Below are 57,671 nucleotides of genomic sequence, written 5' to 3' on the forward strand. Positions count from 1 at the left end.
ATTCGCACCATGGTATGGAGTCGGTGTCGTCGTGCCTTCCTCCCAAATGAAGGTGATGAAATCATCTTCGCTTTGAGCTTGGGCATCTACGCAACCCTCGACTTTGAATTCCAAAGCATTGATGTCCTTCTCGCTGATCTTGCCATCCTCTATGAGTCCCCGGGCAAAACCGGTCTGAAGGCTGTTGTACGTGTCTGCGAATTTTCGAGCGTATGGACCTTTGAACACATGTCCATTCTCGGCCTTCGCAGTGCTTTGCGATGGGGCTGGGGTCGCGTTCTGATGTCCCGAGCCGCAGGCGACGCACATCAGGCACGCCACGGCCACGCCGAAAATCAAAAACACATTTCGAATACGAGCAACGGTATGAGTCAACATCCCGAACCAATCACTAATACTTGCGCCAATGCGCATCATACGCTACCAACGGCTGCCCATGAGCATTTGCATATGACTTGTGATAAGTCGGAGCCCATTTTCCATAGGCGTTCCTCTTCGACCCATCATTCAATGAATATCTCAGGATGTGTTGTGAATACACACCCTGAGCCGTTGCCATGGAATACGTCCAGTACGCTACCCCGTAATTCCAGTAATCTTTCGCATTCGCGGTACCCGCCAATCCAGTGGCGAGCAGCAGCGATGCCGTAACCGCGGCTAATGCCGTCTTTACTTTCTTTACTTTTCTCATCGTTGAGACTCCTTCTTGCGCCTCGTAGGCGACGCCTCGTTGACGTCACGATTGCATTGTTTCGCACTTCATCGCACGATGCAAATCCTTGTCGTTAAAAACACTACAAATCCCAGCTTCCGGTCATCGATTCTTAAAATATCTGAACAGGTCACGTTCGCGAGTGACCAGCATCGCAAGCGTGACACCGGCCAACACACCCGCAAGGGCCGCCGCTGGAACTCTGGAAAGAATACCAACAAGCGTCGGTGAGGCAATGATGATCCCCGTATCCATATGGGTAATCGCCCAGATCGTCAATGGCAGCGTCACCAGTATCGCCGAACAGCACCAGACCAACGCCTCGAGCAGCATCTGCAGCCAGAGCGCGGTCTTGGGTTCGCCGCAATGCATGGCGGATGCAAGTTCGAGCCGCCTGACACGGACAACGGCGAATCCGATGAAGAACGCAATGACCAGCATCACGAGTGGAGCCAGTGCACTCTGTCTCTCCCGGAACGCCTTGACGGCATCCAACTTCGAGCCTTGCGTCGCATTCAATTGGCTGATCGTTGGTTGCTGCGAAGCATCCGAAGGCCATGAGGATACCGTGGATTGCAACAACGCCTGCAGGGCATCCGGAACCGGCCAGGTCTTCACCACGCACTGGTCGAAATCGTTTGCATCAACCGGAACCTGGCTGAGCGCCACATATTGGTAATTGGATGACCTACCGTCGTCCGGATACTGGAATACGCCGGCGATTCGTACACTGCCACCGGCATGCAATGCGAGTTGGCTTCCGGCGGAAGCGTTCACAGACTGCGCTGCCTGGGAGGAGAGCCAGATGCCATCGTAATCCCTGGTAGACAACGTAACAGTGCCGGAACGGGTCGAAGAAGCAAAGACACCAAGCGCCCCGGTCGTGGCATCAAGCGAAGGAATACTCGCAGATGGCAGGACGGCGGATGTGACCTTGTCGTTCTTCGACCGTAACGCGCCGGATGCGAGCACCCCGTCCACACTGGACAACCGTTCGCATGCTTCACCGCTAATCCTGCCTTTGAACTCGATGACGTACGTCGACGCGCCCGATGCGATATACCGGTCAACCTGCTGCGCTATTGACCGAATGCTGAACAGGTCGGCAGCAGACAACCCGCCGACCAACGCGGCGAGAATCAACATAAGCATGAACGCATGCGAGGTTCCGGACACGATATCCCGCCATGCTTCGTCCACGACACCACGCAGACGCATACGCCCTGTCGCAGCCGTATCCCGGTCAATGGCAGGCGCAACGGTATCTTGTTCCCGGCTCACTGGTAGTCCCTCAAATCGATGATGTCCGTGCACGCGTCGCGGGTGCGCGGATCATGTGTGGCGACCACGACAATCGCCCCTGATATCGACAACCCGTGCAAGGTTCGGTTCACGCTCGCCGCAGTCGCCAAATCAAGTTGTGCTGTCGGCTCATCCACAAGAAGCAGTCCCGCGTGGGAGGCGACCGCGCGCGCAAGCATCAGCCGCTGAGCCTCGCCACCGGACAGGTCACGGAACTGTTTGGCGGCAAGATGGTCAAGCCCGAACACGCGTAACAGTGACAAAGCGTGCTCTTCGGCTTCGTTCCTGCGTTCCCCGCGAGAAATATAGGGCAGTGCCACATGGTCGATGACCTTCCTACGCGCTACTCCATGAGGATTCTGCAATACCCAGCACACCCGACCGCATGAGACGCGTATCACCTTGCCCTGCGCTGGCTGCTGCCAGCCTGCAACAATGGACAATAGCGTGGATTTGCCCGAGCCGGATGGACCGACCAGCGCATAGACGCGCCGGGGATACAGCGTCATGGTGATATGACTGAACAGCCAGTCGTCCCCGTCGAAGCTGTGCCCGACATCGTCGAGCTTGACATGGGCAGACTGCTCATCACCGGAATTGTCCTGAACTGTACTGGTTCCCGCCAATCCTGCAACCGCGGGTCGTATGGACTCGAGCCGGTCTTGCCCGCTCATCGGCACGCCTTGCCTGTGCTGGCGGGAACATCGACGGAAGTCAGGGATGCGCCGGATTGCACGCTGACCATCGATTTGCCAAGCTGGGAGGCGACCACATGGACGGCGACCGGCTTGCCGCGCGAAACCACGCATGCCGAATCCGCAGAGACATCGTACATCGCCGCCGGCGGCACCGAGACCACGTTCAGCGCTTTGGCGAGCTTCCAGCGATATGTAACGTTGATGGTGTTCGGAGCGGTGTCTTGTCCCGTGTCGCTTTGGGCCCCTCCGGTATCGGAAGCCTGCCCGGAGGCTGTCGGCTGTTGGGCGGCACGGTATTCGTTGCTCGCACCGATGGCTGAGAGCAGGGAGGCGTCAGTGCTGTCTGCTGTCTGATCGGTGATGGTGAACGTCGCACCGTTGACTTCCATGACCCGATCACCTTGCACCATCGAGGAATCATTGCGTCGGAACGTCGCACGGACCGGTTGGCTGGTAGTCGTCAGCACATCGGCTCCCTGCTCGACCTGCCCGCCATATCGGGCTTGGCACTCCTTGACAGTCACCTGCTGTTGGGGCAACCATGCGAACAACGACGTATCGATGCTCCACTGGCGCTCTTGCGTGGTTCCCTGCGTCCCGGCGGTTGTGGCAAGCGCATTGAAAGCTTTCACCGTATCCCACGTCATCACGTCCGAATCCGGAGCCGCATATCCGAGCCGTCTGAGCTCCGCATTGAGCGCCGCGATATCACCGCCCTTCATGCCACTGGTCATCGTCCGATACGGTGGTGTTCTCAGATACAGGGCGAGTTGGGGTTGTCCGTCAATGGCAATGAACGCGGAGCCTGATTCGATGTTGCTTCCGGCCGCGCACTGTCTCAACTCCGTAACCACTCCCCCAACCGGAGCGGCTACGGAACCGGATTCACTGCGTTCCACCGTGACGGTGACGGAACGCTCGTCATCATATGGTTCCGATCGCACGGCGAGTGTGCCCGCGCGCGTAGTCGACTCGAACGCGGCGGGTTGAGGCTCACGGGTGAGCAGAAACCCTCCGCATACGCCGGCCGCCAGCATGACGAGCGCGAGCAGAACAGTCACGGAGACGGACACAGTGTTGCGGCCCATTTTCCGGTTCGTACCGGTTTTCGGATGATGCAGCCGCATTCTGTGCTCCTTCGTGCAGAATCGAAACGTTGCCATTATCGGTGGGGAGGAATCCGCAGGCAAATCCTTGTCGTGCAAATACCTACACGGTCGCGATACTGGCACTCACACCAAACATGGCTTTGCGGCATGATTACCCGTTTTTCGTTGACTTTCCGCCGATACAGCGCCTCATCTCCCAAGCAAATCATGATTGCGCGTCTCACATATTGGCGCTGTTTTTGGAATATCCTGCGGAATGGTTTCCGTGAAACCCATTGTTGACGCCAATCCGGCGGCACCGACACAGAGCTATGCTGGTGTATGAATACCGTATTCGAACAAGCACGGAGCCAGGCACCACCATGAGCCAACAGCAGACACCATCCGCGAACGGCAGCGACCAGACGACGGGCACCGTGCAGGTCGTGCTCGTCGACAACGACATCCTGGCGCTGAAGATGCTGCGCGAGATCATGTCCGCGTGGCCGCGCGTCGCCATCACCTGGACCGAACATAACGGCTCGGACGCTTTCGACCACTACCAGCAATGCGAATCCGGTATCCGCGATCTGCCGGACCTGTTCATCACCGACATCTCGATGCGCGGCCTGTCAGGCGTCGATATGAGCCGAGCCATCCGCTACACCAACGGCACGATGCCGATACTCGGCATCACTTCATACGAGCCGACCCAGTTCTACCACGATGCGGCCGACGCCGGCATGCAGGCGGTTATCGGCAAGAACGAACTGTCGGCTCTGAAAACCGTCATCATGGAGGTCGCCGACACCGGCGCGCTCGCTGTCCGGCCACCCTTCGAGACACCAGGGCAGGCGCATCTGCGCATCCGGCAGGAAGGCCTGCCGTACATCCTCTCGCTGAGCCAGCAGGAAAAGCAGGTGCTCACCATGAGCTCGCACGGGTACAGCAACGCCGATATCGCGCAGGTACTCGACGTCAGCCCATCGACCATCAACACCTATATCACACGTGCGTCGCGCAAGATGGGCGTAACCAGCAAACGGGAGGCGGTGGCGTTATGGACAAAAACCATCGGACTGTAAGCGGCTCGTCTATGGCCACAGTCATGGACACCATCAAAGCCATAATTCCGCAGCGATTCCACCATCATCGGCTGCATGTCGCCCTGTGCTTGGTGACCATGATACTGATGATTGCGGTGCTGGCATTCTTCCCCGCGAAGACCCCCGTGCAATGGGTGGTTTGCGTTATCGCCTGCTGCTGCCCGCTGGGCATCGCCTACGTGCCTGTGCCAGCGTCCCTGGCCTCATTCGCCATGACGGTACTGCTGATTTTCACTCCCGGCCTGTCATTATCGGAAGCCGGTTCGATTATCTACATGCTCACGCCACTTGCCGTCGGTACACTCGCATATTCGGTCCCCACCCGGTGGTCAATCTGGAGTCTGATCGTATCGGTTGCGACATTATTGCTGATTTTCAGCCCCACTACGACACTTGACCAGGCAGACGCGCTTTCCCTGTTCGTATTGCTCGCGTTGTATATCGTCACGTACGCGATTTGCGCATCCATTCGCACCATTGCCATCGATGATCGGCAACGGCACCGCGATGCCGAGCTGGAACTCCTGCGAACACAACAGGCCCATCAGCAGGAAGTCACCAAGTTCGCGCAGATGACGCATGATGCGGTCACCGCAAATCTGTCGAGTATCTTCTTGCTCGCGCAGCAGCATATTGACACGTTGGACACGGCTAGCAACGCGGTACACGCGTCTGACGGGGATTGGCAGACTGTACGGCAACTCAGCGAAAGCGCTCTCGCGAGTATCCGCTCGGTAATCAGAACCATGAACTCCGTGGATGAACAGCCTCGCAACGACCAAACCGACGATTCGCGCGACCTTCCGCTGCCGTCGCGCATTGGCATCGCCATCGAACAGGGGCAGCATCTGTTGGCTCCGCATCATATGCATGTCGATGTACACACTTCAGGGCAAATATCGTCGCCCGTCTGTGTACAGTCCGGCGACGAAGCAGTGACGCTCATCGGTGAAATCTTCACGAATCTGCTGCGGCACGCATCCCCGGATAGCGCGCCGCTGCTCACCATCGCCTACGATGACGACAACATGTCACTCATGCAGACGAACGCGCTGACACCCAAGAGCACACGTGGTCGCAGCACAGACCAGCAGTCGCCAAAAGTTGCCCAGGCTTCGGCCAGCCATGACGGCGCTCTGCCACAATCCCAAAGTGGATTGATGCTCCACCGCGGCATCATCGAATCGCTTGGCGGCGAGCTGCGCTTCAACAGCGAAGACGAGACGTGGACGCTCTACGCGCGCATTCCATTGCACCCGCAGAGCCACGGTTACGTGAATGCTCAATCGCCGCTGCAACACGCCGACTGAGTACTCACGTTTCGTTCCATGAATCCGTTTCGTCCAGCAAGTTTCCAAGCATACGACGCTCAGCGCCCGCAGTCCCGCCTTTTGTGCCAGCTGGTTTGTATCAGCTGGCTTGCGTCAGACCATGCACCATGGAAACCACTTGGGGCATTCGCCCAACAAGACGCCAACGCTCACGGAAGCCGACGTCAAAAAAGCATCATCGCACCGGCTATCAGTGATTCCCGTAGACAGCCCGCAAATGCCAACGGCAATCGCCAGGTACATCGCCAATGCGGCACGACCACCATGACGCCATGAATCATTGCCATGAACCATTTGCATACCGTTTTTCCTTCGCGACAACCCGTGTCACAGCACGTGCTGCAGGAAGTCCTTGAAGCGCGGCTCGCTCGGATGGTCGATAATCTCAGGACCACCATGCTCAACCACCACGCCGCCGTCCATGAACACCACCTGGTCGGCGACCTCACGGGCGAACCCGATCTCATGGGTGACCACAATCATAGTCATGCCTTCGTCGGCGAGCTGACGCATGACGCTCAGCACCTCGCCCACCAATTCAGGGTCAAGTGCGGATGTCGGCTCGTCGAAGAGCATGATTTCAGGTTTCATCGCGAGCGCACGGGCGATGGCCACGCGCTGCTGCTGGCCGCCGGACAACTGGGACGGGTAATAGTCAAGCCGCTGACCGAGTCCGACGCGCTGCAACTCGGCGACCGCCAGCTCACGCGCCTCGCCCTTGCCCATATGCTTCACATGGACCGGGGCTTCCATGACGTTCTCCAACGCCGTCATATGCGGGAAGAGATTGAAGCGCTGGAAAACCATGCCCAGTTTGGACCGCTGGGCGGCGATCTCCTTGTCGTTCAGGGTCTGGAGCACCTCATGGCCTTTATGCTCGACCTTCTTGAAGCCGATCATCTCGCCGTCCACGCGGATTTCACCGCCGGTCAGGGTCTCCAGCTGGTTGATCAGCCGCAGGAAGGTCGATTTGCCCGAACCGGACGGACCGAGGATCACCGTCACCGTGCCCGGCATGACCGTCATGTCGATGCCTTTGAGCACGTGGAGGCGTCCGAAGGCCTTGTGTACGCCGATTGCCTCGACCGCCGGCGTGGTGCGCCGATTGCGCTGGGGTGCTGTCTGGTTTGCTGTCTGGTCGCTCATGTCTGTCTCCTCCCTCACGCTCACGCGTTGAGCCCGATCATCTTCACGTTGTTACCGCGGGTGATGCGGTCCTTCTTCGTCTCGCTGACAGCGAGCGGGCCATCCAGCTTGTCGCCGGTATCCTCGGCAACGATGGACCGTGCCTCGAAGCCCTTGCCGAAATGCTTCTCGAGACGGGACTGGGCGATCATGAGGATGGAGGTGATGAACAGGTACCAGATGCAGGCGACCAGCAGCAGCGGAATCGGCTTGTAGATGCGGTTCGCGATTGCGTTGGTGGCGAACTGGAGTTCAAGCGTGAACGGCACGGCGAGCACCAGCGACGTGGTCTTGAGCATGCCGATGGTCTCATTGCCGGTCGGCGGGATAATGATGCGCATGGCTTGCGGCAGGATGATGCGCCGCATGATCAGCGAGCGCTTCATGCCGAGCGCCTTCGCCGCTTCGGCCTGTCCCGGGTCCACGGCTTCAAGACCGGCACGTACGATTTCGGACAGGTAGGCCGCCTCGTTGAGCGCGAGCCCGATCCACGCCGCGTTGAACGCGGTGATGATCGTGGACGAGTCGATGCTCCAGAAGGTCACCGACGTGAACGGGATGCCGAGCGACAGCTTGGGTACCAGCACGGAGAACAGGCCCCAGAACACGAGCTGCGTGTACACAGGGGTGCCGCGGAAGAACCAGATGAAGAACCAGCTGACCCCGCGCAGCACCGGATTGATGGATTTACGCATGATCGCCAGGATCACCGACAGGATGATGGCGACGACCATGGAGATCACCGTGAGCAGCAGCGTGTAGCCGATGCCTTCGAGCACGTTCTCGTTGAACAGGTATTTCCATACGATGTTCCACTCGAACCGCGGGTTGGTGACCAGCCCCTGCACGAGCATCGCCGCAAGCAGCGCCACGATCACAGCGGCGACCACCGGGCCGGTACGCTTCACGGGCAACGCGTGGATGCGGTCGGGTATGTCCAGACCTTCGCCGTCGACTTGTTTCTTCGCCATGGTTTGCGCCATCTCCTATTGTCGGTTCGTTGCCCCAGTTCACACCGTCGGTGTGAACGCCTTGTGAATTTCATTGTCGCCACGCCCGGCGACACAGTCAAGATAATGTCCGTATCCCAATATCACAACAGCGATGTCACCTGGTCATAGCACCCGCCACGGCCGATATCCATCACATCGGGAAACGGTGCGCCCGCCGGCTCTGCGGCTTGTGTCGCGTAACCGGCGGGCGTATCTGTGTTCTCGCGTCCGGTGGTGTCAGCTGAGCTCGGTCGGGTTGATTTCCGCCTCGCTCAAAGCGCCGGATTGTACTCCCCAGTGCTTGAGGATCTTCATATACGTGCCGTCGTCCATGAGCTTCTGCACGGCCTTCTGCACGGCCTTGGCGGTCTGGTCGTCGTCCTTGGCGATGGCGATGCCCTGCTTGACCGAGCCCTCGTCCTTGCCGAGCGCCTGGAGCTGACCGTCGGTCTGCGAAATCGCATAGCCGGCGACCGGGGAATCCGCGTAGAAGACATCGGCCTTGCCGGTGACCACGTTGGTCGCGGCATCGGTCTGCAGCTTGCTGGAGAGCACCTCGATGGCCTTCTTGCCGTCGGTCTTGCACTGCTTGGCCGCCTTGTTGGCGTCCTCCTCCTCGACGGTGCCGGTCTGCACGGCGATCTTCATGCCGCACAGGTCGGAGGTATCCACCTTCTGCGGGTTGCCCTTCTTGACCACCCACGTGGCGCCCGCCTTGTAGTAGCTGACGAAGTTGACCGCGTCCATACGCTCCTTGGTGATGGTCAGCGAGGTGATGCCAAGGTCGTACTTGCTGCCGACCGACGGGATGATCGAATCGAAGGAGGCAGAGACGATCTGGGTGTCCAGACCGAACACCTTGCCCAGCGCGTTGGACAGGTCGACGTCGTAGCCGACCGGGGTCTTGCCGTCCTCCGCGAGGAATTCCGCCGGGGCGTACGTGAGTTCCATGCCGACGGTGAGCTTGCCGTCCTTGGTCACCGAATCCGGCAGCATGGCGGCGATGGAGGCGTCCTTCTTGATGCCGGAGACATCATAGCCGGTTGTGGACGAGCTCGACGAGGAGCCCGAGCCGGAGCCGGAGGTCGCTTCATCGGTGGTACCGCATGCAGCGGCACCGAGCAGCATGGCGGCGCTCAGCATGCAAGCGAGCGCGGTCTTGAAAGCCTTGAATGACATATGTCCCTCTCTTCATGCATCATGGTCTGACTGTCTGCCATCCCATAATGCATATCTATGCAGTAGTTTGCATAATATACTATGACTATGACTCCCGATCGAAAAAGACACGCCGGTCATATCGCGTGCGGGCACCACGCCCGATCACGATACGACCGGCGAGTGCGCGGCTCAGTTCTCGACCTTCGGGTTGATCTCCGCCTTGGTCACGGCACCGCCCTCGGCACCCCAGTGCTTGAGAATCTTCTCGTACGTGCCGTCATCCATGAGCTTCTGCAGGGCCTTCTGCACCGCCTCATCGGTCGCCGAATCACCCTTCTTGATGGCTGCGCCCTCCGGGGCGACACCTTCGTCATCGCCGAGCGTGGCCAGCTGGTCACCGGTCTGCGAGATCGCGTAGCCCGCCACCGGAGTATCCGCATAGAACGCGACCGCCTTGCCGGTCACCACATTCGTGGTCACATCGGTCTGCAGCTTGCTGGACAGCACATCCACCGGCTGCTTGCCGTTCGCCTTGCACTGCTTGGAGATCTCGGTGACGGCCTCCTCCTGCGTGGTGCCGGTCTGCACGGCGATCTTCTTGCCGCACAGGTCCGAGGTGTCCACCTTCTCAGGATTACCTTTCTTGGTCACCCACGTGGAACCAGCCTTGTAGAAGGTCACGAAATCAACGGAATCAAGCCGCTCGTTCGTCACCGTGAACGACGACACTCCGATATCGTATTTGCTGCCGACCGACGGGATGATCGAATCGAAGTTCGCCGTCACCGGATCGGCCTTCAGACCGAAGATATTCGCCATTGCCTTGACGATGTCGACATCGAAACCGACCGGGGTCTTGCCGTCCTCCGCGAGGAACTCAGCCGGGGCGTACGACGTATCCATGCCGACCGTAAGCTTGCCGTCCTTGGTCACCGAATCCGGCAGAAGCGCTGCGATGGAGGCGTCCTTCTTCACGCCGGAGACATCATAGCCGGACGTTGACGAGCTCGATGACGAGCCCGAACCGGACTTCGCGTCCGTCGCATCGCTCGTGCCGCACGCCGCAGCACCGGCAAGCAGCGCAGCGCAACAGGCTGCGGCACCGCAACGTTTCAGACTCGCGCTGATCGACATTCCGCGATGGCTGAAATTCGAGATGACTGACATGGCTGAACCCTCTCTCTGTTCCGGACGCGAGAGCCTGCCGGCCGCGCCCGTCGGCGTAGGCACCCGGGCGGATGCCCCGTCCTCGCCGATAGCGGCAGAATAAGCCCGCCATGCTACGGCGACGTTACGCTTCACCGTAACCGGAAGGCGCGGGCATGCGGTGAAGGGTCTCGACATGCGGGCACAATCATGGACTACCGTGTCACGATTCCGCAGCAAGACAACCGACATTGAATGCCCACGCCATCAACCATCTTGTCAGGTCAGCGAAACGATAACGCTCAGATCACCTGCCTGTTCTTGTACCGCATGATGCGCAGTGCTTCGCGCTTGTCCTGCTCCTCGCGCAAGGCCTGGCGCTTGTCATACTCCTTCTTGCCGCGGGCGAGCGCGATCTGGGCTTTCACCCTGCCGTCCTTGAAATACAGGCTCAACGGGATGATTGTGTAGCCCTTTGCCTGGGTCTGGCGCTGCAGCTTCTCGATCTGTGCGGCATGGAGCAGCAGCTTGCGCTTGCGCTTCGGCGCATGATTGTTCCACGTGCCGTTGAGATATTCCGGGATATTCGCAGCCTCAAGCCACATCTCGCCACGACGGTCAATGCTGACGAACGCTTCGGCGAGCGACGCGCGTCCCTCGCGCAACGACTTGACCTCGGTGCCGGTGAGTACCAGTCCCGCTTCGTACGTGTCCTCGATGCTGTAGTCGTGCCGCGCCTTACGGTTCTGCGCGATCATCACAGTCCCCTGTTCCTTCGCCATATCCATCCTCGTTCTTCGCGTACATAGGGTTTCGCGTCTCGTTCGCAAACGCTTGTGACGCGTGCTCCTTATCGCCTCGCCATCGCAGCGCCGCGGACGCGACCACAAGCGCGTGTCCGTCATGCTGTCTGTCGAACCCACCATTGTACACGAATCCGCATTCGCCCGTCAGTGCCCCAACCGCCGCCCCCGCATCCTCACCTGTCCGCTGCCCTCCGGTCCACGACCCGCCACTTCAGCATCGGTTGTGAGTCACCACTCACAACCAACGGCACGTCAACCTCCGCAGCCTGCTCCCTCGCTATTCCCTCAGCCTGATTGTGAGCCGCCACGGACAACCAAGCGATCGCCCCCCTCTACCAGCTCCCCCAGCGCCACAAGCAAGTTGATTGTGAGTCACCGCACACAACCAACGTTATCCAGATGCCATATCCGCACCAATCCCGCACCCATATCCGTCAGCTGCGAATGACCACTCACAACCAGAAACCGCCCGCTTCATCGCCGACCTGCCGATCGCCGCCGAACCAGCCGATTGTGCGCAGCCACTCACAATCAACAGTCACATACACCACCTATCAACCGCACAGCCGCCCCAGCCTGGGTGCCTGTGGGCCGCCGCTCACAACCAGTTCGATGGGTATGACGCGCACACGATAACCTCGACAGCGGCATTCCTTGGTTGTGAACATCACTCACAACCAGCAAGATCGGGACCAGGGAAAACACCAAGAAGCCGCTCGTGCCATCTTGATTGTGAACCATGACTCACCATTCGCTGCAATCTGACGCAACGTACCGACGATAAGACAACCAGACCGACTCGGTTGTGAGTCACGGCTCACAACATGCAACGCACGATCGCCAATCGCCCACCAAACACATATTCAACGCATGACAGTACACAGCCACTCACAATCAACGCTCAAACGGCGGCACCCCAGGATTACGGTCTCACCGGTGTTGCTTGATTGTGAGCAGCCACTCACAATCGCAACAAGGCCAGGATCGCACACCTCAGGCATGACGGCGGCACAAGCCCCATCGCGCACCATCGCTCACAACCAGCCGCTGATTGCGACGACCACCGATCTTCCACCATGACCAAACACATTGATTGCCAGTCGCCACTCACAACCAGCTACACGGCGGCATACCCATTCCGGTTTCTCAACCAGTCGAACAAGTCAGTCGTGAGCCACCACTCACAACCAGGCAATCATCAGCCCCATCCATCAGCTCCCCAGTTTGCCCAACACGTTGATTGCGCACCACCACTCACAACCAGGCATTACTCGACATCGACCAGGAGGCAAACCCGCAAACGCCGGTGTGCAAACCAACCGCTCGCGCGTCGATGCAGCAGGCGGCAGTCCGGCAATGGCGACGGCCACAGCATCTTCATTCCCCACACCGCTACAGGGCCTCAGACAATAACAGCGGGGCCATACCGCATGTTCCTGCAGCATGGCCCCGGCGACGCAACACGCTCACACTAGAGCCGCGAATCAGTAATGCACGTACTGGAAGCTGCTCGCATTGTACACGACTTCCGAATACGGGATATACGGGCACTTTGTACCGCCTTCGGAAATCAGCACGGATCCGTCGGAATTCACGCGCTCGACGATGGCGACATGCCCGTAGGCGGCGCTCGCATACCAGCTGGTCACCCTCTGGCCGGGCGCGAACACCATGGCGGCGCCGACATGAGGCGTGTTGTTGACCAGGTACCCCAGAGCGCGGGCCTTGCTCGCCCATTGGGCGCCGTTGCCGAGGTATGACCCGACAGGCAGTCCCAGCTGCTGGCGGCGAATATACGCCCACCACGTGCATTGACGTGCAGGGTACGCGTTACCGACATTGCCGGTGCTGTGCCCGTAGCAGAACGACGACCCCGCCGGGCAACTGCCGGGCACGCTGTAGCTCATGCCCGAGGCGCCGGAATTGGACGAGCTGCCGGAATTGGACGAGCCGGAATTGCTCGGACGGCTCGGAGTAGCCGGCGTGCTCGGACGGGACGTGTTCGAATTATTGGAGCCGGACGACCCGGAGTTGTTCGAGCTTGATCCGGAGCTCGACGGCTTGCCGGCGGCCGCCTGCGAACCGCCGCTGGACGGGGACGCCTGTTGGTTCGCATAATTGCTCGACCAGGAGTTGATTTCCGACTCCATCGCGACAATCTCGGCGGCCTCCTTCGCCGACTGCGACGTCAGCTGGCTCTTCTGGTTCTCCAGCGATTCGCGCTCGGCATTGCCTTTGGCGAGCAGATCATTGAGCTCGTCCTGCTTGGATTGGGCGGTCTCCACGGCTTTCTGCGCCGCGGCCGCCTGGGTGTCCGCCTTCTTCTTGAGCGTGGTGATCTCATCCTCGATGGCGGCCAGACGCTGTTCACGGTTCTTCGCCGTGTTCAGCTGTGTCGCGGCATCGTTGGCGGCATTGCTTTCCGTGCGGGTGACCGCCGCATCCGCCTGCATCTTGTTGACGAAATCCTCGGTCGTCGTGGAGTTCGTCACCACGTTCATGACCTCGGACGCGGTGGTGCCGTGGAAACTGTCACGCGCCATCTGGGCGACAGCCGCTTTGGCGTCATCGTAATCGGCCCCGGTCTGCTTGATCTGCTCTTCGAGATCGGCCTTGTCCTGCTTGGCGGCTTCAAGCCGTTCCGACGCCGCCTGGGCTTGGGCCTGGGCCTGCTCGGCGGAGTCCTGGGCATCCTGCAACGCCTGCTGTGCTGCGGGAATCTGGTTCTGGTTCAGATCATTGAGTTCGAGGATCTGATCCGCCAGCTGCGAGCTGACTCCTGCAAGCTTGGCCTTCAGATCACTCTGGCTTTGCAGCTTCGCCTTGTACTGCTGCATGGTGACAGCCTGCGCCGGCTGCACAGCGGCAATATTCGCGGTACCCGCGGCGATAAGAGTGAGCGATGCGACCAGGACACCGGCAATGGCGTTGATCTTCTTCGTGCGCTTCATATCACAGCCTTTCATATGGTTCATCGACATTGTACCTGCCGATGCTCAATGTTCACTGGGCATGCCCCCGTCATTGTGGCGACGGGGGCATGGGGATGTGCGGATCCGAATACCGCGTCACACCTTCAGATAGCGGCGCAACGACACCGCTGAAGACAGCGCGGACAGTACCATCGCCCCGACAACCAGCGCGGGTGCGGCCAGCCACACCGTCTGTTGCGTGATGAACGGCATCCACTGGACGGTCTGCGCAAGCCCGTCGGTGATGAACACCTGGACGATCACGCTCAACGCCCCCGAAGCGAGCAGCGAGCCGATCAGCGACGCCGTCATGCCTTCCAGAATGAACGGCAGCCTGATCGTCCAGTTCGATGCGCCGACCAGACGCATGATCTCGGTCTCGTTCTTTCGTGACGCGGCACTCATACGTATGGTCGTGCCGGTAAGCAGCACGGCTACCACGATCATCACACCGGCCAAGACCACCGTCACCACCGTCGCCTTGTTGAGCACGCTGAACACCGGATCGAAGATCTGCCGCTGGTCCTGCACCTCCTCGACGCCGGTGACGCCCGAAAGCACTTCGGAAACCTGCTGGTACTTGGTCGGATCAGTGAGCTTCAACCTCAACGAGGCCTGCATGTCCGCCGCGGTCAGTGTCCGCCCCTGATAGACACCGTTCGGATACTGTTTGAGGAAGGTGTTCTTGTAGAACTCATCGCGGCTGACATACGTGACTTTGGACACCACGGAACCGAGTTCGTCCTGGATCTTGTCCTCGATATCCACGATCTCGTTGTTCGTGGGCGCCTTGCCCGACGAGCAGTTCGCCGACTGGCTGGTGCCGTCGGGGCACAGCCAGACCACGACCTCCACCTTGTCATACCAATCGCCTTTGGCCTTGGTGATCTGCGCCTGCATCAGCACGGACGCCCCGATGAACAGGAAGGAGATGAACGTGACAAGCATCACCGACAGGATCATCGGCACGTTGCGACGCAGACTCGTCCACGTCTCGGAAAGAATGAACCGTAACCTCATGACCGCTGACCGCCCTTCCCGTCCGCATCGTTCGTGTCGTGTACCCGTTGCGCAGCCGCTTCACCATCCGCGGCGGGCGGCATCGGAGGCGCGGGCGGTGACGGCGGCGCAGGAAGCGTCATCCGGCGTTCACCGGCATCGGCCTGCTGCGGCTGCATGGCCTGCCCGTCCGCAGCCTTGCTTTCCGCAGCCTTACCATCCGTGGGTCGCCCGTCGTGGTCGTGCCGCTCGGCTGTCTCGACATTGGTGCCGTGACGCTTCGCGTACGCTTCCTCATGCTCGCGTTTCGCCGCAATATCCTCCGCGCTCAACCCCTTGCCCCAGGTCATCGTGGTTTCCACGGACTGGAACACCTCACCGTAGCGGCCGGTCCGTCCGGAATGCACCGAATGGGCGAGACGGGCTATGCCCTCGTCACCGTTCTGCGATGCCAGCAACGATTGGGCGATATCGCGCGCCTGCGGGCGTGCGGACACCTGCGCCCCAGCCGACGGACGGTACTTCGCATTCCGGTCATCCTTCTGGAGCGCCGACCCGTTCGCGGCACCGGCCGGCTGCATCCCCGTGGCGCCCGCGTCAGCGACCAGCGCCGTGGACGCCTTCGACTCGACATCACGATCAGGGAAATACAACGCGGAATCATAGGAGCCATGCGGTTCATCACGTACGATCTTGCCGTTATGCAACTCGACCACACGCTTGCGCATCGAATTGACAATCTCCTCATTGTGCGTAGCCATCACAATGGTCGTACCCGTGCGGTTGATTGCGTCAAGCACCTCCATAATGCCGAGCGATGTCGTCGGGTCCAGGTTGCCGGTCGGCTCGTCGGCGAGCAGGATCTGCGGATGGTTCACATACGCACGCGCGATAGCCACGCGCTGCTGCTCGCCGCCGGACAGCTCATGCGGATAGTTCTTCTCCTTACCGGAAAGTCCGACCGTCTGAAGGACCTTGGGAACCAGCGTCCTGATAGTCGAACGGCTCGTGCCGATCACCTCAAGCGCGAACGCGACATTCTGCCAGACCGTCTTGTTGTTCAGCAGCTTGTAATCCTGGAACACGAAGCCGATGGAACGACGGTATTGCGGCACCTGCCGGTTCGTCAAACGACGCAGGTCATTGCCGGCCACACGGATCTCGCCATCCGTCGCCTCCTCCTCGCGCAGCAGCAGGCTCAGCAGCGTCGTCTTGCCCGAACCGGACGCGCCGACAAGAAAGACGAAATCGCCACGGTCGATGTGCAGCGTGATATCGTCGAGCGCCGGTCGCGTACCTTTCGGGTAGATTTTCGTCACATCATCAAGCGTAATCAGCGACATGATCCCTGTCTTCCGTATCGTTGCCCTGAAACGCCGCCCCGTGCCCGCCTTGGAGCACAGCCCCGGAACGGCGTTTTACCGTTGCGAATATCAGTTGCCCTCGTGGACGGCTTCCTCGGCTGCCTGCTTGCGCTGATCATGACGCCAGCGGATACCCGCCTCGATGAAGCCGTCGATATCGCCGTCAAACACAGCCTGGGTCTGCGAAGTCTCATAACCGGTACGCAGATCCTTGACCATCTGGTACGGATGCAGCACATACGAACGCATCTGATCGCCCCAGCTGGCCTTGATATCGCCGGCAAGCTCCTTCTTCTTCTTGGCTTCCTCCTCATGGCGCAACACCAGCAGGCGGGACTGCAAGACCGCCATGGCGGCCGCACGATTCTGGATCTGGCTGCGCTCATCCTGCATGGAAACCACAAGACCCGTAGGCAAATGGGTGATACGCACCGCCGAATACGTGGTGTTCACCCCCTGGCCGCCAGGACCCGACGCCTGGAAGGTATCGACACGGATGTCGGAATCCGGGATATCGATGTGATCGGTGGATTCCACGAGCGGAATCACCTCGACCGCGGCGAAAGACGTCTGTCGGCGGCCCTGGTTGTCGAACGGCGAGATGCGCACCAGGCGATGCGTGCCGCCCTCGACCGAAAGCCGGCCATACGCGTACGGCGCATCCACCTGGAACGTGGCGGATTTGATACCCGCCTCCTCGGCGTAGGACGTGTCCATCATCTTCGTCTTGAAATCATGCCGCTCGGCCCAACGCAAATACATGCGAAGCAGCATCTGGGCGAAATCGGCGGCATCGACGCCGCCGGCGCCGGAACGGATGGTGACGACGGCGGAACGCGCGTCATATTCGCCGTCCATGAGGGTCTGGACTTCCATATCGACGAGGTCCTGGTCAAGCTGCTTCAAACTGCTGACAGCCTCGTCCATGGACTCCTTGTCGTCCTCTTCGGAGCCAAGCTCGTACAGGGTCTCGACGTCATCGATGCGCCGCTGGGCATCCTTGAGACGCTTCAACTGGGATTGTGCAGCCGACAGCTTGCTGGTGATGTGCTGGGCGTGCTCCTGGTCATCCCACAGGCCCGGGGCGCTCGCCTCCGCCTCGAGCTCCTTGATTGACGCGGCCAAAGCGTCCATATCGACGGCTTTGGCGATCATATCGAATTTCGCCTTGGTCTCGTTCAAATCCTGAGTAAAGTCATAGTCTGCCACAACTATCCACCTTACAGGTACAACCGGAAATCGACCATCGGCTGAATAGAACGTTCACATCCCTTGCCGATTCCACGCAGTGCCAGCCCCCACAGGCCGCTACTGCCCGCACGACTCCCCCATTGCGCCGGAACGATCGCGGGCGGTTCTTGCCGCCGCCACGCCGCCGCCTGATTCCACCGCCGGCAGCCGGTCGCCGGTCGCCAGCCACAGACCACCAGACGCCAACCCACAACCCACAACCGGTCGCCACCTGCCCATTGCCGCCCCCCCTCTGATTGTGAGTGACCGCTCGCCGCCACCTGTCTCAGATCCGCAGAGCCTACGTATCTTGGGCCCCCAATCGCATCGATTGTGAGCAGCCACCCACAACCAGCAGCACAATCGGCCTGGATGACACCGTACCGTCGACGCCATTCCCACTGGCTGTGAGCAGCCACCCACAACCAGCAGCGCCCGGCCTTCGGCCACACCTTTCCAGCCGCCACACTGCCCTGTGATTGTGAGCGGCCGCACGCCACCGGCTGACAGCCGACCATCCAGTACCGCTCCATCACCAATCCCGCTCCGATACCTGCGCGCGGTCACTCACAACCAATCGGGATCTGCCGGTAACGGCAAATGCATCACACCGTCGTCACAGTCGATTGCGGACCACCACTCACAACCAGCGGCCAACCCTGACGGACCGCGACCCGACAGAGCGCAGACCAACGGACCGCAACCCAAGGGACCATGACCCCACGGAACGCGGTCCGACAGACCATGACCCCACGGAACGCGATCCGACTGAACGCATGAGTCCAAGGGCCGGAGGGCATGTGGAATAAGCGGCGGGTCGTAACCTGACTGACCGCATCGTTAGCCGCGTCTCTTTCTTGCCGGCTGTGGACCGTCACTCACAATCAGCACGATGGCAACCAACACTTTGATATATGCGGTGGCACAACACGGATGATTACGGATGATTACAGGCGATTACAGACAATCGCACGAGAAGATCATGCGCCACCACGTCGGGACAACCTCCCTGCAACAACCGGCAGCGCATGCATTGGGCATCCGCTGCCAACGGCACGGGGCATCAGGCTCACCCCGGCATCCGGCCCAGGCCTGTCGTGAGCCGCAACTCACGATCAGCATCAGGCTACATCAGCACGGACTGCGGCAAAGGAGCCGACGCCAACCGCCGGCACCGGCACCAACGCCAGCGCTACCGACGTCACCGACAGCCAGAACGATCGCCGCCCGTCGCATCCAGCAGTATTGCCATCAGCGCAAACGATCGCCATGGCGCGGACCCATACCCGGCAAAACGCCATCAGCCGGGCGGCGCGACAGCCCTTTGTATCCCAGACACAGCATTCACGTCCTTGTCCGCCGTTCTGGCTTCCCTCGCCAATCGCATGACAAGCCGGCGGAGAGTCATCGGCTCATGCACGCGGACTTCCCGTCCGATGCGCCGGGACAAGCGCATCGCCACGCTGCGGACGAACGACATCCGCGAAGCGGCATCCCTGAGATCCTGCCAAGTGGCATTGATGCATGACCATTCGGCATCCTCGAGCAGTTTGCGACGCTGCACGTCATATTCCCAGGTGCCTGCATGATGCCTGCCATCATATTCAACAGCGATTTTCGCTTCAGGATATGCGAGATCCAGGAAAAACCGCCGTCTCGCGGAACCAGCCATGACGCCGGCACCTGGAGCGATCTCGACAGCCGGATTCACTTGCGGCGTCGGAAGCCCATGCGACATGAGCATCAAACGCAACTCGCTTTCCCGGAACGAGTCGGTGTTCTCACGCATAAGCGTCATCGCGCGGCGGCAATCCGCAGTACCTCGCGGCATCCGACGACGATCAGCCCGGATGGCCTCATGCGTTTCATGGCACAGATCCCGCAGGTCGCGAAGAGCCATCCAACGCTGGTCCGAATCCCTTCTCATCAGGGCGTCGCCCAGCAGCACCAGAGCCCGCAACCCCGACTTGCGCGCATACATCAGCCACGTGGTGTCAGGCGCCACGCATGCGATATTGCCCAGCTTCATCTGCCGCATCGGATAGCTCCAGTACACACATCGAACGCCCGCGATACGTCGGCGCGTCTTCTGTGAGACAGCGACAACGACCAGCTCCTCGTGATCAAGCTCACCAGGAACGTCGATGCACAGCAGTTTCAAAGCGGTACTCAACGCGAAAACCAATGGTGACGCCACCCGCGCCTGCAATTCCCGGCAACGAACCAGCGTCTCAGCCTGGATGCGCAGCAACCTGACCGAAGTCGTCTCTACCCGTCGGCCATTCGCCTGTCTCAGCAGCCCGGATTCCTGGTGATACACAGTATTCATAGAAACGACGTTACCGAACAGAGTTCAACGGGACCCAACAGAACGAAGAATGTGGTCAGAAGATGAAGCGAGACGACATAGACGGATGAGAGGGCAGATAGCAGTCGGAAGCTCGCAAACGAGACGGGCGCGAGACTGTCATGATGGCCGAGACATGGAAACACAAGAGCCAAGCGGCAACAGGTCGCAGGCGCAATCGGCAAGCGGAAGACCGATGGAAAACAGGAACAAACGGTGCGGAACAGGTGGTATCGCAGACATTTCCATTGGCTGGCCCATCGGCGCTCTATTGATTGGGCCGTTGACCGTCTGGGCTGTTGACCGTCCCGTCGGTTGTGAGTCGCCACTCACAATCTCACGTGCATACCCGCCAGCAGTCTGTCCGGGCATTCACCAAACCGCCGGGGCAAGCTGGTTGTGAGCCGCCACCCACGACCAGCACTATTGATATCAGCGTTATCCTCCCTCTCGCCGCCCCTTGCCAGCAGATCGTGAGCCAAGACTCACAACGGACTTTGACAGGCTCGAATGAACAAGGGGATTCCGTGTCTCGGCAAAAAGTGACCGACCCGGCAGCGAGCCGCCACTCACAACCAATGCTCAGGTTGGATGCCACGAGCTGGTGCCGCGCCCGATGCCCGTGTCACGGCGAGCCGCCACTCACAATCAGGGAACAATACATGCTGTGCAGTGGCCGGCGGCCTATCGAATCGCGCCGGAAATGTCCGACGACTCACAATCAGGGCTTGTCACATGGGTATCAGACGGCATCAGACGGCGATCGGGCGCCGCCGACGGCACATCGCCCGCGAATTGCAGGCCGCCACCGAGCCGCCACTGACAATCACACGCGATGGCTACCGGAATCCCGCAACCGCCATTACCCTGCCCGTAATATACTCAACGATGAAGCGCGCAACGAGAACCGCGCACCACAGCAAGCAACGGCAGGAGAACATCATGGCAGATCAACGCACCGCATGGGGATGGGGACTGGCAAGCATTGACGCGGCCGGCACCACGCTCGACGTGTGGTATCCCAAGCTCACCATCGGCCCGGCTCCCTCAGAGACGGACCGTCCGGCACACGGCTTCGACGCCTTCGTGCGCAAGGAGGCCGATGCGCGCGGGGTACGACGCGTCCCCGTCTTCACCGTCAGCGACCTTGACGCCGCGCCTGCGGACGCCGCCGACGCCTACCTGCGTCTGCATCTGCTGAGCATGCGCCTGGCCAAGCCGAACACGCTGAACCTCGAGGGTATCTTCGGCGTACTCGCCAACGTCGTATGGACCAATTACGGCCCGTTCGCCATCGAGGACTTCGCCCTGCGCAAGATGGACGTGCAGGCCGCCGCGAACCACGCGGTCAATGGGGCTCCCGCCGCCAACGTCGAGGTCATGCTCGTCGACAAGATGCCGCGCATGGTCGACTACGTGGTCCCCACCGGCGTGCGTATCGGCAACGCCGACCGCGTGCGTCTCGGCGCCTACCTTTCCGAAGGTACGACCGTCATGCATGAGGGCTTCGTGAACTTCAACGCGGGTACGCTCGGCGTCTCGATGGTCGAAGGCCGCATCTCCCAGGGTGTCGTGGTCGGCAACGGCTCCGACATCGGCGGCGGCGCCTCCATCATGGGCACGCTGTCGGGCGGCGGCAAGCTGCGTAACTCGATCGGCGAGCATTCGCTGCTCGGCGCGAATGCGGGCATCGGCATCTCGCTGGGCGACAACTGCGTGGTCGAGGCCGGCCTGTACGTGACCGCCGGCACGAAGGTGACCGTGTACGACAAGGCAAAGGTCGCCGCAGGCGAACCGCTCGACGTGGTCAAGGGCGCGGATCTGAGCGGCAAGAACAACATCCTGTTCATCCGCAATTCGGTCAGCGGCCGCATCGAGGCGCGCTACCGCAAGGTCGGCATCGCACTCAACGAGAAGCTGCACAAGAACTAGAGACCCGCAAACAAAAGACCCACAAACAGGCGGGGCGGGCAGGCGGCACCGACAAGGCACGCGGCCCGCCCCGCGATGTTTTGGCACCTCATGTTTCAATACCCAAGGAAAGAACCAATATCATGCATATCGTCAATACCGTGCTGGTGACCGCCGTCGCCCTCGAATTCGTCTACATTTTCTATCTGGAAACCATCGCGACCACATCATCGTCCACGGCGCGCGTGTTCGGCATGACCGGCGAGGAACTGTCCCGTGATTCGGTGACCACCCTGTTCCGTAACCAGGGTGTCTATAACCTGCTGATCGGCGTACTGCTGCTGATTGCACTCTTCGCCTACCATTCGACGGCGGCGGTCGCCTGGCTGCTGGGCATGATCATCGCGGTCGCCGCGTACGGCAGCTTCACCAGCAGCCCATGGATCATTCTCAAGCAAGGCGGACTGGCGATCATCGCGCTGGTGCTCGTACTGGTGTTCGGACTGTGAGGTACAGCCGTATGGCGATGGCCGCAGCCTGATTGGGCAGCCTCCGTCATACGGCTACCGGTCCTTGAAATCCGCAATTCACCGCTGGTCCATCGGCACGTAATCGCGCTGGGGTTCCCCGGTGTAGACCTGGCGGGGGCGGCCGATCTTGGTCATCGGGTCGTCGAGCATCTCCCGGTACTGGGCGATCCAGCCGGGGATGCGGCCGAGCGCGAACAGCGTGGTGAACATGGCTGGATCGAAACCGATGGCGCGGTAAATCAAACCAGTGTAGAAGTCGACGTTCGGGTACAGGTGGCGCGAGACGAAGTAGTCATCGCTCAGCGCAATCTGCTCGAGTTCGGTGGCCACGTCGAACAGGGCGCGCTCATCCTGCGGCAACCTTGACGTGGCCTCATGCTCCATGATCTTGGTCAGGTAGGTCTTGGCGATGGCCGCGCGCGGGTCATACGACTTGTAGACGCGGTGGCCGAGCCCGGCGATACGCTTGCCGTTGTCCTTGGACCATTCGACGAATTCCTTGACGGTCTTGCCTGAATCGCGGATGGCTTTGAGCTGGCGCAGCACCGCCTCGTTCGCGCCGCCGTGCAGCGGGCCGGACAACGCGTTGACACCGGCCGCGACCGCGGAATACAGGTTCGCGTGCGCACTGCCCGCGATACGCACCACGGAGGTCGAGCAATTCTGCTCGTGGTCGGCGTGGATGATGAGCAGCCGGCCGAGCGCGTGCACGTACAGCTGGTCGGATTCGAACGGTTCGTACGGCACGGCGAAGCACATGCGCAGGAAATCGTCGACATAGCCGCGAGAGACGTCCGGGTAGAGCATCGGCTCGTCACGGCGGCGGCGGAAGATATAACTGACGATGGTGCGCGCCTTCGCCATGATGATTTCGGCGGCCTCGTCAAGCTGGTCGGAATCGTTGACATCCGTGGTGTCGGGGTAGAACGCCGCGAGCGCGTTGATGGCTGAGGCGAGCACGCTCATCGGGTGCGAGGTGCGGGGGAACGAGCCCATGAAGGTGCGGAAATCCTCGCCTACCATGGTGCGATGGTTGATGTCGGAGCAGAACTTGTCGTACTGCTGGCGTGTGGGCAGTTCGCCGTGGCGCAGCAGCCAGGCGACCTCAAGGAAATCGGACTGTTCGCACAGCTGCTCGATCGGGTAGCCCCGATAGCGCAGAATCGAGTTGTTGCCGTCGATGAACGTGATCTTGGATTCGCATTGCGCGGTCGTCAGGAAGCCCGGGTCGAGTGTCACCCAACCGTCGTTGCGCAGGTTGGACACGACGATGCCGTCCGGTCCCGCGGTCGCCTTGACCAGCGGGAGGTCATACTGCTCGGAATCGACTTTCAACTCGGCTGTCGCCATCAGCTCCCCTTTCCGTAAGAATTGCCTTCACACCTGCCACACACTGTTCGCGGCGATGATACAGCTATGTTCGCGCATGTTCTGGAGTGTGTTTATGATATCAGACCGCGTCTTTGCAATGCCCCGTCCGTCTTGCACAATGGTCATTGCGACGCGCATTATTCGTTGCCGGGCGGGCCGATAGCGCACCAATGCTTGCGGTCCAGACAACGCGGAAAACCGGCGGGGTGGAACGGCCAAACCGCTCCACCCCGCCGGATGATATCCAAGGTATCGGCGTGATTACTCGTCACGCGCGGTGAGGATCACCGGGCCGTCCTCGGTGATGGCGATCGTATGCTCGGTGTGCGCGCCACGCGAACCATCGGCGGAACGCAGCGTCCAGCCGTCCTTCGGATCCTGGTAGATCTCGTCGGTGGTCTTCATGAACCACGGTTCGATCGCGATGACCAGGCCCGGGCGCAGCTTGTACCCGTGATGCGCCTTGCCGTCGTTGGCGACATGCGGGTCGCCGTGCATCACGTGGCCGACGCCGTGACCGCCGAACTCGAGGTTCACGGTGTAGCCCTGCTCGTGCGCGACATCGCCGATGGCGGCGGAGATGTCACCGAGACGGTTGCCCGGCTGCGCCTGGGCGATACCGGCGGCGAGCGCGTCCTCGGTGCATTTGATCAGGCGCAGGTCTTCGGGATCCTTGTTCTTGCCGACGACGAAACTGATGGCGGAGTCCCCGACCCACCCGTCGACGCTGATGGCAAGGTCGAGGCTGACCAGATCGCCATCCTGCAGATTGTAGTCGTAGGGAACGCCGTGCAGTACGGCGTCGTTGACGGAGATGCAGATGTAATGCTTGAACGGGCCGGTGCCGAAGTCCGGGGCGTAATCCACATAGCAGGATTCCGCGCCTTTACGGCTTTCGATGCGGCGGCGAACATAATCGTCGATGTCAAGCAGATTGGTGCCCACGCCGGTCTGGGCGCGCAAGTCCTTGAGAATGCTGCCGACGAAGTGGCCGGCAGGCTTCATTGCTTCGATTTCCTGAGGTGTTTTCAGTTCGATCATAGTTGTAACCCTACTTCGTGCGGCTTACAATGCAAGCCCTGATGCCGGGATTCGCTTGCCGGCGGGCGGATGGGACATGATGGGCCGCCCGTCAGTTGCGGCGGGCGGCCCATCGGTGTCGGCTGGGGATTCGGCGGCGATCAGCGTTTGCTGGGTTTGCCGAAAGTGAACGCGCGCACAATCGCACTGATGCCAAGCACGATAAGCGTGATACCGCCGAAGATCATCAGCGTGAGAGCCGACGGGCCGGGCCAGAACAGGATCGCGATGCCCGCGATGATCGAGATGATCGCGTAGAAGATCGCCCACCCCTGGTTCGGCAGCATCCAGGATTCGGCCAAGGCCATGATGCCTTCGACGATCCAGCAGATGCCGACGGTCAGGGTGATGACGATGAGCAGGGTTTGTGCGGACAGCGCCGTGTACTTGAACATGATGACGCCGCCGACGGTGAGCAGCAGGCCGACGATGATGTCCAGCACACGCCATCCGGCGGGCAGGCCGAGTTCGACGATGGCGCTGACGATGCGGACGACACCGGAGATGACGAAGAAGACACCCAGGGCGACCGCGGCGACGACCAGCGTCTTGCCCGGCCACACCAGCAGCGCGATGCCGAGGATGACGGCGACGATGCCGATCAGGCCGTAGGCTCCGCGGATGGTGTTCTTCGCACGCTGGGGCAGCATCTCCTCGACAAGCCGGAACGGGTTGAACGAGTAGGGGCTCTGCCCTTGCGGATCCGGGTTCTGCCCGGCGTTGGGATTCGGGTTGCCGGCATACGGGCCATAAGGATTCTGATTCATATTCTGATCAGTCATGATTACTCCTTTCCTTACAGGTACCGAAGTTGTGCCTTCACCGCGATTGTAGGCATGACCGGGCGCGGAAGGAAGGAACAACATGCGCGATCCTGTCTGTTTTCGACCCGTGCCGCGCGGCCTGTACGGAACCGCTTTCGCGTATCTGTCGCCGTCGGCGCAATCCGCCGGTGTTGTCACCGAATCTGGCTAGGGTGAAGCTATGAGCAACGCTTTGGTTTCCGGCCTTGACCCGGCCTCTTTCTCTTCTGTCATCAAGCCCGTCGACGACCTGTTCCGGTATGTGAACGGCCCGTGGATCGATACGTACCGTCTTCCTGATGACCGTTCCCGCTATGGTTCCTTCGACAAGCTCGCCGAGGATGCGGAACGCCAGATCCGTGACATCCTGGAGGATGATGACTGCCCGGCGGCGAAGTCCCACGCGCTGTACCGCACGTTCTGCGATACCGAGGCCATTGATGCGGCCGGCATCTCGCCGATCCGCGCCGATCTCGACGCCATCGACCAGGCCGAGGACAAGGCGGGCCTGACGCGTGTGCTCGGTTCACTGAACCCGACCGGCGGTCCTGACCTGTTCGCCATAGCCGTGTACGGCGACCCGGGCGACCCGGAGCACAATATCGTACATATCGAACAGGCAGGCATCGGCCTGCCCGATGAAGCGTACTACCGTGAGGACCATTACGCCCAGGTCCGCGAACAGTACGTGGCGATGGTCGCCAAGCAGCTACGCCAGGCCGGGTACGGCGATGAGCTGCAAACCGGGGAGCAGGCCGGGCGTTTCCTCGATGTGGAAACCCGGATCGCTTCGCACCACTGGGACAACGTGGCCACCAGGGATTCGCAGAAGACGTATAATCCCACGGACTTCGCCGCGTTGGACGACACGCTCGCCCACTTCGACCTCACCGCCTGGATCGGCGCGTGGCAGGCGGCGTATGACGCGACCGCCGCCGGCAAGGCGCAGCCGCTTGATCTCAAGGCGATCATGCAGCATACAATCGTGCACGAGCCGAGCTTCCTGTCCGGTCTTGACGCGTTCTGGGCGGCCAGTGACCTTGATGACCTGAAGCTGTGGGCGCGCGTGCACACGATCATCGGCTGGGCGGGTATGCTCGGCCATGAGTTCGATGAGACGAACTTCGCGTTCTACGGCAAGGTGCTGTCCGGCGCCAAGCAGCAGCGTGACCGGTGGAAGCGTGGAGTGTCCCTGGTCAACGGCGTGTGCGGCGAGGATGTCGGGCGTGAATATGTCAAGCGGCATTTCCCTGAAAGCTCCAAGCAGCGTATGGAGCAGCTGGTCGGCAACCTGATCGACGCCTACCGGGTGTCGATCAGCATCAGCGACTGGCTCGGCGAGGCGACCAAGGCCAAGGCGCTGGAAAAGCTCTCGAAGTTCACCGCGAAGATTGGGTACACCAGCCACTGGCGCGACTACACCGCACTTGACGTGCGCGACGATGCCGGGCTTGTGGACAATATGCGCGCCGCGTCCCTGTACGAGAACGGCTACCAGCTGTCCAAGGCCGGGCAGCCGGTGGACCGCGACGAATGGCTGATGAACCCGCAGACGGTCAACGCCTACTATGAGCCGTCACTCAACGTCATCGTCTTCCCGGCCGCGATCCTGCAGCCCCCGTTCTTCAATCCGCAGGCCGATGACGCAGCGAACTACGGCGGTATCGGCGCCGTGATCGGACACGAGATCGGCCATGGCTTCGATGACCAGGGCAGCCAGTATGACGGCGACGGCAAGCTCGACAACTGGTGGACCGATGAGGATCGCGCGCATTTCGACCAGCGCACGAAGGCACTCATCGAGCAGTACAACGGCTTTGTGCCCCGCCAGCTCGCCGAGAAGTACGCCGACGAGCCGGGCAAGGCCCCCCATGTCAACGGCGCGTTGACCATCGGCGAGAACATCGGCGACCTGGGCGGCGTGAATATCGCGCTCAAAGCATACGCCTTCGCGCTCGACGCGGCTTCGGGCAAGCCGGAGGATGGCTCACCCGAAGCGATTCGAGCGGCTCTCGACAGCGCCCCGGATATCGATGGGTTCACCGGATTGCAACGGTTCTTCCTGAGCTACGCGTCGATCTGGCGCACCAAGCAGCGTGACGAACTGGCCGAACAGTACCTGCAGATCGACCCGCACTCACCCGCCGAATTCCGCACCAACGGTATCGTGCGCAACGTCGACCTGTTCTACGCGGCCTTCGACGTCAAGCCTACGGACGCGATGTGGCTCGACCCGGACAAGCGGGTACGCATCTGGTAGCCGCACGCCTGCGCTGACGAGGTAGGCTCCGGCAGGAGGACGGGCTCCATGGCCCGTCGCCGTACACACTGGTGGGGTGTCCGCTCCGGGCGGCACCCCACCAGTGTATGAGCACGGTACCGATCCGGGGACGGGGGATCATCCGATCGTCATATCTCGTCATCGGTGAATTCCTCCTCCTGGGGCGGGTATACCTCGGCGGCGGCCTGTCGCCCTTGGGTGTCTTGCAGCCCTTGGGCGCCTTGCGCTCCGGCCGGCGCCGCCGCGTACGGATCGACGGGACGGGACTGCATCTGCCGCCCGGAACCGTCATACGTAGTCGCCTGGTTTTCCGCCGGTTGTGCCGTACGAGCGGCCTGATCGGCGGAAACGTTTTTCTGGCGGGTGAATTGCGACGTCCCCAAACCCAGATCATGGCCGATCGAGGCGGCTTCGATCACCGTTCTCGAATGCGTTTCGCCGTCGCGTTCCCATTGCTCGTTCGCCAGCGAGCCGGTCACGATCACCGGGTCGCCCTTGCGCACGCTGTTGAGCACGTTCTGCGCCAGCGCGCGGAACGCCTTGACCGTGATCCATATGGTCGGGCGGTCCTTCCATTGTTGTGCCGCGGCATCGAAATAGCGGCGTGTACACCCTATCCTGAACGAGCAGGCGGGTGCATCCTTACCGTAGCTGGCCGGGTCGGACCCGACATAGCCGTTGATAGTGATCAGTCCTTGTTGCACCATTGCGTTCCCCTTCGTTGGCAACCGGTTTGTGGACTGCAGGCGGGGCGGTGAACATCTGCCACGCAACGGAGTAAAGAGGCGGAGCATGTATCGTCACGTCGTCAGCGGTTCTTCCGCCACGCCTGCGGTATTTCCCATTGTGCCGCAGGCATGCGGCGGTACGCCAGGCTGGGACGCGATTGTGGTCAGAAGACGCATCCATCGCCCAAAAGCCCGGAATTCCAAGCAATCCGGCGGCATCCCCAATGTGGATAACCAGGCTTCATCTGTCTGCCTGCGCTGGGCGCCTTCCCTGTGGAGGCGGAAACAGCGGGCGGAAGCGCTGCGGGCAAGCGCATACCACCGGAATACGAAGACGGGCGTCACCACATCCGAGGTGACGCCCGTCAACGGCGTGTTCCCTACACCGTACCCGCCGGGAACCATGCGGGCAGTATCCGTTACTCGCCGAGCAATGCAGCCAGACGATCAGCAATGGTCTGCGCGGCGGCATCGACCGCGACGGCCTCGGAGTTCGAACCGTCACGGTCACGGACCTCGATGGTGCCGTTGTTGACCGTGTCACGGCCGACCACGGCGACCAGCGGCACGCCGATCAGCTCAGCGTCCTTGAACTTGACACCCGGGGAGACCTTCTTGCGGTCGTCGTACAGCACCTCGATACCGCGCGCTTCGAGTTCGGCGACCAGCTTCTCGGCGGCGTCGAAAGCCTCGGCGTTCTTGCCAGTGGCGAGGACATGCACCTGGGCCGGGGCGATGACCGCAGGCCACGCCAGACCCTTGTCATCGTGATGGGTTTCGGCGACGCAGGCGAGCACACGGCTCACGCCGATGCCGTAGCAGCCCATCCACACCGGGACGGTCTTGCCGTTCTGGTCGAGGACCTTCAGGCCGAGCGCGTTCGAATACTTGAGGCCAAGCTGGAAGACCTGGCCGATCTCCACGCCACGCTCGAAGCTCAGCGGGCCCGAACCGTCCGGGCTCATATCGCCGTGGCGGACCTCGACGGCCTCGACCGTGCCATCAGCGGTGAAATCACGGCCGTACACGAGGTTGTAGTAGTCCATCTCCGCCTCGTCGGCACCGGTGAACCATGCGGAACCGTGGGCGATATGCGCATCGATGACATAGCGGATCGGGTGTTCGACACCGCGCGCCGCAGCCTGCGGGCCAAGGGCCATCGGGCCGATATAGCCACGGACCAGTTCCGGATGCGCCTTCAGGTCATCCTCGGTCGCTTCCTCGATCTCAGCCGGGGTGAACTGGGCTTCCAGACGCTTCATATCGACCACCCGGTCGCCGGGCACGCCCACGACCACGAGTTCGCGCCACGGCTCGTCGTGCTCGTCGTCCTCGGGGTGCTTGACCGCGATGACGACGTTCTTCAGGATGTCGCTCGCCTGCCACGGACGGCCGTCGCTGCGCGGATGGTCCGCATTGGCGCGCGCGACCATGTTCTCGATGCTCATCGCATCCGGGGTCGGCACCTTCTCGGCGGCAGGGGTCTCGGAATAATCCTCGACCGGAGGTTCCGGCGTGGTCAGCGCCTCGACGTTCCAGGCCTTGCCGGACGGGGCGAGCGCGAAGGTGTCCTCGCCGATCGGCATCGGGGCGAGGAACTCCTCGGAAGCGGAGCCGCCCATCGGGCCGGACATGGCGAACACCGGGACATACTTCAGATCAAGACGGGTGAAGATGCGCTCGTAGGCGCCGCGCTCGTCCATATAGGCCTTGCGCATGCCCTCCTCGTCAACGGTGAAGGAGTAGGCGTCCTTCATGATGAACTCGCGGCCGCGAATCAGGCCGGCACGCGGACGGAACTCGTCGCGGTACTTGGTCTGGATCTGGTAGAGCGTCACCGGCAGATCCTTGTACGAGGAGTACATGTCCTTGACCAGCAGGGTGAACATCTCCTCATGCGTGGGGGCAAGCAGGTAATCCGCGCCATGGCGGTCCTTCAAACGGAAGATGTTCTCACCGTACTCCTCCCAGCGGTGGGTCGCCTCGTACGGCTCGCGCGGCAGCAGGGCCGGGAAATGCACTTCCTGGGCGCCGATGCCGTTGATCTCCTCGCGGATGATGCCCTCGATCTTGTCCAGGACACGCAGGCCGAGCGGCAGCCAGGTCCAGATGCCGGGGGCCGCCTTGCGGATATATCCGGCGCGTTGCAGCAGTTTCGCGGAATCGACATCCGCATCGGCAGGATCCTCGCGCAGCGTGCGCAGGAAGAGCGTAGACATACGAAGTGCTTTGGAACTCATGAATCCCAAGGTATTCGCGTTAGGGGACATTGGGGGACGAGCGTCTGCCGGCATCGCGGGCGCGATGGGGTCGAGGAGCTTGGTGGGTTTGGTGGGGCCAGTGAGATTGGTGGGATCGCGAGCACGACTGGTTCGACGGGCGCGGCTGGTTTGGCGGGATTGGCGGCGCGGCCAGTTCAGGCGAAGCCGGTTTGGCGGATTCCCTGGGTTCCACGGGCGTAGACTGATTCGGCGGGATCGATGGGCACAGCTGGCACGGCCGGTTCGGCAGATGCAACGGGTTCTGCAGATTCCACGGGCGCAGTGGGCGCCGTGGGCGAGGCTGGTTCGGAAGGCGTGTCAGGCTCGGCAGATTCCACGGGTGCAGCGGCTTGACAAGATCGGCGAACTCAGCAACTTGGCGGGTTCAGTGCGCGACAGACTAAGTGGAACGCAGCGTTGATGAAGCAGCAAGGAATATCCAAAGCCACCATGTCTTGATCATGTGAAAAGCAGACTGGTTGTTGGCTGCGGCGATGTGAGCGGATTGTCGCACCGCGGACAGATAGGTGTCCAATCAGTGCAGACGGTACGACCAACTGGCTGATGTGTGACCCTATCGTCGCACTGCGAAGCGATTACCGCTTCATAAGCAGAATCAGTACAACTATCTGACCTGTGTGCGAGCGAATCCTCACACAACGGGGGCGATAACCGGTAGGACGACTTAGACCAGCGCAACTACCCGGCCTGTGTGCGAGCCAATCCTCACACAACGCCCCCGCCGCCACCAAACCAGCCGTCACCCGCCATCCAACCCGTCTCCGTGCGAGCCAATCCTCACACAACGGGGCACAACCGACAACCACAAGCCAATCCAGACACCCCACACCTCCATCATGTGAGCCAAACCTCACACGATACGGCACAACCACCATCAACAAGCCAACCGGACAGGAGTAAGACGCGATCATGTGAGCGAATCCTCACACACCCAAGCGAATCACCGCCCGGCAGGCAGAATCGACACAGCCAACCGGCCAGCGTGTGAGCGAATCCTCACACCACGCCCCCGGTGCCACCAAACCAGCCGTCACCCGCCATCCAACCCGTCTGTGTGTGAGCCAATCCTCACACAACGGGGCACAACCGACAACCACAAGCCAATCCAGACACCCCACACCTCCATCATGTGAGCCAAACCTCACACGATACGGCACAACCACCATCAACAAGCCAACCGGACAGGAGTAAGACGCGACCGTGTGAGCGAATCCTCACACACCCAAGCGAATCACCGCCCGGCAGGCAGAATCGACACAGCCAACCGGCTAGCGTGTGAGCGAATCCTCACACCACGCCCCCGGTGCCACCAGACCAGCCGCCCCCTGCCATTCAACCCGTCTGTGTGTGAGCCAATCCTCACACAACGGGGTACAACCGACGGCCACACGCCAATCCGGCCCACCCAAACCACCATCATGTGAGCCAATCCTCACACACCCACGCACGAACGAAACGCTGCCACACGCGGCGCAATCCTCAGATGCACCCGCCGTGAGCGTCCGCAATGCCGCTATTGCACGTATCTGTGATGCCGAGAGCATGCATCTCGCGTATCTGCAGCACTTCATGGACCACATCTGCACTATGTGTGTTCCCCCATGCCCAATATCGCAAGCACGATTCGCGGAATTCCAACGACACTGCTTCGAGTATCGGGTGTCGACGAACACACATATGCGAGATACCCTTCGGCAGGTACCACAGACAACGCAGATAGCCATATCTGCGCGTGGTATTCCGCTGTACCGAATCGATTCTCTGGAGGACTGCTTACGTGGGCTATCCAGCCGAAAGCGGCTGTAAACCGCATCGCCCGGCATACGCAACACGGCAGATCGCCTCATCAAACCACCTGCGGGCAACCCAAACAACAGGGCATGCATGCCGCGACATACACGACGCCACAGATAAACAGACGATTCCTCACGGAACACCCCAGACTGCTCAACGCGCATGCCCCGGCATACGCAACTCGGCAGACCGTCCCTCCCAACCGTCCATGGGCAACCCAAACAGCCCAGCATGTATGGTCGGGCAAACACGACACGGCAGAACATGGTCCGCGATTGCCGGCGGGCAGGCAAAGCCGCCAGTTTGTATGTCATGGCATGCACGGCGTTGTGCCGCGCTGCGCAACTCAACGCCGTACGTCGTCAGATGTCATGCGCGATAGGGCATCACTGGTCGCCAGCAGCACAGCGTCGCCCGTTCGCCGCCGCACGCCGAACCGGTTGGGCAGTCGTGAATCCACAAGGCGCCAACCATCCGCCATCCGCTCACCACTGCCGAATCACCGTCATTCGTCGACGCTATTCACTGGGCGCAACACATTCACCGCCACCTGTCACCATCCACCGGATACCACCCGCTACCACAACCGCATACAACCCGCACCCAGATCTCACCGCCACTCCAACAAGACCGAGCATCACCAAGCACCGGCGAAGACCGGCAATTGGCCGCGATATCAGGGATGGTTACGTTCCCATGTAAAAACGACACGCGTGAAACGTTTAACGTTTGCCGTTAAACGTTTAATGTTCTATCATCGTGTGTGCGAACGGAAACCGACACCGATGTCCCGGCAATCACCGCCAGGGTTGATGCCCGAAGCATCAAAGCAGAGGCGCCGATCCCGCAAACCGAAACCATCAACGGAATGAAGGACAGAGAAATGGCACGAAGAAGTGTACGGATGGCCATTGCGGCCATCGCCGCGGCATCCACGCTCATCCCCCTCGCCGCCTGCGGTGGCAGCGGCAAGGCCACCACAGACGCCAACGGCAAGCCGATTGTCACCATCGAGGTTCGGCGCAACGTCACCGACAACCCGATGAAGAAGACCCAGTATTCCAAGGATCTCGAGGCTGCCTGCGATTGCACGATCAACTGGCAGGAGATCAGCGACAACGCCTGGGGCCAGCAGAAGGCAGCCAAGATGGCGGCCGGCGACTTCCCCGACATCGGCCTGTCGCTGTACGACTCCACCGACGTCACCAAGTACTCCTCGCAGTTCGAGGACATGTCCAAGGACCTGTCCAAGCTGCCGAACGTTCAGAAGTTCTTCAAAGCCCAGCCCGACGCGAAGAAGTTCGCCGAGGACAACGGCCACCTGTACCTGCTGCCGTCCGACCGCGGCAAGGGCTACCGCGTCTCCGGCACCCACATATTCATCAACAAGACCTGGCTCGACAAGCTCGGCCTGCCCGTCCCCACCACGTGGGATGAGCTCAAGACCACGCTCGAGGCCTTCAAGACCAAGGATCCGAACGGCAACGGCAAGGCCGACGAAGTCCCGATGAACATCCGCGGCCTCGGCTTCGGTCTGTGGAGCCCGCTGACCCTGCTCAACTCCACCGGTTTGACCACCAGCTTCATGGGCGCTTCGGCATCCAGCCAGGGCTACTACGTCAAGAACGGCAAGGTCGCCAGCTACCTGACCTCCAACGAGCTCAAGGACACCATCAGCTATCTGCACTCCCTGATGGCAGAAGGCCTCATCCCCAAGGACGCCCTGACCCGCGACGCTTCGAAGTACAATTCGCAGACCATCAGCGACGGCAAGACCGCCATCAGCGGCGTGACCTTCGGCTGGTCGAACTACTCCGAGTTCGGCGACAAGCTCGGCGAACAGTACATCACCCTTCCGCCGCTCAAACAAAAGGCGTCCGACCCCGACTCCAAGGTCAAGTGGGATTACTCCCAGCCCGCAGCCGAATACGCCTACGTGCTGAGCCTCAACCCGAAGACCGCCAACAAGGACGCGGCGCTCAAGCTCATCAACGCGATGTACAGCGAGAAGCTCTCCGTCTCCGGCTTCTACGGCTCCATCCCGGACATCGTGGCCGACAACGGCAATCACAAGTACACCATCGACAAGGCCAAGGCCTACGCCGAGTACCCTGACACCCGTGCCGTCGCGCTCCAGGATCGCTTCGCCGGTTGGATCCCCGATGACGTAACGATCGTCAACGACACGAACGCCGAGCAGGTCACCGCCAGCGACCAGGCCGTGCGCAAGGTCATCGAGAAGAACGTCAATCCGACCAAGGATGTCATCCCGATCTGGGTGCACCCGAGCAGCGAGGATATGGACACCCTGTCCAACAACAACACCGCCATCTTCAACTACACCGACAACCAGCTCGCCAAGTGGGTGCAGAAGGGCGGCATCGACAGCGAGTGGAACGACTATCTGAAGAAGGTCAAGGAGCCGACGCTCGGTCTCGAGACCAACATCAAGATCTGGCAGAAGTACTACGACAAGCAGGCCTGAGCCTCTCGTAGACTGCCGATCAGGCGGATTCCGCGGGGCGCATGACGTAAGCGACGTAGGCATCGCGCCCCATGCGCCCCGCGGACACACCGCACAACAACAAGACTTACCCCTGATTCCTTGAACGGTGGAGGAGCTCGGCTCCTCCACCACCTCCTCTTGTAGACGCCTCGCGGCCATAGAACGAAACAGGTTCGCAGCCGTCACGCGTCACCCGGCCGATACACCAACAACATTTGGAGCTAGCATGACCACGCCATCAATCACCGCAGCGGCGGCTCCGTCGGCACCAGCCACCCGACAGCCATACGCCGCTGAACCGAATACGCAGAAGAAACCCAACATCATCGACAAGCTCGCGCGCCACTTCAGCCGCTACTGGGAGCTGTGGGTGCTCAGTGCGCCGGCCCTCATCTTCGTGGCGGTCTTCGCCTACGTGCCGATGTGGGGCATCCAGCTCGCCTTCCGCAAGTTCGACCCGGACAAGGGCCTGACCGGCGGCGACTGGGTGGGCTTCTACTACTTCAAGCAGTTCTTCCACTCCCCGCTGTTCGGCGAGATCATGGGCAACACGATCCGCATCAGCCTGTGGACCCTGGTGATGGGCTTCATCTTCCCGATCATCCTCGCCCTGCTGATCAACCAGATCCATTCCAGCAAGGTCAAGGGCTTCGTCCAGACCGTCACCTACATGCCGCACTTCATCTCCATCGTGGTCATCGTCTCGATGCTCAACATCTTCCTGACCCCGGGAAGCGGCATCATCGGCCGGTTCCTCGGCCCGGAAAGCGTGATGGGCAACCCGAAGGCGATTACCTCCGTCTACTGGATCTCCGAAGTCTGGCAGCACTGCGGATGGAACTCCATCATCTACCTGGCCGCCCTCGCAGGCGTGGATACCTCCCTGTATGAGGCCGCGAAGATCGATGGTGCCGGCCGCTGGCAGCTCATCCGCAACGTGGATATCCCCGCGATCATGCCGACCGCTTCGATCCTGCTGATCCTGAGCATGGGCAGCGTGCTGAACGTCGGCTTCGACAAGATCTTCCTGATGCAGAACTCGCTGAACCTGCCGGCCACCGAGGTCATCTCGACCTACACCTACAAGATCGGTATTCTCAACAGCCAGTTCTCGTATTCCACGGCCATCGGCCTGTTCAACACGGTCATCAACTTCATCTTCCTGATCACGGCGAACGCGATCTCCAAGAGAATCTCCGAAACCAGCATTTTCTAGGAGCCAACCATGTCAGCAACAACAGCAGCGCCCGCACCAAAGACTTCGGGCGACGAAATCCCCTGGAACAAGCATCAGCGTCAGCACCTGACCCCCGGCGACTGGGTGGCCAGCATCATCATCTACGGACTCATCGCCCTGGCGGTGATCGCGGTGCTCTACCCGCTGTGGTTCGTCATCGTCGCGTCCTTCTCCGACCCGAACAAGGTCGCCGCAGGCGATGTCTTCCTCCTGCCGAAGGGCATCACCTTCGTGGGTTACGCCAAGGTCTTCGCCAACGCCCGCATCTGGCGCGGCTATCTGAACACCATCATCTACTCCGTAGTCGGTACGGCCGTCAACCTCGCCGTGACCATTCCTTGCGCGTTCGCACTCTCCCGTAAGGAATTCAAGCCCCGCCGCGTGATCCTCTTCCTGTTCACCGTCACGATGTTCATCAGCGGCGGCCTGATCCCGAACTACTTGCTGTACAAGCAGCTCGGCCTGCTCAACTCGATGTGGGTGTTCATCCTCCCGGGCGCCGTCAGCGTGTACAACGTGATTGTGGCCCGCTCCTTCTTCGAGACCTCGATTCCTGAAGAACTGTTCGAAGCAGCCCAGCTTGACGGCGAAAGCTACCTCGGCTACTTCTTCAAGATCGTCATCCCGCTGAGCTCCGCGATTCTCGCCGTCATCGGCCTGTACTACTTCGTGGGCCACTGGAACGACTTCATGACAGGCTTGATCTTCATCACCGATGACGATAAGCAGCCGTTGCAGGTCGTGCTCCAGCAGCTCCTGCTCGTCGCGCAAGGCACCGCCACCAACGTGGATGCCGCCGCCCAGCAACAGGCCGCCGACCAGATCAAGTTCGGCATCATCATCGTCTCGACCCTGCCGCTCATGATCATCTATCCGTTCTTGCAGAAGTACTTCAACAAGGGCGTGATGCTCGGAGCGGTCAAGGGCTGAGGCCCGCACACTTGCCGGGGTGCCGTTATCCCCTTTGCGGCATCCCGGCGATTCTCTCACACCGCGGGTCCGGCAGACACACCGCTGCCAATGCCGAAAACCCACACCCGGCTTGACTTGAAGGAGAGTCATGTTACGCTCATTCGCCCTAGGATACGAACGCTTCTGCCGCGTCGTGCTCATGATTGCGGTCACCCATGTGGCGTTCCTCGTCCACACCTTGATGGGTGTCGTCGTCATCGGCCTGTTCCCCTCGATTTCCGCCACTTACACGACGTATCGCACCTGGCTGCTCAGCGAGGACCGCAGCTGGAGCATCCGCGAAACCTGGATTGTCTTCCACCGCGCATGGAAGGACGACTTGGCCGGGGCGAACCGCTTCGGCTGGCCGCAGGCGCTGCTGTGGGCCCTGCTGATCTTCGACTACTGGGTGGTGAACTTCCATGACGCCGGCAAGCTCGGATACGCCAGCGCCGGTGTCCTGCTCATCGGCATCGTGTTCTACGGCCTGTTTTCCAGCCTGTCGTGGGCGCTCAAAGCCAATTTCGACGAATCCGGATGGTGGATCACACGCATGACCTTGCAGATGGTCATCGCACGTCCGCTGTGCAGCCTGTGCCTGACCGTCCTGTTCATCCTCACGGTATGCTCGTGGATGACATGGCCAGGCCTTATCCCGGCATTCGGGGTAGCATTGCCCGTGTTCTTCGTCATGATGGTCGTCAGCAAGCTCGGCAAGGTCCCGGGCATGACACGTCCGGAAGACGAAGGCGAAAGCGCCAACGATGATTCCCGTCTGCTCATGCAGGCGACCGGAACGGCAAACAAGTAAGGAGCACACATGGTATCCCTCAAAGATATCGCCAAACAGGCAGGTGTCTCCGTTTGCGCCGTCTCCCTCGTGCTCAACGGCAAGTACAAGAACCGCGTGAGCGACGCCACCGCGCAGATCATCCGCGACACGGCATCTTCGCTCAACTACGAGCCGAATATGCTGGCGCGTACGCTGAAAACCAACAAGTCGCACACCTTGGGATTCGTCACCGACGAAATCATCACCACGCCTTCGGCAGTGCGCATCATGCTCGGCGCACAGGAAGCAGCCCGCAAGCTCGGCTACATCCTGATCACCATGAACACGAACAACGACAAGGCGCTGGAACGGCAGGAAATCGCGACGCTCAAGCGCTACCACGCCGACGGGTTCCTGTACGCGTTCATGTATCACCGTGTGGTGGACGTGCCTGCGACTTTGCGCTCCATGCCGACCATCGTGGTCGACGCCGAGGACGCGAAGCACGACCTGCCGTCGATCTACCCCGACGAGTTCGGCATCGGATATGACGCGACCAACAGGCTCATCGCCGCAGGCTGCCGCCGAATCGCGTATTTCGGCTCAGAATCGGGAATCGTCGCCCAGCCCGAGCGTCTGGCCGGGTACCACAAGGCGTTGCAGGATGCCGGTTTGCAGGACGACCCGCAGCTGGTGGTCGGCGCAACCGAACATGTGAACGCCGATGAACGCGCGCTCGAGCTACTCAAAGGCCTCAAACCCGATGGGGTGTTCTGCTTCAACGACATCCGTGCCACGTCGATGTACGCCGCGGCGAACAACCTTGGGCTGACCATCGGCAAAGACATCTCCATCGTCAGCGTCGACAACCTGCCCAATATCACCGACGTGATCCGACCGGCACTGACGACCATCGAATTGCCTCATTACGAGATGGGATTCGAGGCGGTTCGTCAGCTCGTGTCGATGATCGAGCAGCGGGACATTCCGGATATCAAGCCCGACCAGATTTTTCGTTCAACGTTTGAAACCAAGGATACGTTCACGACAATCCGCGGGTCAATCATCGAGCGCAGCTCCGTCCGCGGCACGGCCCCAAGGCATGAGTGACGACAGCGTGCAGCGCTGAACGGTGAGAGAACGGGGTCCCGGGTTTGCCATCGTGCGGACGATCTGCCCTGACTTCTCCCTCTCCCCCAGCGCTGTGATGCTCGCCAGCGACCACGGTACCAATCCGAATCGCGATCAGCCGCAGGCGTGTCTTGAGTGAGACGCCCAACAAATTTTCCAACCAACAACCATCATCGCAAAGGAGCATCATGCTTCCCACAACCCAAACCACCAACGCGCACATCGCCACCGGCGACTACACCCGCCTCGACCTGTTCGTCGAGCGCACGGACGATGGCGCCTCAGTCGCCCTGACCCGTTCCAGCAACGGGGCCACCCTCACGTTTGCCGCAATACCGAAGCTTGAGAACCGTCATCACTTCCGGTTCGATGTGCCCTCCGACACCGATCTGGACATTCGCATCAACCAGGCGGTATGCCGTTTCGGCTATCTGAGCGAAAGCGGCAATGATCTGGACAACGGCATCCAGTATGTCAATCTCGACCCCGATTTCGTCCAGTGGGACACCCTGCCCGACACGGAAAGCATCTACCGCCAGCCGGAACGCACGGCCTCCCATTTCGAGCCGATTGCGCACTGGATGAACGACCCGAACGGCCTGTGCGAGTTCAAGGGACGCTACCACCTGTTCTATCAGTTCAACCCGTACGGATGGGGATGGGACTGCATGCACTGGGGTCATGCGGTCAGCCGTGACCTGGTGCATTGGACCCATCTGCCGATCGCGCTGGAACCGCAGCCCGAGTTCGCCACCGACCATACGCTGACCGGCGGCGCATTCTCCGGTTCGGCCATCCCGGTCGATCAGGATGGCTATCCGTGCAACGGCGAGAACGCCGACGCCATCCGTTTCATGCTCACCCGTCACACCGAAACGCGCGGGGATGAGCATTCCGTCGTGGAATACCAGACCACCTGCCTGAGCCACGACAGCATCCACTTCGAAGTGGAAACCCCGTGCATTCTACGACCGACCCCGAGCATGGGGCTGGACTGCCGTGACCCGAAAATCGAGACCAACCTTCCCATCCATGAGGCGGACGGCGGACGCGCCTGGATTGTGACCGCCACCAACCTGCCGGTCGATGAATTCCACAAGGACACCCCGGCCGGCATCAGCCGCGACACCACGAACGGCTGGTTCGCCACCTACCCGATGGGCAAGCCCGCTGAGGCGGCTGCCAATGAGGCGACCGTCCCCGCCATCGCGCTGTTCTCCACGAAACTGCCGGTACAGCACACCTCCGTGTGGCGGTACGACGGGCCCGTGCTCGCCGATTTCGGCCATCAGATCGCACGTACTTATGAATGCCCGGATCTGTTCGCACTCGACGGCAGCACGGTGGCCTGCGGTGCCCTGATGCATTACCGCGACAGGCAGGGACGCTTCCAGCCTGTGCGCTGGTATGTCGGCGACCTGCGCGATGAGGGCGAGGGCCCGCGTCTGGCCGTCAAGTCCAGCGACTGGTGCGATTTCGGGCTTGGCTACTATGCGACGCAAAGCTTCCGCGACGATCAGGACCGCCGCATCGTCTTCGGGTGGATCGTCGACCACGCCGGCGTGCGCCGTGAAGGCCCCTGCCGCGCCAACGGCATCATGTCGCTGCCGCGCGAACTCCATGTAGTTGACGGCCGCTTGACGAGCAAGCCCGTCAAGGAAGTCTACGACAACCTGATTGGCTCACCGGTGACGGTCGACACCGCCGCGGGAGCCACGCCGGATTCCCACGTGTGGTCCGCCACCAGCCCCGATGACACGTATTACGCCAATATCACGCTTGACGACGACGCTGATTTCACGCTGACCATCGCACGTAACCCCGGCATTGACGAGGCTGAGGGCGACAGCCTGCGTCTGGTGCGCGAAAACGGTGTGACGCGGCTGGTCACCCGCGGTCAGGGCGGATTCGACAAGAACGACTACGACAGCGGCATCCGCCAGGTGCGGCATGTCGAAGTGTTCTTCGACCATCAGGTCGCCGAGGTGTTCCTCAATGACGGCCAGGCGGCGGGCACCATGCTGTTCCAGGCCGCCGGCCCGCAAGTGAGCATGTCCCTTGAGACACGTGGCGCTGTGGATCGCTGCGAGGTGCATTCGCTCAACACCATCTGGTGATCCAACAGCTAGACCCTATTTCATCTTGTGTCGACGCTGACATCGCTCTCAGCGTCGACACAAGACGGAAATTGGCGACGATTGCAGGCCGCACTCGTCGCTACCGCGAATCGGCACGGATCGACGGCTAGTCGCGCTTCTTGCCCGTCGCCGAGGTATTGCCCGCCGCCTCGTCAACCTCTTCCTCGACGGTCTCCTCAAGCTCCGCACGTTCCAGACCGGACATGGGGTACAGGAAAATCGGCAGCATCATGAGGCAGCCGACCAGATAGAACAGGTCGGGCAGCGAGAACAAACGGAAGAAGGTCAGGCTGTTCGGCAGCAGAATGCCGGCGACCACTACGGCCATGCCGATTGGCGGCAAGGTCGACCAGACGGTCGGATTCGGGGCGTTATCCGCGCTCTTGCGTTTCACCGATTCGCGGTAGACGGGGATGATGAACATGAGCCCGCCGGCGATGGTAAGCACGTCGGTAAGCTTGAGCGTGCCGAACAGAACGATCGGACGGGTCTGGAACAGCACGAACGCGACGAACATGACCAGCAGGCCGATGACGGATACCACGGTTGACTTCTTCATGGCGAACCTCCTTGCGATGGCGTCCGGTTCGTCAGTGAACCGGACGTTGCGATATCTTCCAGTGTAGTCGCACCCGCTGGGAACGCCGGCAGCGACGTACACCGTCTCAGAACAGGTCGCCTTGGGCGAACTCGTCCTCCTCCTGCTGCAATGCCGCACGGCTGAACGCCGCTTCACCATGCTTGGCAAGGTCATACTCGGCCATGTGCGAGCGGTCACGAAGGATGCCGTCAAGCCTGACAGCTTCAGGCGAAACAAGGAACGCGCGATCATTGATGCCATCCAGATACAGCCCGTCCATGGATTCGACGCGGGAGAGGGCCACATAGCCCATGCCGGGCGCGAAGGTCCGGCGCAGATCCATGCGAGCGCGGTCGAGGGTCATGCCCTGCGATTTGTGGATGGTGATCGCCCATGCGCAGCGCAGCGGCACCTGCTTGACCGAGGCGAGTACCGTCTCGCCGTCCATCATCTCCCATGCGGCCGGTTGCATGATGACGGTATGCCCGTTGTCGAAACGGACCATCGGGTACTCGTCACCGTCACGATTGGTGACGAAATCGACCACCGTGCCGAGCGAACCGTTGACATACTGCTGGTTGGTGTCGTTGCGCAGGGCCATGACCGCGGCCCCGATCTTGAGTGTCAACAGTTCGGGGGCGAGCATGGTGCTTTTGAGCCGTTTGACCAGCTGTACCGGGCCCGAGGCCTGAGCTTCGTAGACGTGCTCGCGGCTGTCGATCTGCGCGAGCTTGCGGTCGTTGAGCTCGTCGGTCTGCCGGTTGTTGGGGAACAGATAGACGGCGACATCGTCCTCGGCGGGTTCGACCCCGATCCGGGCGCCGAGCACCGCACGGTCGGCTTCGGTGACGGCACCATGCCGGATATCGGTCAGGACGTCGAGCAGCTGGCCGGTATCCTGACGGTGCTGCTCGCTCAGATAGCACACCACGGGGTTGAGCTCAGGCCAGACCAGTGATTCGGTGACAAACCCTTCTGGATTGCGCCCCGCCTGCGCGTACCGTTCGCGCATGGCGACCATTTCCGGCGACGGGACCACGAGTTCACGGTCACGCCGGGCGTGGGACACCGGGGGCAGCTGGAACAGGTCGCCGGACATGACCACCTGCAGCCCGCCGAACGGTTCCGGATTGCGCCGGACAGCACGGCATGCCTGGTCGACCATGTCGAACAGCCAGGCGTGCATCATGGAGATCTCGTCGATGACGAGGATGTCGGTCGCGCGGACGCGCTTGCCACGACGGGTCTTGATCTGCTTGAGCAGGCTGTCGGTCATGGCTTCGGCTACGCCGACGCCGCTCCACGAGTGGATGGTCTGCCCGTTCAGATGCGTCGCCGCAATGCCGGTGGACGCGGTGACCGCCACAGACGCCCCGCGCGCCCTGGCCTGCTTGACGAATTCGTTGAGCACGTAGGTCTTGCCGGCGCCGGGGGCACCGGTGAGGAACACATGGGCACCGGCGCCCAGAATCCTCAGCGCGTCAGTTTGCAGCATGGGACGGCCTTTCGTGACGTTCCTGCGCATCCAGCATCGCCTCGATGACACGCAGCACGCCGTGATCGGTGTTCGCCGGGGCGATATAGCGCGCTTCACGGAGCAGATCCGGATAGGCGTTGGCCATCGCGAAGGACCACTCCCCCGCGCCCAGCATCTGCAGGTCATTGAGATAATCACCAAACACCATGGTTTGCGCGGGCGTGATGCCCAGCCGCCCCTGCAAGGCGACCACCCCGCGACGCTTGTCGGTGTGCGCGTCCATGATGTCCACCCAGTGCGCCCCGGAAACGACCACCTGATACCGGTCGCGCAGCGGGGCGAACAACGTGTCGGCGGGCACCCGGACATCGCCGAAATCGAATACCGCCACCTTGAGGATCCTGTCGGCATGCGGCCCGGCGACCGCCTCATGCAGGTCATCAAGGAAGGCAAGACGGTGGTAATACTTGCGGCATTCGTCCACGAACGGCATGTCCTTGCGATTGGTGTACGCGCTGCGCTCACCGCACACCACCATGCCGACGTCATGGCCGTGCGGCAGGTCGGCGCCGGCAAGCAGGTCGATCATCCGCGCCACAGCATGGGCAGGAATCGCGGTCACACTGGCAGTGCGGCCCCGGGCGACCACCAGATTGCCGTTTTCCGCGATGAACGAGCCGGACGGCATGGCGTCGCCGAACATGTCACGCAGTGTGAAGATCTGCCGTCCGCTCGCCGGCACGAACTCGATGCCGGCGCGTTGCATGCGTTCCAGCAGAGGCCAGAATCCCTTAGGAATCCGGCTGTCGCCGTCCAGCAGCGTGCCATCCATATCGGCGACGACCATCGCGATATCGCCGGGCAGCGGCGTCGAGGGGGTCCATGGCGTGGCACTCATGCTTGGTCCTTTCAACAATCGTGGGGTTGACGTGGGGTTGGCGGGCGGCTCCGCCGTTACTCGAGGGCGTTGCCGTTCTTCTCGTACGTGCGCAGCAGACTGGTCGCCTCAATGTGGCGAGCGCCCGCCTTAGCCGCCTCGGCATCCGGGCCGGGGGCCGGGACGAAGAGCAGATCGCGGTAATAGCGCAGCTCGTCAATGGATTCGATGATGTCGGCGAGCGCACGGTGGCCGCCGTTCTTCGCCGGACGGTTGCGGTAGACGTCCGGGTACCAGCGGCGGGCGAGCTCCTTGATGGTGCTCACGTCGATGACACGGTAGTGCAGGTGCTCCATGAGGCCGGGCATGTAGCGGTCGAGGAATTTCTTGTCGGAGCCGACGGAATTGCCGGCGAGCAGGGGCTTGACCCCGTCCGGGGTGAACCGTGCGACATACTCGGTCACCTTGCGTTCGGCCTCTTCAAGGCTCAGGCCATGCTCCCATTCGTTGATCAGGCCGGAACGGGTGTGCATCGCGCGCACGAAATCATTCATGTGGGCGACGGCAGCGTCTGAGGGCTTGACGACATAGTCCACGCCCTCGTCGAGCACGTTGAGGTCGAAATCGGTGGGGACGACGGACACTTCGCACAGCTCGTCGTGGAAGATATCCAGCCCGGTCATCTCGCAGTCGATCCAGATCATGCGCGAATCTTGCGCGGAGTAGGTTTCCGCATCATGCGCGTCTACCATTGCGTGCCTCTTTCCCTTGTGTGTCTTCGGTCACGTCCTGTCGGCGACGGCATGATGCCCCCGCGGACAGGACCTCTCAGGTTACCGCGGGGGCGGGAGAAGCGTCTCGTCTCAGATTTGCGAGCGTTCCTCGGCGGCCTGGATCTCGGCGGCGACCAGATCGTCATCTATCTTGCGGTCGGCGGGATCGTCGAGATAATGGTCGAACTCGTGCAGGACCGAGGCTTCGGGGGCCGGGGTGAGCAGCGAGACGATGACGATGAGCAGCAGCGAGACGATGAACGCCGGCAGCAGCTCGTAGATCGCGAACACGCCGCCGAGCGGCTTGATGAGATTGTGCCAGATGAGCACCGTGGCCGTGCCGCCGAGCATGCCGGCGATGGCGCCGTACTTGTTGGTGCGACGCCAGTACAGGGACAGGAGCATGAGCGGGCCGAAGGACGCACCGAGCCCTGCCCACGCGTATGAGACGACTTGGAAGATCGAAGAGTTCTGGTCGAAGGCCACGAAAATACCGAACAGGAACATGACCAGCAGTGTGGTGCGCGCCACCATCATCACCTGCTTGTCGGTGGCCTTGCGGTTGATGACGCCGCGGTAGATGTTCTCGCCCACTGCACTCGCGCCGATGATCAGGTACGACGAGGAGGAGCTCATGGATGCGGCGAAGATGCCGGAGACCACGATGCCGCACAGGAAGCTCGGCAGCAGCGCCTGGGCGATGACGATGAAGATGTTCTCGGCGGCGGCCTGCGTGCCGAACTGGGTGGGCATCATCGCGCGTCCCGCCAGACCGATGCACACGCCGCATGCGAGCGAGATCACACACCATGTGGTGGCGATGATCCTCGATTTGCGGATCTCCTCGGAGCTGCGGATCGACAGGAAGCGCACCAGCACCTGCGGCATACCGAAGTATCCCAGGCCCCAGGCGAGCATGGAGATGATGGTGATGATACCGTAATCCGTGGGCGCGCCGAAGACCGCCTTGCCGTCGCGTACGATCTGCTCGCCCATGGAATTGAGCACCGGGGTGGCCAGGTGCGTGCCGTCGAGGAAGCCCGGGATGCCGCGCAGGAAGGTGATGGTGTTGTCCACGCCGCCGACCGAGACGATCGAGCCGACGAACACGACGGCGAGCGCGAAGAACATGAGCATGCCCTGGATGAAGTCGGTGACGACCACGGACAGGTAGCCGCCGATCAGCGTGTAGGCGAACACAACCGCCGCGCCGATGACCATGGTCAGGTGGTAGTCCCAGCCGAACAGGGTGGAGAACAGCTTGCCGACCGTCACGAAGCAGCTGCCCACGTACACGCAGAAGAAGATGAGGATGATCAGCGCCGCGATGGTGGAGATGACGTTCTTCTTGTCATGGAAGCGCTTGGAGAAGAAATCCGGCACGGTGATGGCGTCGCCCGCAACCACCGAATACCGCCGCAGACGCCGGGCCACCAGCCGCCAGTTGAGATACGTGCCGATTGCGAGGCCAATCGCCGTCCACATGGCGTCTGCGGCGCCGGTGAAGTACGCGAGGCCCGGCAGGCCCATGAGCAGCCAGCCGCTCATATCGGAGGCTTCGGCGCTCAACGCCGTCAGCCACGGGCCGACCCCGCGCCCGCCCGCGAAATACTGTTTCGCCGAGGAGTTCGAGCGCTTCGAATAGGCGAATCCGATGGACAGCATGGCGACGAAATACAGCACCATGGCGAGCAATACCCAGAAGTCTTTGGTGACCATACCCTTCTTCTCTCAATCATGACAACGGCGTGCGCAGCCTATCCGTGGGATGGGCGGACGTCTTTCGCTGGTCTCTTTCGTTGGTCGCAGTACCAAGAAGGCGGCCGCTCTGATGCGCATGGCAACAGGGCGGCCGCCTTGCAATCCGACAGCGGCCGCGGGAGCACACCCGCGGGGCTGTCAGGACATCAGTTGTTGTGGAAGCCGGAGTAGTTCGGCGCCTCCGCGGTCATGACGATGTCATGCGGATGGGATTCGCGCAGGCCGGCGTCGGTGATGCGGATGAACCGGCCACGCTCCTGCAGTTCCTTGATGTTGTGCGCGCCGACGTAGAACATCGACTGGTGCAGGCCGCCGATCAGCTGGTAGAGCACGGCGTTGAGCGGGCCACGGTACGGGACCTCGCCCTCGACGCCTTCCGGCACGACCTTGTCGTTGCTGGTGACATCGGCCTGGAAGTAACGGTCCTTGGAGTAGGACTTCTTGCCGCGCGGGGCCATGGCACCCAGCGAGCCCATGCCGCGGTACAGCTTGTACTGCTTGCCGTGCAGCAGGACCTTCTCACCCGGGGCTTCCTCGCAGCCGGCAAGCACGCCGCCGAGCATGACGGTGCTCGCGCCGGCCACCAGCGCCTTGGCGATATCGCCCGAATAGTGGATGCCACCGTCTGCGATGCACGGGACGCCCGCGGCCTTGCACGCCTGGGCGGCCTCATAGACGGCGGTCAGCTGCGGGACGCCGACACCGGCGACCACGCGAGTGGTGCAGATGGAGCCCGGGCCGACACCGACCTTGACCGCGTCAGCGCCGGCGTCGATCATGGCCTGGGCGCCTTCGCGGGTCGCGATGTTGCCGCCGATGATCTGCACGCCATTGAACGCCTTGTCGGACTTGAGGCGGCGGATCATGTCGAGCGCCAGACGGGCCTCACCGTTGGCGGTGTCCACGACAAGCACGTCGACACCGGCCTCCATGAGGGCGGAGGCACGCTGCCAGGCGTCACCGAAGAAGCCGATGCCGGCGGCCACGCGCAGACGGCCCTGGTCGTCCTTGGTGGCATCCGGGTACTGTTCGGTCTTCACGAAGTCCTTGACGGTGATCAGGCCGGTCAGGTGGCCTTCGTTGTCGACGAGCGGCAGCTTCTCGACCTTGTACTTGGCGAGCAGGTGATGCGCGTCTTCCTTGGAGATGTTGGACGGGCCGGTGATCAGATGATCCTTGGTCATCACGTCCTTGACCTCAAGACGGTCGTAATCCTCGGAAGGGATGAACCGCATGTCGCGGTTGGTGATGATGCCGACGAGCTTGTTGTCCTTGTCCACGACCGGCAGGCCGGAGATGTGGAACTTGCCGCACAGCTTGTCGAGGTCGGCGAGCGAGACTTCCGGGTTGACGGTCAGCGGATTGGTGATCATGCCGGATTCGCTGCGCTTGACGATGTCGACCTGGGCGGCCTGGTCGTCGATGGACAGGTTGCGGTGCAGCACGCCGATACCGCCGTTGCGGGCCATAGCGATAGCCATATCGGATTCGGTGACCGTATCCATGGCCGCGGAGATCGCCGGGGTCTTCATGGTGATCTCACGGGTGAGATGGGTGGTGGTGTCAACTTCGGACGGAATCACATCCGTCTCGTTCGGAAGCAGCAGCACATCGTCATACGCGAGGCCGAGCTTGGCGAAAATCGGAGGGACGGGAGCATATGCTTGCGCTTGCGTATCAAAATTTGAAGCCATAACCACACTATAAGGTCGTGACCTGACTTGCGACACGCGAGCATAGCTCTCAGAGGACACGCCCGGCGACACCCCAGCCGCCTGCGACGGTATGCAATGCCCGGAAACCGCGGTGTTATGCGCGTTTCACGGTGTTGCGCACCGGTGGTGCCGGGGGTTCGGATGCCGGACGTTCCGTGGTATCACCGGGATCGTCAGCCATGCGCGACGGGTCGGCGGCAGCGCTGCCCTCCGGCCGTGACGCCCGGACGACACCGTTCTGTATGGGGCTGACATGCTGCGCGGCGTGATGCTTGTCGTACGCGGCATCCTCTTCCATGATCTCGGGGATGCGATGGCGCAGATACGGCAGCATAGTGAGTACGGTCAGCACGGCGGCGGCGCACAGGAAGCCGATGGCGACATACCTTGCATCGAAGAACAGGATCATGATCGAGCCGAAGGAGATGAGCGCCGCCCACCCCCACAGGATCAGCACCGCCCCCTGGACGGAATGGCCGATCCTGAGCATCCGGTGGTGCAGGTGCATACGGTCGGGGTGCATCGGGGATTGCCCCTTGCTCAGCCGTCGCACAATCGCCAGGCACATGTCCAGCACCGGCAGGAACAGTACGAGGATCGGCAGCAGGATTGGCATGAACACCGGAAGATACACGCTCGTGTGGATTGACGCAGGGTCCAAATGCCCGGTCATCACAATCGAGGCGCAGGTGATCAGGTACCCGAGGAGCATCGAGCCGGAATCGCCCATGAACAGCTTGGCCGGATGCCAGTTGTGCAGCAGGAACCCGACGCAGATGCCGACCAGCGCGACATCGATGAGCGTGGCCATGGACGCGTAGCTCGGCGAGGAACGGGCGAGAATATACGAGTACAGGCCGAACGCGATACCGCCGATGGCGACGATGCCGGCGGCCAAGCCGTCCAAGCCATCCACGAAGTTCACCGCGTTGATCGAGGCGACAATAAGGAAAGCGGTGATGGCCATGGACAGTGTCGGCGAGGCGGTGACCAGGGAGCCGAGCGGCAGCGAGATGATCTGCAGGCCGCCCCACGCCACGAATACGGAGATGAGCAGTTGGCCTGCGAGTTTGAGCATCCAGTCAAGGTCCCACAGGTCGTCGGCCATGCCGAGCAGGCAGATCATGATCGCTCCTGCCATCACCACCCACGCCTGCTGGTTGGCGGTGAACAGGCCGGAAATGAACGGGATGTGGCTGGCGAACAGCATGGCGACCACGAAACCGACCAACATGCCGAGACCGCCCATGCGCGGGGTCGGGATGGTGTGCACGTCGCGTGCGCGGACCTTGCCGACCGCCCCGATACGGATGGCGAGATGGCGGATCAGCGGGGTGACCAGCCACGTGGCACCGCCGGCGACCGCGGCGATGAACAGGTAGACCCTCATGCGCCAAGTCCCCCGCCGTTGATGTGCAGGGCCTCACGGACGGCGGCCTGGGGGATGACACCCTCGCGCAGGATGGCGATGCCGTCGCGTTCCGTGGGATCGGCGGCGACCACCGTGCTGGCGACATGCCCCTGGGTCGGGCCGCCGTCAAGATACAGGTCGACCTGGTCACCGAACGCGGCGACGGCCTCGTCGACGCTCTGGGCGCTCTCGTCACCGGAACGGTTCGCGCTGGACGCCGCCACCGGGCCGGTCGAACGCAGGATACGCAAGGCGAGGGCCGAATTCGGCACGCGGATCGCCTGCGTCGCATGGCCGTCCGTTTCACGGCGGATGGTCTTCAGCCGGCAATCATCCTGGGCGATGGCGATCGGCGAGAACGCGCCCGGCAGGAACGCCGCGGCAAGACGGTTCAACGGGGCCGGAAGATACAGGCCTAGGCCGTCCAACGCGTCGACGTCGGCCATGATCACCTGCAGGGCCTTGTACCGCGGGCGTTGCTTGAGCTCGTAGACCCGGTCGATGGCCTGCCGGCTGAACGGGTCGCAGGCGATACCGTACACGGTGTCCGTGGGGATGACGATGACCCCGCCGTCCTTGACGATCCGCGCCGCCCGCGCGATGGACTCCTCGTTGACTGTACAAACCTCGCCCATAACACCTCCGATTGTTCCGTCACCATTGCACCATCGTACCCAGACGTACCCGGACGTGCCCGCCGGCTCCGGATGCGTCCGGCGTGGCACATGGCACGATACCGCAGTGATGCCGCCTATTTGACCGCGAACAGGTACCGTGGCCGTGACGTGTAGTCCAGCCCGGTGCGCGCCTGCGAGAAACCGTTCGACAGCGCGTACGTGAGCATCCGGTCGGCCTGGGTGATGTCGTGCTCGAGCACCAGCGCCCCGCCGTCACGCAGCAGCACGGCGGAACGGCGGATGATCCGCTCCGGAATCAGCGTACCGTCGGCGGAACCGCCGTACAGGGCGGCTTCCGGGTCGTAATCACGCACCTCGGGCTGGGTGGGCGGCTGGGACATGGGCACGTACGGCGGATTGGTGACCACCAGGTCGACGGAACCGTCCAATGCCGCAAGCGTGGTGGTATCCGTGGCGTCACCGGCTTCGAGATGATAGTTGTACCCGGCCGCCGGATCGTCGCCGGCGACACGCTTGGCGTTGCGTTGCGTCCATTGCAGTGTCTCCGGGAACTTTTCCACGGCCCACACCTCGGCGCCACGCACCTCGGTGACGATGGACAGGCCGATCGCGCCGCTGCCCGCACACAGGTCCACGACCTTCGGCGCATACAGGCCTTCGCGGGTCAGCCAGTCGATGCCGGCCTGCACGACGGTCTCGGTTTCCTGCCGGGGAATGAACACACCCGGGCCGACCTGCAGATCGAGGTAGCGGAACGGGACGTGGCCGACGATATATTGCAGCGGCTCACGCGAAGCGCGACGGTCCATCATCGAGCGGAAGTCGGCGAGCTGCCGGTCGCTGGCCTCGAATCCGTCGCCCATGATGAGGGCCTTGTCGATATCGCGCGGGCTGATGCCGCAGGCTTCGGCGAACAGCAATCGGGCATCGTACCGGGCGGTCTCGATGCCCGCATCCTTGAGTCTGTCGGTCGCTTCGGCCAGCATGTGCCTGAGTGATTCGATGCCCATGCGCGATAGCACTCCCTTCGATTGGACGATACCCGGCGTCTGGCGCCTTGGAGGCCCGGCAACCATGCCGCCGTGCCGCAGCACCGCCATGCCGTCATATGAGTGTACAAGTCAGGCGGCGTTCGCGCCTTGATGTTTCTGCTGTTCGAGACGCGCCGCCTCATCCGCCTGGATGTCGCTGTCGATCACCGCTTGCAGGTCGCCGTCGAGCACCTGGTCAAGGTTGTACGCCTTGTAGTTCGTGCGATGGTCCACGATGCGGTTCTCCGGGAAGTTGTAGGTGCGGATGCGCTCAGAACGGTCCAGCGAACGGACCTGGGAGTGGCGCATATCCGCCGCCTCGGCGGCCTCCTGCTCGTGTTTCATGGCCAGCAGGCGGGATTTCAGGACGCGCAGCGCCGCCTGGCGGTTCTGGATCTGCGATTTCTCGTCCTGCATGCTCACGACGATACCGGTGGGGATATGGGTCATGCGCACCGCGGAATACGTGGTGTTCACGGACTGTCCGCCGGGGCCGGAGCTCATGAAGATGTCGATTTTGAGGTCCTTGGGATCGATGTCGATCTCGTCATCGTCGTCATCGGCCTCGGGGAAGACGATGACGCCGGCGGCCGAGGTCTGGATGCGTCCCTGTGATTCGGTGACGGGGATGCGCTGCACGCGATGCACGCCGCCCTCGTATTTGAGACTCGCCCACACGCCGTCCTCCGGGGCGGGGGTGCCTTTCGCGCGGATGGCGAGCTGCACGTCCTTGACGCCGCCGAGCTCGGTGGTGTTCTCGCTCTGGATGGTGGTGGTCCAGCCGCGCTTCTCGGCATACCTCAGGTACATGCGCAGCAGGTCGCCGGCGAACAGGGCGGCCTCCTCGCCGCCGGTGCCGGCCTTGATCTCCATGATGACGTCACGGGCGTCATCGGGGTCGCGCGGGATCAGCGCGGTGCGCAGCGCTTCCTCGGCTTTCGGCAATTCGGCTTCCAGACGCTTCGCCTCGGCGGCGAAGTCCTCGTCCTCGGATGCCATGTCCTTGGCGGCTTCGAGATCGTCGAACATCTGACGGTACTTGGTATATGCGGTGACGATAGAGCCGAGCTCGGCATGGCGGCGGCCCAGTTTGCGGATCTTGTCGGGGTCGGACGCGACTTCAGGCTGCGCCATCTGCCGTTCGATGTCGTGATACTCCTCCACCGCGGTCTGCGCCGCAGGGAACTGGTCGTGTGGGTCCTGTGCCATATCCATTCCTCGCTACCGTTGCACGTGCTTCGCGCGTCTTCATACCCGATTCCGTAGGTTCCGGCCGTCCCGGCCCGGCCTGTACCATAAAGGCCCAACGCCGACGGCCGGCCATGCATCGGCGATCACGCTTCATCTTGCTCAACTTCACCATCATATAGTCACGCTTGGCCAAGGGGCGGACGAGAGCCGGGGCTGCGACTCTCGAATACCAGCCTGCCGTGCAATCTACGAATCGCACAACTCACCGATAGCGACGGCAGAAAGCCGAATCACCCGACTACCCCGCCCGCCGAGCGACACAACTATCGCACCACGCGCAGGTACAACAGCCAGGCGGCAAGAACCCGCCGGCCCCGGCGGTGTGCGACCAGCCGATCGCACCGCACGGCGATACCGCCATCAGACAGGGACACGCCACTGGTATCCCGGTGCCATGGTACCGGATTGTCGCACCGCGGCGCGATAGCTGGCGACACGCACGCCAGGCAAGCCGCAGGCGCCGCGAATGCGCCTAGGAAAAACAAACAACGCCAGTCCGAAGACTGGCGTTGATAGAAGCCTTACTTGCTGCGCTTGCCGTAACGCTTCTCGAAACGAGCCACGCGGCCGCCGGTATCCAGGATCTTCTGCTTGCCGGTGTAGAACGGGTGGCAGTTCGAGCACACGTCAACCGTCATGTGGTCGCCGGGGGCGGTGGTACGGGTGACAAACGTGTTGCCGCACGAGCAGGTGACCTGCACGGCGTGATAATCGGGATGAATGCCCTGCTTCATGGTATGTCTCCTATGGAATTCGGGGGACCCGGGTCGCCAGCCCCTATGGCAGGCGTGAACCGGAACCGTCAGTATTGTACGCGCCGATACCGACGACACGCGGGACCCGCCGTCAGCGTAAGCCACACCAGAGAGAAAAACAGTGGGGCCTCACGGGCTTGAACCGTGGACCAGCGGATTATGAGTCCGATGCTCTAACCGACTGAGCTAAGGCCCCGTTGGAGCAAACCAACTTTTCCAATATAGCAAATCCCCTGACCGCACGCGCCCACACCCGGAGTTCCGAGAAACGGATGCGGACATCATGCGGTTCCCGCCATGGCAGGAACCAGGGGACCGACGAACCTATCGGATCAGCCGGTCAGCCCAACACCGAAACGACCGCCGGGCCGATCAGTCCGCCAGACCGCGCACCGCGCGACCGGAAGCGAAGCGGTCAAGCGCCCCCGTCCGGGCGATGGCCAGATACAGGAACCAGCTCATGATACCGGCGAACACCACACCGCCGACGACTTCACTGACCAGATGGGTGATGCCGCGGGGGCTCATCAGCGCGACACCCTGATACCGGAAGAACAGCAGATAGAAACCGTATTCCAGCGCCACGCATACACCGGAGGCGATGCTCATCGGCAGATTGTACTTGCGGTAGCGGGCCAACGCGAACGGAATCTCCGCGAACACGCCCTGCAGCGCGGCGGAGATAAAGACGAAGCTGAACGCGAAATTATTGCCGAACACCATTTCGGCGACAGCGCCCACCAGATTCACATATACCGCAGCGCCGGGCTTGCGGATGATCAGCAATGCGAGAGGGCCGGAAAAATACCAGAACGCGTGCAGCACGCTCGCGACGCCCGGCAGCAGCGCGCCCAACACCGGCGAAATCGCCTGATACGCGAAGTTGAATCCCCAGAACACCAGCCCGCATGCGACGCCGAGCGCGGCGCCGACGGCGATATCGGCAGTGGTCCAGCGCAACGTCGCCGGATGCACAGAAAGCACGGTGCCATTGCCTTGGGAAGATGGATATGTTGATACGGTCGAATCGACCTGATTGCGAGCAGAATTGCCCATGGGATTCTCCTGTCCCTCATGGCCGCACACAGTATTGTCTCGGAACCCGGGCGCTCCTTGACCTGTGCGGCTCGGGCGGGAACGCCACAAGCCATGGTATCAGCGGGCATATGCACAAACGGGAATCAGGGGCGGCGTGTTCCCGAAATGTTCCTGAAGGGCTATAGATAAGGCAGATGACGCGTCATCGGCACATGTATCCACGCACCTCCGCACCCGCACCGCCACAGCCGCCGCCAGACAGCTTTTGCCAAGACAATTCCCAGCATATCCACGTATCATCAGCAGCACGCACGGCTGGCGACCCGGCCATCGAGGAGGCACACATGGCGGACACAGCGACCATCGCACCACAGCGCAGCGACGGCATCTACGGGCCGTTCGCGGAACAACTCCCCCGCGTCATGGGTCTGCTCGTCGAACGCATCGAGGCATTCGACGCCGAACAGCGCAAGACCACCGGCGAAGGCGCCTACGAACACTTCAACCACCGCATCAAGGGCGAGGCCAGCATGCGCGAGAAATGCGAGCGCAAAGGCCTGCCGGCCACACCCCACTCCGCCCTCGTCGACATCCACGACGCCATCGGCTGCCGTATCGTATGCAGTTTCGTCGACGACATCTACGCACTCGCCGACCATCTGCGCTCCCAGCCGGGATTCAGCGTCATCGAGGAGAAAGACTACGTGCGCCACCCCAAGCCCAACGGGTATCGCAGCTACCATATGATCCTTGACATCACCACCCCCTTCGCGGATGCCGCCGGGCGTACACCAGGGCACTACCCGGCCGAAATCCAGCTGCGCACGATCGCCATGGACTCGTGGGCGGCGCTCGAACACCAGGTGCGCTACAAGAAGGATATCGGCAACGCAAATGCGGCGATCGTGACGCAGGAGCTCAAACGATGCGCGGACGAGCTCGCATCATGCGACCTGTCGATGCAGACGATCCGCAACCTCATCAACGAAGACCGCTGACTCCCCCGCATGCCCGATAATCCAAGCAATCGTTCAAAGGAGTCATCATGAAAGCCCTCATCGCGGAAGACGAACAGGAGCTCGCCCGCGCCGAACAGACCATCCTCGCCATCAGCCACATCGAGGCCGATATCGCCCACGACGGGCAGGAGGCCGTCGACATGGCGGCGACCGGGGATTACGACGTAATCGTACTCGACGTGATGATGCCGCGCATGGACGGCATCGAAGCGCTCAAACGCATCCGCGCGGCGGGCGACACGACACCGATCATCATGCTCACCGCCAAGGCGGAGGTCGACGACCGCATCACCGGGCTGGACGCCGGCGCGGACGACTACCTCACCAAGCCTTTCGCCATGAAGGAACTGCTCGCCCGCATCCGCTCACAGGCCCGGCGCAGCACATCGTACACGCCATCGGTCCTGGATTACGGCAGCTTGCGGCTGAACATCGGAGACCAGCAGATCAGCTGCGAGAACACCATGCACCTGTCAGGGCGCGAAACCAAGCTCCTGGCTTGTCTCATGCTCAATCCGGACAAGCCGATCAGCACCGAGCGGCTGCTTGCCAAGGTCTGGGACGACGAGCCCGACGCCGACCAGGGACTCGTCTACGTGTACGTGTCCTACCTGCGCGACAAGCTGCGCTCCATCGCATGCGACGTGACGATCGACGGCGAGCGCGGGGGCAGCTACCGGCTCACCCTGGCCGGCAATGACGCCCCTGGCACGGATGCGGCACCGGAAAGCGGGCGCCCATGATCGGCAAACTGCGCAGACAATTCATCTTCAGCGCCACTGCGGCCCTCCTGGTCGTGCTCGTCACCCTCATCGGCATCATCAACGGGGCAATGGCCAGCGTGGTCAATATCGGGCTGAACGAATCACTCGCACGGATCGAAGGGCAGCAACCCACCAAGCACAGCCTGCTGTCCAGCAAAATCCTGCCGGTCGTCTCGCCCGACGCGCGCAACTATTACACCGTCACGCTCGATTCCGCATACACGGTCGGCGACTGGGACAGCCACAGCGTGAACACGCCTTCGAGCGACGACATCCAGGCGATGGTCGCCGCCTTCCAGATGCGCAACCCGCAGATGGCCACGGGACAAACCATACATCTGCGTGTTGGATCGACGCGATATGCGGCACAATTATCCGCATCGGGCACCGGCTACCAGCTGACCGTGCTCGACTATACCGAGGAATTCTCATGGCAGATACGGCTGCTGTGGCTGTCCATGGGCATCGGCGTACTCTCCCTGCTGGTGTTCCTCGCGGTGATCTCGCTGCTGTCCAGACGGGCGATCGAACCGACCGTGCGCACCATGGAAAACCAGAAACGCTTCATCACGAACGCCTCGCACGAGCTGAAAACCCCGGTAGCCATCATTTCCGCGGACGCCGAAG

Annotated in this window: 46 protein-coding genes and 1 tRNA gene (2 of these 47 running past the window's edge); 14 read left to right on the plus strand and 33 right to left on the minus strand. The window is 61.7% G+C overall.

All coding sequences use genetic code 11. From position 1 onward, the window contains the following. The 5 genes from WD012_RS00675 to WD012_RS00695 all read right to left on the minus strand — a co-directional run. Window positions 1-417: the 5' portion of a hypothetical protein gene (locus tag WD012_RS00675; protein WP_231485427.1), read on the minus strand. Its footprint begins 123 nt before the window's first position; 417 of the gene's 540 nt are visible here — the first part of the coding sequence; its start codon is at window positions 415-417; the stop codon falls past the left edge of the window. Further along, complete coding sequence (locus WD012_RS00680) at window positions 392-691, minus strand: hypothetical protein (RefSeq protein ID WP_339561891.1); 300 nt, start codon at window positions 689-691, stop codon at window positions 392-394. The genes WD012_RS00675 and WD012_RS00680 overlap by 26 nt, the downstream gene beginning before the upstream one ends. Before the next feature lie 123 nt (window positions 692-814). Next, window positions 815-1,693, minus strand: a complete 879-nt coding sequence (locus WD012_RS00685) for a hypothetical protein (protein ID WP_339561892.1) — start codon at window positions 1,691-1,693, stop codon at window positions 815-817. Between the two features lie 296 nt (window positions 1,694-1,989). Continuing rightward, window positions 1,990-2,688 (minus strand): ATP-binding cassette domain-containing protein, encoded by a 699-nt coding sequence (locus WD012_RS00690; RefSeq protein WP_339561893.1) that lies wholly within the window; start codon window positions 2,686-2,688, stop codon window positions 1,990-1,992. Beyond that, window positions 2,685-3,839, minus strand: a complete 1,155-nt coding sequence (locus tag WD012_RS00695; RefSeq protein WP_339561894.1) for a hypothetical protein — start codon at window positions 3,837-3,839, stop codon at window positions 2,685-2,687. The genes WD012_RS00690 and WD012_RS00695 overlap by 4 nt, the downstream gene beginning before the upstream one ends. A 344-nt stretch (window positions 3,840-4,183) precedes the next feature. Between WD012_RS00695 and WD012_RS00700 the strand changes: the two genes are divergently transcribed. Beyond that, window positions 4,184-4,885, plus strand: a complete 702-nt coding sequence (locus WD012_RS00700) for a LuxR C-terminal-related transcriptional regulator (RefSeq protein ID WP_339561895.1) — start codon at window positions 4,184-4,186, stop codon at window positions 4,883-4,885. Next, entirely contained in the window at window positions 4,861-6,216 is a 1,356-nt protein-coding gene (locus WD012_RS00705) for a hypothetical protein (RefSeq protein ID WP_339561896.1), read from the plus strand. Before WD012_RS00700 ends, WD012_RS00705 begins: the two co-directional genes overlap by 25 nt. A 348-nt stretch (window positions 6,217-6,564) precedes the next feature. On the opposite strand, the gene WD012_RS00710 is transcribed toward WD012_RS00705, so the two are convergent. From WD012_RS00710 to WD012_RS00755, 10 genes are all read right to left on the minus strand, one after another. After that, window positions 6,565-7,383 carry an amino acid ABC transporter ATP-binding protein gene (locus tag WD012_RS00710; protein ID WP_339561897.1) on the minus strand — a complete coding sequence of 273 codons (819 nt, stop codon included), beginning with the start codon at window positions 7,381-7,383 and terminating at the stop codon, window positions 6,565-6,567. 20 nt (window positions 7,384-7,403) lie between these two features. Beyond that, window positions 7,404-8,393, minus strand: coding sequence for an amino acid ABC transporter permease (locus tag WD012_RS00715; protein ID WP_339561898.1), 990 nt, complete (start codon window positions 8,391-8,393; stop codon window positions 7,404-7,406). Window positions 8,394-8,651: 258 nt separating this feature from the next. Beyond that, window positions 8,652-9,593 carry an ABC transporter substrate-binding protein gene (locus WD012_RS00720; protein WP_339561899.1) on the minus strand — a complete coding sequence of 314 codons (942 nt, stop codon included), beginning with the start codon at window positions 9,591-9,593 and terminating at the stop codon, window positions 8,652-8,654. A 171-nt stretch (window positions 9,594-9,764) separates the two neighbouring features. Continuing rightward, window positions 9,765-10,709: an ABC transporter substrate-binding protein gene (locus WD012_RS00725; RefSeq protein ID WP_339562092.1), complete on the minus strand. Its 945-nt coding sequence runs from the start codon at window positions 10,707-10,709 to the stop codon at window positions 9,765-9,767. A 314-nt stretch (window positions 10,710-11,023) separates the two neighbouring features. Beyond that, entirely contained in the window at window positions 11,024-11,503 is a 480-nt protein-coding gene (smpB, locus tag WD012_RS00730; protein WP_339561900.1) for an SsrA-binding protein SmpB, read from the minus strand. A gap of 1,508 nt (window positions 11,504-13,011) precedes the next feature. Beyond that, on the minus strand, window positions 13,012-14,478 hold the full coding sequence (locus WD012_RS00735) for a CHAP domain-containing protein (RefSeq protein ID WP_339561901.1): 1,467 nt from the start codon (window positions 14,476-14,478) through the stop codon (window positions 13,012-13,014). Between the two features lie 117 nt (window positions 14,479-14,595). Then, a complete protein-coding gene (gene ftsX, locus WD012_RS00740) occupies window positions 14,596-15,519 on the minus strand; it encodes a permease-like cell division protein FtsX (RefSeq protein WP_339561902.1) in 924 nt (307 codons plus the stop codon). Continuing rightward, entirely contained in the window at window positions 15,516-16,841 is a 1,326-nt protein-coding gene (gene ftsE / locus WD012_RS00745; RefSeq protein ID WP_339561903.1) for a cell division ATP-binding protein FtsE, read from the minus strand. Before ftsE ends, ftsX begins: the two co-directional genes overlap by 4 nt. Before the next feature lie 90 nt (window positions 16,842-16,931). Beyond that, complete coding sequence (gene prfB / locus WD012_RS00750; RefSeq protein ID WP_339561904.1) at window positions 16,932-18,071, minus strand: peptide chain release factor 2; 1,140 nt, start codon at window positions 18,069-18,071, stop codon at window positions 16,932-16,934. A 1,321-nt stretch (window positions 18,072-19,392) separates the two neighbouring features. Next, the gene (locus WD012_RS00755) at window positions 19,393-20,421 is read right to left on the minus strand and encodes a DUF559 domain-containing protein (protein ID WP_339561905.1); all 1,029 of its coding nucleotides are present in this window, start codon (window positions 20,419-20,421) and stop codon (window positions 19,393-19,395) included. Between the two features lie 960 nt (window positions 20,422-21,381). On the opposite strand from WD012_RS00755, the gene dapD reads away from it, so the two are divergent. Together dapD and WD012_RS00765 are read left to right on the plus strand one after the other, a co-directional pair. Further along, window positions 21,382-22,371 (plus strand): 2,3,4,5-tetrahydropyridine-2,6-dicarboxylate N-succinyltransferase, encoded by a 990-nt coding sequence (dapD, locus tag WD012_RS00760; RefSeq protein WP_339561906.1) that lies wholly within the window; start codon window positions 21,382-21,384, stop codon window positions 22,369-22,371. A 122-nt stretch (window positions 22,372-22,493) separates the two neighbouring features. Further along, the gene (locus WD012_RS00765; protein ID WP_044279553.1) at window positions 22,494-22,859 is read left to right on the plus strand and encodes a DUF1304 domain-containing protein; all 366 of its coding nucleotides are present in this window, start codon (window positions 22,494-22,496) and stop codon (window positions 22,857-22,859) included. 78 nt (window positions 22,860-22,937) lie between these two features. Here the strand turns inward: WD012_RS00765 and WD012_RS00770 are convergent, their stop codons facing one another. From WD012_RS00770 to WD012_RS00780, 3 genes are all read right to left on the minus strand, one after another. After that, entirely contained in the window at window positions 22,938-24,230 is a 1,293-nt protein-coding gene (locus WD012_RS00770; RefSeq protein WP_339561907.1) for a citrate synthase, read from the minus strand. Between the two features lie 282 nt (window positions 24,231-24,512). Next, window positions 24,513-25,292 carry a type I methionyl aminopeptidase gene (gene map, locus WD012_RS00775; RefSeq protein ID WP_339561908.1) on the minus strand — a complete coding sequence of 260 codons (780 nt, stop codon included), beginning with the start codon at window positions 25,290-25,292 and terminating at the stop codon, window positions 24,513-24,515. 140 nt (window positions 25,293-25,432) lie between these two features. Beyond that, a complete protein-coding gene (locus WD012_RS00780; RefSeq protein ID WP_339562093.1) occupies window positions 25,433-26,098 on the minus strand; it encodes an HdeD family acid-resistance protein in 666 nt (221 codons plus the stop codon). Window positions 26,099-26,315: 217 nt separating this feature from the next. Here WD012_RS00780 and WD012_RS00785 point away from each other — a divergent pair, with 217 nt between their 5' ends. Beyond that, window positions 26,316-28,394, plus strand: coding sequence for a M13 family metallopeptidase (locus WD012_RS00785; RefSeq protein ID WP_339561909.1), 2,079 nt, complete (start codon window positions 26,316-26,318; stop codon window positions 28,392-28,394). Window positions 28,395-28,543: 149 nt separating this feature from the next. Here the strand turns inward: WD012_RS00785 and WD012_RS00790 are convergent, their stop codons facing one another. Together WD012_RS00790 and WD012_RS00795 are read right to left on the minus strand one after the other, a co-directional pair. Then, window positions 28,544-29,122 carry a single-stranded DNA-binding protein gene (locus WD012_RS00790; protein ID WP_339561910.1) on the minus strand — a complete coding sequence of 193 codons (579 nt, stop codon included), beginning with the start codon at window positions 29,120-29,122 and terminating at the stop codon, window positions 28,544-28,546. A 440-nt stretch (window positions 29,123-29,562) separates the two neighbouring features. Beyond that, complete coding sequence (locus tag WD012_RS00795; RefSeq protein WP_339561911.1) at window positions 29,563-31,383, minus strand: proline--tRNA ligase; 1,821 nt, start codon at window positions 31,381-31,383, stop codon at window positions 29,563-29,565. A gap of 2,719 nt (window positions 31,384-34,102) precedes the next feature. Here WD012_RS00795 and WD012_RS00800 point away from each other — a divergent pair. From WD012_RS00800 to WD012_RS00825, 6 genes are all read left to right on the plus strand, one after another. Then, on the plus strand, window positions 34,103-35,704 hold the full coding sequence (locus tag WD012_RS00800; RefSeq protein WP_339561912.1) for an extracellular solute-binding protein: 1,602 nt from the start codon (window positions 34,103-34,105) through the stop codon (window positions 35,702-35,704). Between the two features lie 247 nt (window positions 35,705-35,951). Continuing rightward, on the plus strand, window positions 35,952-36,941 hold the full coding sequence (locus tag WD012_RS00805) for an ABC transporter permease (protein WP_081885510.1): 990 nt from the start codon (window positions 35,952-35,954) through the stop codon (window positions 36,939-36,941). A 9-nt stretch (window positions 36,942-36,950) separates the two neighbouring features. Continuing rightward, window positions 36,951-37,892, plus strand: coding sequence for a carbohydrate ABC transporter permease (locus tag WD012_RS00810; RefSeq protein ID WP_339561913.1), 942 nt, complete (start codon window positions 36,951-36,953; stop codon window positions 37,890-37,892). 130 nt (window positions 37,893-38,022) lie between these two features. Continuing rightward, the gene (locus WD012_RS00815; protein ID WP_339561914.1) at window positions 38,023-38,724 is read left to right on the plus strand and encodes a YesL family protein; all 702 of its coding nucleotides are present in this window, start codon (window positions 38,023-38,025) and stop codon (window positions 38,722-38,724) included. Between the two features lie 9 nt (window positions 38,725-38,733). Further along, the gene (locus WD012_RS00820; protein WP_339561915.1) at window positions 38,734-39,795 is read left to right on the plus strand and encodes a LacI family DNA-binding transcriptional regulator; all 1,062 of its coding nucleotides are present in this window, start codon (window positions 38,734-38,736) and stop codon (window positions 39,793-39,795) included. Window positions 39,796-40,004: 209 nt separating this feature from the next. Further along, window positions 40,005-41,933, plus strand: coding sequence for a glycoside hydrolase family protein (locus tag WD012_RS00825; protein ID WP_339561916.1), 1,929 nt, complete (start codon window positions 40,005-40,007; stop codon window positions 41,931-41,933). A gap of 127 nt (window positions 41,934-42,060) precedes the next feature. On the opposite strand, the gene WD012_RS00830 is transcribed toward WD012_RS00825, so the two are convergent. The 13 genes from WD012_RS00830 to WD012_RS00890 form a co-directional block, all read right to left on the minus strand. Continuing rightward, on the minus strand, window positions 42,061-42,513 hold the full coding sequence (locus WD012_RS00830; RefSeq protein WP_044279563.1) for a hypothetical protein: 453 nt from the start codon (window positions 42,511-42,513) through the stop codon (window positions 42,061-42,063). A 106-nt stretch (window positions 42,514-42,619) separates the two neighbouring features. Continuing rightward, on the minus strand, window positions 42,620-44,029 hold the full coding sequence (locus WD012_RS00835) for a PIF1 family DEAD/DEAH box helicase (RefSeq protein WP_339561917.1): 1,410 nt from the start codon (window positions 44,027-44,029) through the stop codon (window positions 42,620-42,622). Next, window positions 44,016-44,909: a Cof-type HAD-IIB family hydrolase gene (locus WD012_RS00840; protein ID WP_339561918.1), complete on the minus strand. Its 894-nt coding sequence runs from the start codon at window positions 44,907-44,909 to the stop codon at window positions 44,016-44,018. The genes WD012_RS00835 and WD012_RS00840 overlap by 14 nt, the downstream gene beginning before the upstream one ends. A 56-nt stretch (window positions 44,910-44,965) precedes the next feature. Beyond that, window positions 44,966-45,640, minus strand: a complete 675-nt coding sequence (gene orn / locus WD012_RS00845) for an oligoribonuclease (protein WP_339561919.1) — start codon at window positions 45,638-45,640, stop codon at window positions 44,966-44,968. A gap of 111 nt (window positions 45,641-45,751) precedes the next feature. Beyond that, the gene (locus tag WD012_RS00850; protein ID WP_339561920.1) at window positions 45,752-47,380 is read right to left on the minus strand and encodes a sodium/proline symporter; all 1,629 of its coding nucleotides are present in this window, start codon (window positions 47,378-47,380) and stop codon (window positions 45,752-45,754) included. A 188-nt stretch (window positions 47,381-47,568) separates the two neighbouring features. Beyond that, window positions 47,569-49,116: an IMP dehydrogenase gene (guaB, locus tag WD012_RS00855; protein WP_339561921.1), complete on the minus strand. Its 1,548-nt coding sequence runs from the start codon at window positions 49,114-49,116 to the stop codon at window positions 47,569-47,571. Between the two features lie 115 nt (window positions 49,117-49,231). Then, window positions 49,232-50,527: an MraY family glycosyltransferase gene (locus WD012_RS00860; protein ID WP_339561922.1), complete on the minus strand. Its 1,296-nt coding sequence runs from the start codon at window positions 50,525-50,527 to the stop codon at window positions 49,232-49,234. Beyond that, window positions 50,524-51,183, minus strand: a complete 660-nt coding sequence (locus tag WD012_RS00865; protein WP_339561923.1) for an L-threonylcarbamoyladenylate synthase — start codon at window positions 51,181-51,183, stop codon at window positions 50,524-50,526. The genes WD012_RS00860 and WD012_RS00865 overlap by 4 nt, the downstream gene beginning before the upstream one ends. Before the next feature lie 116 nt (window positions 51,184-51,299). Next, on the minus strand, window positions 51,300-52,196 hold the full coding sequence (prmC, locus tag WD012_RS00870; RefSeq protein WP_339561924.1) for a peptide chain release factor N(5)-glutamine methyltransferase: 897 nt from the start codon (window positions 52,194-52,196) through the stop codon (window positions 51,300-51,302). A 111-nt stretch (window positions 52,197-52,307) separates the two neighbouring features. After that, window positions 52,308-53,426: a peptide chain release factor 1 gene (prfA, locus tag WD012_RS00875; protein WP_339561925.1), complete on the minus strand. Its 1,119-nt coding sequence runs from the start codon at window positions 53,424-53,426 to the stop codon at window positions 52,308-52,310. Window positions 53,427-53,989: 563 nt separating this feature from the next. After that, window positions 53,990-54,202: a 50S ribosomal protein L31 gene (rpmE, locus tag WD012_RS00880; RefSeq protein WP_026502301.1), complete on the minus strand. Its 213-nt coding sequence runs from the start codon at window positions 54,200-54,202 to the stop codon at window positions 53,990-53,992. Window positions 54,203-54,345: 143 nt separating this feature from the next. After that, a tRNA-Ile gene (locus tag WD012_RS00885) sits at window positions 54,346-54,419 on the minus strand. A gap of 176 nt (window positions 54,420-54,595) precedes the next feature. Then, window positions 54,596-55,279: an ECF transporter S component gene (locus WD012_RS00890; RefSeq protein WP_339561926.1), complete on the minus strand. Its 684-nt coding sequence runs from the start codon at window positions 55,277-55,279 to the stop codon at window positions 54,596-54,598. 326 nt (window positions 55,280-55,605) lie between these two features. Between WD012_RS00890 and WD012_RS00895 the strand changes: the two genes are divergently transcribed. The 3 genes in view from WD012_RS00895 to WD012_RS00905 are tightly spaced (at most 47 nt apart) and all read left to right on the plus strand, a layout consistent with a single transcriptional unit that may run on beyond the window. After that, complete coding sequence (locus tag WD012_RS00895; protein WP_339561927.1) at window positions 55,606-56,259, plus strand: GTP pyrophosphokinase; 654 nt, start codon at window positions 55,606-55,608, stop codon at window positions 56,257-56,259. A 47-nt stretch (window positions 56,260-56,306) separates the two neighbouring features. Beyond that, window positions 56,307-57,023 carry a response regulator transcription factor gene (locus WD012_RS00900; protein WP_339561928.1) on the plus strand — a complete coding sequence of 239 codons (717 nt, stop codon included), beginning with the start codon at window positions 56,307-56,309 and terminating at the stop codon, window positions 57,021-57,023. Beyond that, window positions 57,020-57,671, plus strand: the 5' portion of a protein-coding gene (locus WD012_RS00905; protein ID WP_339561929.1) for a sensor histidine kinase. The gene runs 572 nt beyond the window's last position; only the first 652 of its 1,224 coding nucleotides appear in the window; its start codon is at window positions 57,020-57,022; its stop codon lies beyond the right edge, outside the window. The genes WD012_RS00900 and WD012_RS00905 overlap by 4 nt, the downstream gene beginning before the upstream one ends.

Origin of the sequence: Bifidobacterium thermophilum (genome assembly GCF_037482445.1) — a bacterium.
Classification (GTDB): domain Bacteria; phylum Actinomycetota; class Actinomycetes; order Actinomycetales; family Bifidobacteriaceae; genus Bifidobacterium; species Bifidobacterium thermophilum_B.

What these genes read in the sequence shown, in the direction of transcription:
- WD012_RS00680 (WP_339561891.1), bottom strand. Translation starts at nt 691, where the DNA reads ATGAGAAAAGTAAAGAAAGTAAAGACGGCATTAGCCGCGGTTACGGCA.
- WD012_RS00690 (WP_339561893.1), bottom strand. Translation starts at nt 2,688, where the DNA reads ATGAGCGGGCAAGACCGGCTCGAGTCCATACGACCCGCGGTTGCAGGA.
- WD012_RS00695 (WP_339561894.1), bottom strand. Translation starts at nt 3,839, where the DNA reads ATGCGGCTGCATCATCCGAAAACCGGTACGAACCGGAAAATGGGCCGC.
- WD012_RS00700 (WP_339561895.1), top strand. Translation starts at nt 4,184, where the DNA reads ATGAGCCAACAGCAGACACCATCCGCGAACGGCAGCGACCAGACGACG.
- WD012_RS00705 (WP_339561896.1), top strand. Translation starts at nt 4,861, where the DNA reads ATGGACAAAAACCATCGGACTGTAAGCGGCTCGTCTATGGCCACAGTC.
- WD012_RS00710 (WP_339561897.1), bottom strand. Translation starts at nt 7,383, where the DNA reads ATGAGCGACCAGACAGCAAACCAGACAGCACCCCAGCGCAATCGGCGC.
- WD012_RS00715 (WP_339561898.1), bottom strand. Translation starts at nt 8,393, where the DNA reads ATGGCGAAGAAACAAGTCGACGGCGAAGGTCTGGACATACCCGACCGC.
- WD012_RS00720 (WP_339561899.1), bottom strand. Translation starts at nt 9,593, where the DNA reads ATGTCATTCAAGGCTTTCAAGACCGCGCTCGCTTGCATGCTGAGCGCC.
- WD012_RS00725 (WP_339562092.1), bottom strand. Translation starts at nt 10,709, where the DNA reads ATGTCGATCAGCGCGAGTCTGAAACGTTGCGGTGCCGCAGCCTGTTGC.
- smpB (WP_339561900.1), bottom strand. Translation starts at nt 11,503, where the DNA reads ATGGCGAAGGAACAGGGGACTGTGATGATCGCGCAGAACCGTAAGGCG.
- WD012_RS00735 (WP_339561901.1), bottom strand. Translation starts at nt 14,478, where the DNA reads ATGAAGCGCACGAAGAAGATCAACGCCATTGCCGGTGTCCTGGTCGCA.
- ftsX (WP_339561902.1), bottom strand. Translation starts at nt 15,519, where the DNA reads ATGAGGTTACGGTTCATTCTTTCCGAGACGTGGACGAGTCTGCGTCGC.
- ftsE (WP_339561903.1), bottom strand. Translation starts at nt 16,841, where the DNA reads ATGTCGCTGATTACGCTTGATGATGTGACGAAAATCTACCCGAAAGGT.
- WD012_RS00755 (WP_339561905.1), bottom strand. Translation starts at nt 20,421, where the DNA reads ATGAATACTGTGTATCACCAGGAATCCGGGCTGCTGAGACAGGCGAAT.
- dapD (WP_339561906.1), top strand. Translation starts at nt 21,382, where the DNA reads ATGGCAGATCAACGCACCGCATGGGGATGGGGACTGGCAAGCATTGAC.
- WD012_RS00765 (WP_044279553.1), top strand. Translation starts at nt 22,494, where the DNA reads ATGCATATCGTCAATACCGTGCTGGTGACCGCCGTCGCCCTCGAATTC.
- WD012_RS00770 (WP_339561907.1), bottom strand. Translation starts at nt 24,230, where the DNA reads ATGGCGACAGCCGAGTTGAAAGTCGATTCCGAGCAGTATGACCTCCCG.
- map (WP_339561908.1), bottom strand. Translation starts at nt 25,292, where the DNA reads ATGATCGAACTGAAAACACCTCAGGAAATCGAAGCAATGAAGCCTGCC.
- WD012_RS00780 (WP_339562093.1), bottom strand. Translation starts at nt 26,098, where the DNA reads ATGAATCAGAATCCTTATGGCCCGTATGCCGGCAACCCGAATCCCAAC.
- WD012_RS00785 (WP_339561909.1), top strand. Translation starts at nt 26,316, where the DNA reads ATGAGCAACGCTTTGGTTTCCGGCCTTGACCCGGCCTCTTTCTCTTCT.
- WD012_RS00790 (WP_339561910.1), bottom strand. Translation starts at nt 29,122, where the DNA reads ATGGTGCAACAAGGACTGATCACTATCAACGGCTATGTCGGGTCCGAC.
- WD012_RS00795 (WP_339561911.1), bottom strand. Translation starts at nt 31,383, where the DNA reads ATGAGTTCCAAAGCACTTCGTATGTCTACGCTCTTCCTGCGCACGCTG.
- WD012_RS00800 (WP_339561912.1), top strand. Translation starts at nt 34,103, where the DNA reads ATGGCACGAAGAAGTGTACGGATGGCCATTGCGGCCATCGCCGCGGCA.
- WD012_RS00805 (WP_081885510.1), top strand. Translation starts at nt 35,952, where the DNA reads ATGACCACGCCATCAATCACCGCAGCGGCGGCTCCGTCGGCACCAGCC.
- WD012_RS00810 (WP_339561913.1), top strand. Translation starts at nt 36,951, where the DNA reads ATGTCAGCAACAACAGCAGCGCCCGCACCAAAGACTTCGGGCGACGAA.
- WD012_RS00815 (WP_339561914.1), top strand. Translation starts at nt 38,023, where the DNA reads ATGTTACGCTCATTCGCCCTAGGATACGAACGCTTCTGCCGCGTCGTG.
- WD012_RS00820 (WP_339561915.1), top strand. Translation starts at nt 38,734, where the DNA reads ATGGTATCCCTCAAAGATATCGCCAAACAGGCAGGTGTCTCCGTTTGC.
- WD012_RS00825 (WP_339561916.1), top strand. Translation starts at nt 40,005, where the DNA reads ATGCTTCCCACAACCCAAACCACCAACGCGCACATCGCCACCGGCGAC.
- WD012_RS00830 (WP_044279563.1), bottom strand. Translation starts at nt 42,513, where the DNA reads ATGAAGAAGTCAACCGTGGTATCCGTCATCGGCCTGCTGGTCATGTTC.
- WD012_RS00835 (WP_339561917.1), bottom strand. Translation starts at nt 44,029, where the DNA reads ATGCTGCAAACTGACGCGCTGAGGATTCTGGGCGCCGGTGCCCATGTG.
- WD012_RS00840 (WP_339561918.1), bottom strand. Translation starts at nt 44,909, where the DNA reads ATGAGTGCCACGCCATGGACCCCCTCGACGCCGCTGCCCGGCGATATC.
- orn (WP_339561919.1), bottom strand. Translation starts at nt 45,640, where the DNA reads ATGGTAGACGCGCATGATGCGGAAACCTACTCCGCGCAAGATTCGCGC.
- WD012_RS00850 (WP_339561920.1), bottom strand. Translation starts at nt 47,380, where the DNA reads ATGGTCACCAAAGACTTCTGGGTATTGCTCGCCATGGTGCTGTATTTC.
- guaB (WP_339561921.1), bottom strand. Translation starts at nt 49,116, where the DNA reads ATGGCTTCAAATTTTGATACGCAAGCGCAAGCATATGCTCCCGTCCCT.
- WD012_RS00860 (WP_339561922.1), bottom strand. Translation starts at nt 50,527, where the DNA reads ATGAGGGTCTACCTGTTCATCGCCGCGGTCGCCGGCGGTGCCACGTGG.
- WD012_RS00865 (WP_339561923.1), bottom strand. Translation starts at nt 51,183, where the DNA reads ATGGGCGAGGTTTGTACAGTCAACGAGGAGTCCATCGCGCGGGCGGCG.
- prmC (WP_339561924.1), bottom strand. Translation starts at nt 52,196, where the DNA reads ATGGGCATCGAATCACTCAGGCACATGCTGGCCGAAGCGACCGACAGA.
- prfA (WP_339561925.1), bottom strand. Translation starts at nt 53,426, where the DNA reads ATGGCACAGGACCCACACGACCAGTTCCCTGCGGCGCAGACCGCGGTG.
- rpmE (WP_026502301.1), bottom strand. Translation starts at nt 54,202, where the DNA reads ATGAAGCAGGGCATTCATCCCGATTATCACGCCGTGCAGGTCACCTGC.
- WD012_RS00890 (WP_339561926.1), bottom strand. Translation starts at nt 55,279, where the DNA reads ATGGGCAATTCTGCTCGCAATCAGGTCGATTCGACCGTATCAACATAT.
- WD012_RS00895 (WP_339561927.1), top strand. Translation starts at nt 55,606, where the DNA reads ATGGCGGACACAGCGACCATCGCACCACAGCGCAGCGACGGCATCTAC.
- WD012_RS00900 (WP_339561928.1), top strand. Translation starts at nt 56,307, where the DNA reads ATGAAAGCCCTCATCGCGGAAGACGAACAGGAGCTCGCCCGCGCCGAA.